The sequence below is a fragment of the Erwinia sp. BNK-24-b genome, from assembly GCF_047456155.1.
GTDB classification, from domain to species: Bacteria; Pseudomonadota; Gammaproteobacteria; order Enterobacterales; family Enterobacteriaceae; genus Erwinia; species Erwinia phyllosphaerae.
In genome coordinates, this window is the sequence record NZ_CP179901.1 from 3,379,538 (window position 1) to 3,437,208 (window position 57,671).

A 57,671-nucleotide genomic window follows, 5' to 3' on the forward strand; every position below is an offset into this window, starting at 1 on the left:
GACCACATGGCTGCCCGGCTCTTCCGCCATGGCGGTCAGCATCTCAGCCGAGCTGTCGCTGCTGCCGTCATCCACCAGCACGATTTCATATGCCTGCGATAAGGTGGCGCAGGCGGTCGTGGTGCGGCGTACCAGTTCAGGCAAGCTTTCCTGTTCGTTATAAACAGGGATAACAACAGAAACTTTTTTAATGGGTTGTTCAGACATGGTGTTTCTCAGCAATTTCACGCAGCGCAGCAATAACGCGGCTTACATCTTCATCGGTCATACCGGGGAACAGCGGGATAGAACAGATACGGTCTGAGTTCCACTCCGTGGCAGGTAAAGAGAGCGTTGGGAAACGTTCACGGTAATATTTTTGCGTATGGGCTGCTCTGAAGTGCAGGCCGGTGCCGATATCGCGCTCTTTTAGCGCCTGCATCAGCTCATCGCGATTCAGGCCACAGCGCGCCTGGTCAACGCGAATAATAAACAGATGCCAGGCGTGCTGGTGTGGCCAGTCCGGCTGAGCCAGCGGTTGAAACGGCGTGTCGGCCAGCTCGCGGAGATAGCGGTTAGCAATTTCGCTGCGCCGCGCATTAAGCTCTTTGAGTTTGTCCAGCTGTACCAGCGCGATAGCCGCGTTGATATCGGCCAGATTATATTTGTAGCCAGGCATAATGACTTCGGCCTGTGGCGCACGGCCGTGGGTTTGCCTGTCGAAAGCGTCCACGCCCAGGCCATGAAACTTCAGGCTGCGAATGCGGTTTGCCAGATCTTCGTTGTCGGTGACGACCAGGCCGCCTTCCGCGCAGGTCATATTTTTAATGGCGTGAAACGAGAAAATGGCGGTGCCGGTCGCGCCAACGTGCCTGTCGCGATAGTAAGTACCGGCCGCATGGGCCGCATCGTCAATGACCGCAATACCATGGCGCTGGCCCAACGCGTGAATAGCGTCGATATCGGCAGGTGCCCCGGCGTAGTGAACGGGCACGATAGCTTTTGTCCGTGGCGTGATAGCGGCTTCAATCGCCTCTGGCGTGACCATCAGCGTGTCGCGATCGACATCAATCATCACCGGCTCGGCGCCCAGCAGAGCAATCATATTGAGCGTGGAAACCCAGGTGAGCGAAGGCGTAATAACCTCATCTCCCGGTCCAATACCCAATGCCATTAACGTTACGTGCATACCCGCCGTAGCCGAACTGACGGCAATGCCGTAACGATTTCCGGTAAGTTCACAAAAGGCCTGTTCAAGCTGCTGATTTTTAGGGCCGGTGGTAATCCAGCCTGAGCGCATCACTTCACTGACCGCAGCCAGCTCGTGTTCACCCAGCGCTGGCCGGGAAAAAGGAAGAAAGTGGGACACTATTAAACTCCTTTACCGATCGTCTGGAGGCCAATTTAGCAGATTGTGCGATTAACACCACTCGTAAAGCGGTTAAATCATTAACTTTTATTAACGTGACGTCCGACGATCATCTGTCTAAGTAACGACTTTTCTTTACTTCCCGTTCACATCAAATTCACACGAAAAGTAAGCTATTGTGGCATGAGATAAGGGTATTTGAATCAACAGATCCTGAACAATAAGTGAGAAACATTAGGAAAAGATTAAGGAAATGCGAATAAGGTAACAGGCTGGATTCTGAAAACAGCGCGGTTTAGGAAGGGTTTAGAATTGATGAGAAAATAAGCATGTCTCTAACGGGCTGTTATAAATAACTAATCGTAAGTTAAGGAACTTAAATATAAATTACGGGTCGCTTGATATTGCCGATTTTCACCGGTAAAAATGCCTGGCTGTTCATTACTCTCTCTTAGTCCATGACAGGCGCTTTGCTTATCGGGTAATAACAGATAAAAAAAGGGCGTCCCGTTAAGGACGCCCCTGATAGCCGTTATCGCTGCGGATTAGCTCCGCCAGGATAACTTATTTTTTCGCGTCGTCCGGCAGCGCATAGGCAACAATGTAGTCGCCCAGTTTGGTGCCGAATGAGCCGTGACCACCTGCCGCGATCAGCACGTACTGCTTGCCGTTCACTTCATAGGTCATTGGCGTAGCCTGGCCACCGGCCGGCAGACGAGCCTGCCACAGTTTTTCACCGTTGGTCACGCTAAACGCGCGCAGATAGTTATCCGCCGTCGCGCCAATAAACATCACGTTACCCGCCGTAGAGATTGGGCCGCCCAGCATAGGCATACCCATCTTGAACGGCAGCGGAACCGGTGAGCTGTCGCGAACGGTACCGATGCGCTTTTTCCACACGATATCGTTGGTTTTCAGGTCAACCGCAGAGATATAGCCCCATGCAGGCTGTTTGCAAGGGAAGCCCAGCGGAGACAAGAACGGATTCAGGGTCACGCCGAACGGTACGCCGTACTGTGGCTGAACGCCGGTTTCCGTGCCGCTACCGCCTTTATCGTTCTCGTTTGGCCACAGCGGGTTGTTTGGACCACGTGGGATCAGGCGAGAAACGAAAGGCAGCGCCATCGGGTTAGTAATAGCAATCTGACGATCGGTATTAACAGAGATACCGCCCCACTCGAACATACCCAGGTTGCCCGGGAACACCAGGGTGCCCTGCTCTGAAGGTGGCGTGAACGGGCCTTCGTAACGCAGGCTGTGGAACATTACGCGACAGATCAGCTGATCGTAAATCGTTGCGCCCCACATATCCGCACCGGAGAGTTTGTTCTTCGGACGATAGGTCAGCTCAGAGAAGTGCTGCGTAGGAGACACGTGGTCGCCTTTGGCAGCGCCCTGCGGCACGGGTGTTTCTGGCGCAGGTACAACTTCCTTGCCGGTACGACGGTCCAGTACAAAGATGTCGCCTGTTTTGGTCGGTACATAAATGACCGGAACGGTGCTGCCGTCTTTCACGGTGATATCAGCCAGCGTCGGCTGTGCAGGCACGTCCATATCCCACAGATCGTGATGAACGGTCTGGTAGAACCACGCCACTTTACCGGTGGTCGCGTTCAGCGCCAGCATACCGGTCGCGTAACGCTCCATTTCCGGTGTACGGTTACCGCCCCAGATATCCGGCGTTGCTACGCCGATTGGCAGGTAAACCAGATCCAGTTTGGCATCATACGAAGCAGGCGCCCAGGAGTTCGGTGAGTTCGGCACATAGTGCTGCTCGCCTTCCGGTACCACGTTCGGATCTTTCGCGCCTGGATCGAATGCCCACAGCAGTTTGCCAGTGTTGACATCAAAACCACGCACTACGCCAGATGGCTCTTTGGTGGAGTAGTTATCGGTTACCGCACCCGCCACCACGATAGTTTTATCGGTGATGATTGGCGGTGAAGTTGGCTCGTAAGCACCCGCACGGGCGTTAGGCATGTTCTGCTGCAGATTCAGCTTGCCGTTTTCGCCAAATTCCGGGCATAGCGCGCCTGTTTCCGCATCCAGCGCATACAGGTGACCATCGTTCACCGGCAGGATAACGCGACGTGAGCACAGCGCAGGCTTGCCGCCAGCTGGCACCGCTGCGGCAGCTGGCGTTTCATGATAAGAAACGCCACGGCAGGTTACGTGCTGGAAGGAAGGATCGGCTTTCAGCTGTGGATCGAATTTCCACTTCTCTTTACCGGTAGCCGCATCCAGCGCAAACAGGATCTGGTGTGGCGTACACAGATAAAGAGAATCACCCACTTTGATTGGCGTGACTTCGTCAGTCAGCTCGCCTGGATCGGTTGGGCGCTTCATATCACCGGTACGGAAGGTCCACGCTTCTTTCAGCTGACCAACGTTTTTGTCGTTAATCTGCGTCAGCGGCGAGTAGCGGGTGCCACCCTGAGTACGACCGTAAGCAGGCCAGTCGCCTGCAGCGATGCCGTCAGCAGATTTGTTAACGTTCGCAGCCTGTTCCGCGTTAAGGGAACCGTTGATTTCCTGCGGATCGTTAAACACGGCGTAAGCCAGTGCGATCACCGTTACCACCAGCACCGCGCTCAGCGCGCCGCGTGCCGCTTTGCCCTGAGACAGGCCACGGTAAACGAAAGGCAGTACCAGCCACAGGCCAAGGAAGAAGGTCACGTCAAGACGCGGTGTCAGCGCCCAGAAGTCAGAGCCTACTTCCCACAACGACCAAATCAGCGTTGCCAGCAGGAAAACCGCATACAGCATTAAAGCTGAAGAGCGGCGACGGAACAGTAGCCAGGCGACAACCAGCTCAACAACACCAGCGATGATGTAGTAGAACGAGCCGCCGAGTTTGGCCAGCCAGATACCGCCAATCAACAGGTATAACCCGCTGATCGCGGCAAATACAGCCGTAAGCATCACGAGAGTCCGTGATAACGGTGCTTTACTTTGCATAGTATGGACCTTACCAAAATTTAACGTCTTCGATTAAGCGCACAGGCTGAATCGCAAAAAACACCCGGTTTCATACTGATTATCCATCCCGGTGTTTTGAACCCGCCGTCAGATTTACACCTGGCGGCAGGCTGTTCTGGATTCTTTTACATAAAGGTATAGGTGAGCGTTGCACCGACGCCATAGTTGCGTCCCGGCGCCGGCTCGTAATAGCGTCCATTGCCTTCATTAACGATGACCGACCCGACATACTCTTTATCAAACAGGTTATCGACGCGGGCAAAGGTATCGAGCGACCACTTGTCCCAGTTAAAACGATAGCCGCTGTTCAGGCTGGTAACCGTATAGGATGGCGCTTTCGCGTCGTTTTCATCATCGGCCTGAATACTGCTCATGTAGCGAACTTCCGCCCCCGCATGCCAGCCCTCTTCCGGCATCCAGCCTAAAGAAGCGTAGCCCATATTCCGCGCTACGCCTGGCAGACGATTGCCGGAAGGCGTACAGCTGCCGCTGTCGCTACAGGTTTCATTACGATAGGTGGCGTCCAGCAGCGTCCAGGCCATCTTCAGCTGCCAGTTTTCGGCAAACTGCTGATCGAACGCCAGTTCCAGACCGCGACGGCGAGTCTTGCCCGCATTTTTATACACCGAGCGTCCGTTGCTGCTCTCTGCCACCACCAGCTCGTTATCGGTATTAGTCTGGAACAGCGCGGCGGTAAACAGTCCGTAGCCGACGCGGGTTTTGCTACCCAGCTCAAAGGTGTCGCTGGTAGAAGGCTTCAGCCCCAGGTTCAGGCCGGTCTCGCTACCGCTGATTGAGCGATAAGAAAGCTCGTTAATGGTTGGCGTTTCAAAGCCGCGACCGGCAGAAAAATAGAGATTCGAGGCATCCGTCAGCGCGTAGTTTAAAGAGCCCATCGGCAATAGCTTGTGGTAGCGCTTGCTGCCGCTGTCATCACCGTTGCCGGTCGTGACGTAATAATCTGTTGAATCAAAGCTGACGGTGCTATAGCGCAGACCGGCATCCAGCGTCCACTTCGGCGTCAGATCCCAGCTGGTTTGCAGGTAGGGATCGAGATTCCACATCACGTTTTTTTCGTTGCGGCGTAGGTTTCCCTTTTCGCCCAACAGCGTGCTGCCGTTCACCGTTTGATAGTTTTCAAAGCCCTGACGACGTTCGGTCAGCGTTTCATAATCCAGACCGCCCGTGACGCTGAACGGTACGGAACCAAGCTGGTCGTTATGCTTCCAGCGGGTATCCACACCGGAATATTTGCGTTCGAGTACGATAACGCCGCCCGGATAGGCAGGATTTTTTTGTACGGCAACGGGAATGGACTGGTATTGCGTGGTGTGCCGCTCGCCGTGCCAGGCAGTGAAGGTAAGCTGGTCGTTATCGCTCATTTCACGCTGATAGCGCAGGCCAAGCTGCGTCTGATCGAGGCTTTTCCGGGTGTTAAAAGTATCGCCACGCGGCGACTGGCGAGGATTGGCTTTCCACTCGTCGCGGGTCAGGCCACCCGGATCGTTGGCATCTACCGAAACCGTATTGAACATCAGCGTTAAGGTGCTGACATCATCAATGCGTACGCCGAACTTACCGTTGCCCAGGCTTTTTTGCGTACCGCTCTGATTGCGAAAACCACGCGTGGTAAAACGCGAACCGGAAATCATATAGTTCACATCACCAGCATGCGTGCCGTCGCCGGTTGCGCCGCTTGCCTTCACGCTGTTGCGCCAGCTGCCATAGCTGCCGTAGTAAGTGCCTGCGGTTAAGGTTGTCGGCTGACTGCCGGTCTCGCTGTCAATATTAACCACGCCACCCGAGGCGTTGCCGTAAAGCGCGGAGTAAGGGCCGCGCAGCACTTCGACTTTATCAACCGAATTGATATCAATGTTAGAGGTCTGCCCCTGGCCGTCCGGCATGGTGGACGGAATGCCGTCGACATAGACGCGCACGCCCCGTACGCCATACATAGAACGGCTACCGAATCCGCGAACGGAGAGCTGGAGATCCTGGGCGTAATTTTGTCGATTCTGGATCTGCAGGCCAGGCACGTTGCCCAGCGTTTCCGAAAGATTAACCTGCGGCGTACTGTTACGTAGCTGCTGACCGTTGACCACGCTGACGGCGGCTGGCGTATCCAGTTCGGAAAGCCCGCTGCGCTGTTTGATAACCATCAGAGAGCCTTCCTGCGCGGAAGCGGCGTCCTTTGACGCGGCCGTCGCCTGAGCGTGACCGACAGCAGGTTGTAGTAACACCAGCGGCGTTAATAAAAGAGCAGATTTTTTGTTCACAGGATTGGTTCGGTTGATAAAGTTGTTGCCAGAGTGCTTGCAGCCTGACGCCCTATTAAGCTTTTCCACACGGACTACAGCCGGTGCAGAAAAAGTATACAAGCTGTTTTGAAACTTGCCTGGTAACCCCCTGCAAAATAAGGCATCTGACGATTTTGACGACAAAAACGACCGTTAACCCGCAAGGAATAAGATGGAAGTATCAAAAGCGTCAGGATTGTAGCACTCAATAATCTGTTTGCGAACTGCTGTTAACTATTTAGCTGAACTGATTCAGCTATAAGCCACAAAATGATAATAGTTTTGCTACATCCCGTCCAGATCGCGGCTTTTCCCTTGTTTTTGTGCGGTTTTTACCTTTTCCGTAGCGAATAAAAACGGGGGGCTATACTTGGATCATTATCCATTGCTAAGGGACTACTATGCGCTGGCAGGACCATAAACTTTCTTCCTCTCTTTCGGCATTGGCCGTGTTGTTTCTTGCTTGCCAGCTGCTCACCGGCTGTTCATCGGGCGAAAAAGGCATGGTCTGTGAGGGAAAAATGGAAACGCTGAGTGGGCAGGCTTTAGGCAACACGCAGGGCAGAATTGTCGACCGCTTTACCTCTTTCCGCATTGCGATGGACAAACTACAGCTGGAGAGCGGGCCCCTTTACTCCAGTAATCCGCAGCAATATATTCCTTCTGCCGTTACCCGAGAAGGCTGGCTGGCGCAGCGGCTTTCCGACACTCGCTTCAGCGTGATCAATGCCCCGCAGGACAGAATGATTACCTTCAGCTGTCCTGCGCGAGCTATCTGATTGCCTTATTAACCCGCTTTTGTACATTAAGGACCGAAATGATCGTCAGCCAGATTGCAAACCGCCAGACCTTTTTTGGCCGCGGTAGCCTGCGTGAACTGCTCCCCTTATTAAGCCAGAACCCGCAGCCTACGCTGCTGTTTTGCGCCAGATCGTTTTTACAGGGTGAAGCATGGCAAAAGCTGAAGGCAGAGACAGAGCCGCTGCTGGTGGGCTGTGAAATAGTTCGCCATGAAGCTTCACCGGCAGAGCTTGACGAGTGGGTGGCGCGCTGGCGCGGAAAAGTTGCGCGAGTCGTCGCTATTGGCGGCGGCAGCGTGCTGGATGCGGCCAAAGCTTTTGCCGCACTGAGTCAGCATCCGCTGAATACGCTGCGCTATCTGGAAAAGGTGGGCGATACGCTAATAAGCGGCAATACGCTGCCCGTCATTGCCGTGCCAACCACCGCTGGCACGGGCAGCGAGGCGACGCAAAACGCAGTAGTAACGGATAAAGCCGAGATTAAAGTGAAGGCTTCGCTGCGTCACGCCAGCTTCGTGCCTTATATCGCTATTCTGGATCCCGATTTGCTACGCGGCGCGCCTGATTCCGTTCTTGCCTGCTGCGCCATCGATGCTTTCACCCATCTTTTTGAAGCTTACCTCTCTGCCAAAGGCAATGCGCTGAGTCGGCAGACTGCCCTGAGTGGTCTGCGCGCCTTTATCAGCGCCTGGCCTTTTTTAAATCACGACGATGAGCAGGGCGATTTTGCTCGTGAACAGATGATGATTGCCTCCTGGCAAGGCGGCCTGAGCCTCAGTATGGCCGGGCTGGGCGTGATCCACGGTATTGCTGGCGAGCTGGGAGCCATTAAGGATTACCATCACGGCGAAGTTTGCGGTCGCCTGCTGCTGCCTTTTTTGCAGCTGCTTAATGACAGCGAGAATGAGCAGCAGCAACAGCTGATGGACGAGCTGGCCGTCGCCCTGTTCCCTGGTTTTACGCTGCCTCCGGCACGTATGCTGGCTTCCTGGCTTCAGGATAAAGCGATCACGCCTTTCTGGCTGGATCCGCCGCCGCTGAGCCACGAGGAGATAGACTGGATTGTGGCTCGCGCCAACAGTAAAAATGCGCTGATAAATTATAGCGAGGCGCAGCTGCGCTTTATGCTGGAACAGGCTTTTTCGGTACGGTAAAGGTCAGGACGCCGATTGGCCAGCGTCAGGGCTGCAGGCGTTAGCTTTTTGAAAGCCAATCGTAAATTTTGCGTTAAGGCACGACTTCTTCGGATTATTGAGATTGCGTGTTGCCCTTCTGCCCCCCAGATTGGAACCGTTAACCAAAAAAAACATCAGACCTGCAAGGATATGAAAATGAAAAAGTCAGGCATTATTGCTCTTTCTGCGCTTCTGTTTACCACAACCAGCCTGAGCGCGTTTGCGGAAGGCCCACAGAATAACCAACCGCCGATCAAGCATGAGCAGCAGCACGGTAACGCTCAGCCGGAACGGCACGGCAACCCACAGCCGAACCATTCGCGCCCGGAGCAGCATCGCGAAGCACAGCATAACGCGCGTCCCGCGGACCACCGCCAGGATGAGCATCCGGACTTCCGCAGAGGGCGTCCGTTACCGGAAAAATACCGTGGCGAAGGTTACCAGGTAAATGACTGGCACAAACATGGTCTGAAAGCACCACCGGCAGGCCATCGCTGGCAGAAAATTGACGGTAACTACGTACTGATTGCCGTAGCGACCGGCGTTATCACTTCTGTTATTACGCACCATTAATCCGCGCCAGCGGTTTTCACCCGCGTAGCAAAAACAAAGGCTGTTCCGATAAGGAATGGCCTTTTTGCAGGTGCTAAAATAGTAAACGAGCAATGCCCAATCCTGTCCCCAGTACGATAAACAGTGCCGCAATAAGCCATTTGGTTTGTGTATTAACGGAAGCCTGCAACTCTTTTTTAACGCTTTCAACATCTACTTTGGTTGCATAGTTCGTCTTAATCACTGCCACATCAATCAGCAGCGTTTCGACTTTTGCCTCTATCAGTTCCATTCTTTTCACCATCATCGTTTCCTTCCGATCATTGTCCTTTCAAATCCTGAACCCAATGGTAATGAATGAACAGAATCCAACCAATAGGTTTCGATGCTGAAAAGTGCGGCAACGCTCTGAAAATCGAATGATAATTAATGAAACAAGGCAAAGGGAACCAGCGCGACCAGGTACGACAGATAAAATTGCGGCAGGAGGAAAGGTAGCAGGTAGCAGGTAGCAGGTAGCAGGTAGCAGGTAGCAGGTAGCAGGTAGCAGGTAGCAGGTAGCAGGTAGCAGGTAGCAGGTAGCAGGTAGCAGGTTAATAATACCGGCGGAAGAAAGTAATAACAGTGGAAGAAAGTAATAACAGCGGAAGAAAGTAATAACAGTGGAAGAAAGTAATAACAGCAGAAGAAAGTAATAACAGCAGAAGAAAGTAATAACAGCGGAAGAAAGTAATAACAGCAGAAGAAAGTAATAACAGCAGAAGAAAGCAATAACAGGTAATTAAAAGCGCCAGCCTTGTGGAGGCCAGCGCATAATCATTAGTGGAAGGCGTTATTTAACAGAATAGAAGTAATGACGCCTGTTGCGGCGGCAATCAACACATAGTTACCGTCAATATAGGCCCAGTGTTCGCCGCGCGGTGGCTCATGCAGGCCGCGATCGCGCCAGTCGTTTACGCGGTAATCGTCGCCACGGAAGTGAGGCGGCAGCGGTTGTCCACGGTGAAACTCATGCCCCTGCCAGGCAAAGCGGTCGCGCTGTTCAAAATGGTGGTCAGGACCATGACCTTCATGTCCTCGAAAATCCCCATGACCACGATCCGGGCCGCCTCTATCGTCACGACCATGATGCCCATCAGGTCCACCATGGCCTTCATGCCCACCTTGCTGGTGCCAGTCCTGTCCCGGAGGGCCTTCAGCCTGGGTTACGGTAGAAAACAACGTGCTCGCTGAAAATACAGTAATCAACAGCGCCAGAGTGGTTTTTTTCATGGTTACATCCTCAATTTGCTTACGGCTTCTGTAGCGCCGTTGGATAATACTATTGTCCAGATTGCGCTACAAAAACATATCTAACAGTCCTAAAACTCCCGTAATTACTGTACTTTACCGCGACTTAACCATCCCTTAACACTATGAGGAGAATGTGAACCTTTTCGTTGATAAAAATTTGTGATAAGTCAGGCTACCGCGCGATTTTCCGCCAAAAATTCGCCGACGTCGCGGACCTGGTTGATAAAACCGTCAAGCATACTGCTAAATCGGTCAGCATCCAGTCCTGCCAGCGGCAGCTGGGTACACAAGCGCAACCCCTCGTCGCCGTCTGTCGCCAGCCAGCAGCCACGCATCGCGTCCATCTCAAAATTTAATGCCAGCAGCATACGTAAGTATGGCTCTGATGTGCCAATCAGACTGGCTATTTTACAGTGAAAAATAATGCAGTCGCTGTCGGGCGGCAGTTCGATAACCGCTATTTCACGCTGGTGTTCAACCAGCGCGCAGACGCCGTTTTTCAGGCCAAGATTCAGGTTTAAACGTCGGCCGTAGTAGGCCAGATAGTGGTTGAGCTGTTGCGCTGCGGACATAAAAACTCCTGTTAACTTTTAAGTACATAGTGTTGCTGCTGCCCCTGCTGCAAAGCGCCGGCCAGCTCCGCTGTCGCTTTTGCAATACGCCCTTCCAGCGCGTAATTCACAGGGTTATCCTGGTTTTCGCCATAGCTGAAGCTGATCTTGCCCAGATTACGCTTCATAGAAACCGACGCGCTGTTAGAGCCGCCGAGCAAAAAAGCAGGCGTGGCGAAGCCATCCGTTTTGACCTGTGATTTGCTGAAGGCAATAGACTTAAGCCGCAGATTATCGCGCCTGGTAAGTTCCGCCCTCATCTCTTCCGGACTATTGCCCTGCTCCAGCCAGCGTTTTTCCAGCTTTTCGCGTACGTCATCCTTTAACTCCAGCGTTACGGTCGCCTCCGTGCTGACGTTATCCTGAAGCGCGGCAATCAGCGTTTGTAGCTGACGGTCGTCTTTCATTAGCTCGCGCATTTTATTGGCGTTGCTGGCATTGAGGCTGCCGTCCAGCAGATGAGAAAGCTGATGCCAGATGCCGTTACTGTCTACCTTGCTCAGATTGGCATAGGTAGTCTGATACTCACCGTTTTGCAGCAGTTTCTGGCCCTTTTCCGCCGCGCTTTGCTGACGGAGGTGCTTATCAAGATCGCGTAGCGCCGCCTGCTGCTCATTACTTTTTTGCCGGAGATTACGCGGCGTAAAATGGGCATCGATTTTGTCCAGTTTCTGCGCGGGTGTTAACGGTGTTTCGTCATCTTCTTTATCTTTTAACGCGGCCATAAGCGCTGCCGTTGCCGGATCGCTGAATTTCTTACCCAGCGTTTCCATTAGCTTATCGATATGTACCGCTTCCAGCGGCTGGGCCATTTTGGTTTCTACCGTCAGACTTTGCTTTGTACGATTATCAATGGAAAGCTGTACGCTGGCGGCCGGCCCGGCAAACAGCGGCACACGCCCCTCCGCGCCCTTGATCAATACTCCCGTCGGTAAAGCAAAGTTAACGCCCACGCTGGCCTTGTTCAGGCCGCGCGGACGATTGTTACTGCGACTTTCCGTACTGCTGCCCTCTTTGCGGGTACTGCCTCTTTCGCGCGTGCCGGAAAGCAAATTAACGCCAGCATAGGCTCCGCCGCCCACGCGGAAGCTGGCAGGCGTCTCTTTTTCATGTTTGTTGGTCACGGGAATACCGGCCGAAGCCAGCGCGGCCGCATTGGCATCCAGGCTAACGTTCAATACCTCCCCCTTTTTGACGCTGTGATTGATGCCGCGATTGAGTAACGTTAGCGGCTCCAGCGTGCCTTCCATTAGCCCTTTAATAAAGGTGGGCAGTTCAGCTTCGGTAATTTCAAAGCTGATACTGTTCTGTTTTTTGACGTCCAGCGGCGTAGCGGAAAACACCCCGCCCACGCGAACAGCCGGTGCCAGATTACGCTGGTGATCGACAGCAACATCATGCGCTGGATCTTTCATATAACCCGTTAGCAGGTTATAACCTATGCCGGTAAAAGCCGTCAGCGAACCGCCGCCATCCCGGCCAAAACTAACGTTTATGCCGCCCTCGCTACGCGTCAGGCTCATATTGTAACCCCGGTCCAGGCTGCCTCTGCCGCCAACTCCGGCAATCACCTGTGAACCGGGCAGCACGCTCATCGTGGTCGCTGCACCATAGGCCCGGCTAAAGGCGATGCTTTCACCTTTCTCCATCGCCAGCACCGTTTCTCCCATTCTGCGGGCCAGCATCTGCTGATCTTCAGCCTGCATCACCGTTCGGGTGGTCACGTTCATGGCGTGATTCGCTTTGCTAAAGGCTTTAGTCATCGATTTAATGGCATCGTAGTTCGCTTCCAGCCGGTCATTACCGGTAAACCCCTGGCTGGTTACCTGCTTTAGCGGATTGCCTTCCCATTCTTCATCACGCAAAGCACGAAATTCATTGCCCAGCGCCCGCAGCGCTTTGTCACGCGGTTCGCCCTGTAGATCCAATGCTCTGCTAAGGCGCGTGGTCAAATCGTGCATTTTCACATTGGTCAGGCCGTCCAGAATCAGGCGCGACTTAACCAGCCCCAGCGGATCGTGCGTATCACGATGCAGGCCAGCCGGAATGGCCTCCGCAGGTTTCTGGTGAGAAAGCGTTACGCCCGCGTTTTTTAGCGCGTTTAGCGTAAGCTGAGCATGATTACCTTTGCCGCTCGGCTGTGATGAGAACAGCTGGTGCAGCTTGTCCAGCAACTCGTCGCTGCGCGTGCTGGCGGGATTGAGGCCGTTCGTTAATTTTGCCATCTGCCGCACGGCACCGCTCTGAGCGCCATAGTGCTGCTGAAGCAACCCGGCCTGCAGTGCTGCACTGTCTGCCAGAACGGCGTTAAAGCTCTGCATCTCGCTGAACCAGTTCGGCAAATTATCCTGTGAGGCCAGCGCTTTTAACCTCAGGCTAAGCGGCTCCTGCGGTTTTCCGGTTTGCTGCCGCTTGAGGTGCCGGGTCAGTTCCGCCAGCTGATGAGTTTGCTGCTGGTAGATTGCCGTCAACCCCTGTCGGCCGCCGTAAGTGTGCTGGACAAGACTGCCTAAATTTTTCAGCGGTCGCGGCGTTTCCAGCGTGGGGCGAAAGACGAAGGTGCTCAGTCGGGTGCGGAAAGGCGTATGAACCTTATGACCGTCATGCCCGGACTGACCAAACGTATTGATTTCGCGTTTCCAGGTAATGCCGGTTTTCCCTAGTCTGGCATCACGTGTAGCGCTGCTTAGCCTGTCATAATGCCGATCGGCCATGTTTTCAGCATCCCGGTCGCCCGGTGAAAAGGCGGAGGGAACCGGATGCCAGCCATGCTCGCTTCTGGCCAGCAGCCGCGAGTTATCCATCTCCAGCAGCAGCGCCTCCTTTTGATTACCGTAAAATCTGGCGGGAAGCGCATCGGGCGTTTCGTCTGCTTCATCCTTAATTTGCGCGGGTAATTTCTCCAGCTGCATTTTGTCCAGTTTGCCCTGCTGCCAGCTTTGTGCAGGCAGGCTGAATACTTTGCCCTTGTCGCTGAGAATAAACAGCTGACTCTCTGGGCCGATAACGATATCTGTAACCTTATGATCCACTCGGTCCTCAGGGATCAGGCTTAGCGCGGCAGAAGCCCGGTTCATCGCCTCGCTTAACGCCTGACGCGTCAGCGTTTGCGGCAGTCGTCTGTTTCGGCGGCTTTCCGTATCGACGTGATGAAAGTGAATATCACCTTTCTCTTCCAGCGTAGCGAAACGCCCGTTGTCCAGCACGCTGGCAGCTACCGTGGCCTGATTCTTATCCAGGCCCGGCATGGCCAGCTCTTCGCTGACGCTTTTTTTTATCTGATGCAGGGCAAACGCGTTCTGCTGAAAATTTATTTTGTTGCTGGCAACGTTAACTTTCAGTCTTTTTAATTGGTTATCTTTGAGCACCCACGCCTGGCCGTCCTGACCGGCGCGTAGTCGATCGGCTTTGACCTCGCTGGCTTCCCAGCCGTTAGTCAACTCATTAAAAAAATGCACTTTTCCGTCATGCAGCATCAGCTTGCCGTTAGCGCCGATATCGACAATATCTTTACGTTCAGGCGCAGGCTGTGGTAACCCTTTCTGATAGTCCATCACCAGGCTGTCGCTCAGGTTCCAGCTGGACGAGACCTGCGGCCGGGCCGGATCCGGATTCAGTGCGATAGCATGCTGCCGATCCATACTGTCTTTTACTACCGCATGCAGCTGATTGTTTTCTCCATTAAGCAGACTCAGCACGTGAAAGCGATCGCCCGTTACCTCTGCAATCTGCTGGTGCAGCCTGTCACGCAGGGTAAGGCTATGCGCATCGCCAAAATTCAGCTTGTCTGCTTCGCCAGGACGATTAGCCACCAGCAAACGTCCCTGATGATCGGCCGCAATAACCAGACTATCGGTCTGGGCCAGCGCCGCCAGCGAAGTTTTGCCGGGTATCAGCTGTAGCGTGCGCTGGCTGGCTGCCGAACTGTCAAAACGCGGCAGCAGCCTGACGCTTTGCTGCTTGTTCTCATTGTTGGTCAACACCACCAGCGTTTGCCCGTCAGCGGCCACGGACGCGTTGCTTATCTTGTCCGCAAAACGCACGCTCTGGCTCTGCGTCTGCAAATTGTATAAATGGTAATCGTCATGTACCAGATAAAGCGCGTTATCCGCCTGACGCGATAGCTTTGCCTGGTCTTTGTCACCGCCAGCCAGCATCGCCTTTTGCCAGCCTTCGGTATGCGAAGTTAGCTGATAAAGCTTGTCGTTGCTAAGCCGAAATGCGTGGCTACCTTCGGACGCGGGCTGATGCCAGATGCCGGAAAGCTGGCTGAGCACGGCGGCATCGGGAAGCTTTTCCTCTGCTGTTTGCACCCCGGGGCTATTGCTGCGCCGGATCTGCACGGCGCTTCCATCGGCGTTTAACGTCAGCGCATGCTCAATAGTTTCTGCTGCCTTTCGACGTGGAAAAGCGCTACCGGGCGTTTCTTCTTTTGCCCACGCTGATCTGCTGTGCGCCACGCCAATTAGTGCATCCCGCGAGGAATGGAGTGACAGCAACCGCCCCCCCTCGTCGAGCAAAGTATGTTGCTGATGATTTTTGCTGGCCACCACGCTCTGATAGCGCATTTTTTCATGGCCGATGGTTTGCTTTAACAAAGCGCGCTGGGCATCTCGCCCCTGTGGCGCGGCGACGGTAGCGTTGCGCTGCTCGTTGAGCTGTATCCCTAACGAAGCTTGTTCTTCAGCCTGATACGCCTGCCGCTCTGCCAGGAGGGCACTGATTTCGTGCTCCAGCGAGCCTTCTGCCGTGGTCGGAAGTGCCACATCTAATCGATTCAGCGGTGTTGGCGCCTCTGCCCGCTGTGGCTTTCCTGCCGCTCCCCGCTGCGAGGAGGTGCTTTTACGAAAGAGCGATAGCTGGCTAAACGCGCGGAAACGGCCCCGTTCCGTTGTCCTCGCCGCATTGCTCTGCTGTATATTCTGGCCTGACAGCGTAGTCTGTCCGCCGACAACGCTTTGCAACGTGCCGCCGCCGCGTTGGGTGGGAGCCGCATCCTGCTGACGGGCCGTACCCTGGCCGTGCTGTTTTGATGTCTGCCGCTCAATACCGCTCAGGCCTGATGCAAAAGCTGTTTTAATACCCGATAGCACGCAATATCTCCTTAACTGAAACACCCAAAACTTCAGCTAAGTGGTAGAAAACCCGGCCCGGTTCCCACTGTCATAGATTGTTCTTATTAGTAAAAAACGCGAGCGGCGTGAATGTTTAACGACGCGGTTCAGGCTAAAAAAGGATTTTAGCTAACCCGAGTCCGGTGACTAAGAGACCAAAGAGCGCAGAGACAAACCAGTAGGTTTGGGCGGAAATAGCCTTATACAGTTCGCTCCTCAGCCCTTCTATTTTGAGATCGAGGCCGAGAATATCTTCTTTGGTAGCGTAATTAGATTTGATCACGCCTACGTCCAGCTGCAAAAGCGATACGTCCTGCTTTAACTGGGAAACATCGGTTTTCAGCACTGAGACATCGGTTTTTAAGACTGAAACGTCAATTTTCAACTCGCAAACATCTTTTTGCAGCACTGATACGTCCGTTTTCAGTACCGATACGTCCGCTTTCAACATCGATACATCCGTTTTCAACACCGATACGTCTGTTTTCAACACCGATACGTCCGTTTTCAGCACTGAGACATCGGTTTTTAATGTGGCAATATCCTGCTGCATCAGGCTACTTTGGTTTTCAACTTTTTCCATGCGGCTTTCCATGCGGTGACTCCTGTCATAAGCGGCGAAACAATAAACAAACGGTACGCCTCCCTCTTTCAAAGCGCAACGGCAAAAGCTTTACCAAAATGCGGCATCTCTCCAGAAAACAAGATGTAACGAGTGAAACTATCGGAAAGTGGAGGAAAAAGGCGTGCGCCTTTTATGAGGGCTAACCACTATAAACAATTGCGGAGAGGCATTGCACCTCTCCGTTATGACATTAATGCTTCAGTGTTTCTCTGACCTTTTTCACGTCGCCCGCGTTGACCGCCGACGCTTTATTACCCCAGCCCTGGCGAATAAAGGTTGCCAGCTGCGCGACCTGTTCATCACTCAGGCGAGAAGCAAAACCGGGCATGGCCAACGTGGAGGGCGCTTTCGCCGTAGAAGGCTGCTGCGCGCCCGCAAGGATAGTGTGGATTAACCCTGTTGGCTCGCCTGCGTTAACAATAGTGGCCCCGTCCAGCTGTGGGAACACGCCAGGCGCGCCCTTGCCCGTGACAAAGTGACAGGCCCCGCAGTTGTCCAAATAGAGACGTTCGCCGGAAGTCAGGTTTTTGGCTGCCGTTAGCCTGGTTTCCGTCGCGCTGGCTGCTTTGTCATCGCTGGCAATAACGGCGGGATTACCGCCCAGAAACTTCAGGTATGCCGTAATCGCCTTCAAGTCGGCGTCGCTCATATAAGAAGTACTGTGTTCTACCACCGAAGTCATTTCGCCGCCTACTGCCGCCTTATCGTTACGGCCCGTCGCCAGGTAATCGACGGTTTCCTGCTCCGTCCAGCGCGGCAGACCGCGCAGCGAAGGGACTTCCCAACCGTTGAGGCTACCGCCGGAAAGGAATGTTTTATCGCCGCTGTCCAGCGCTTTTTCATTCATTCCCAAACCGCGAGGCGTATGGCAGCTGCCGCAGTGTCCCAGGCTTTCCACCAGATAGGCACCACGGTTTACCTCTGCCGATGCACCGCCAACAGGCTGGAAAGGCTTATCGGAAACAAACGCCCAGTTCCAGAAGCGCATGCCCCAGCGCTGGCTGAACGGAAAACTCAGGCTGGTTTCAGGCGGCGCTTCCGCACTCGGTTTGACGCCCTGCATAAACCAGGTGTACAGCGCGTGCATATCTTTATCGCTGATTTTGGCGTAATCCGGATAAGGCATAGCCGGATAAAGCCGTGAGCCATCCGGCAATACGCCTTTTCTTACCGCATCAGAAAACTGCTGTTCGCTGTAATTGCCAATACCGTGCTCTTTATCCGGCGTAATATTGGTTGAATAAATCGTACCTAAATTAGATTCAATAGCCAGACCGCCGGAGAATGGCGCTTTGCCTGGCAGTGAATGGCAGGCGCTACAGTCGCCCAGCCGGGAAAGATATTCGCCCTGTTGCAGTTCGCTGTTGTCGGCCGTTGCCGCCAGTACGGAACCGGCGCTCAGCAGCCCGGCTCCGGCGATTAAATATTTAATTTTCATCATCGCTTACGCCTGTACCATTGGTCCGGGGTTTTTCAAATAAATATCTTTAATAGCCTGCGCCGCCATCAGCGTTATTGCGCCAATGGTATCGGTAGGGTTAGCCTGGAAATTTTGTGGAAAAGCATTACCGCCCGGCACAAACACGTTATGGACATCCCAGCTTTGCAAATATTTATTCAGCGCTGACGTTCTGGGGTTGTCGCCCATGACCGCGCCGCCCACGTTGTGGGTAGAGACATATTTGGTCAGGTCAAAGTGCGCATCCATCGGCAGGAAACTTTCGCTGTAGCTGTCCGGATTTAGCTCTTTGGTGATATTACTGACTATCCCCTTCAGATACTGTTGCAGTTTCAGCTCGTTCTGTTTCCAGTCGAAAGTCATACGCAGCAGCGGATAGCCATATTCATCTTTATAGTTCGGGTCCAGGTCGAGATAGATATCGCGATAAGACTGGCAGGTCGTGGTGATGCTGATTTTCATTGAATGGCCGTACCACTCTTCCAGCCCTTCCTTCCAGCCAGTTCCCCACGCTGGCGTGCCCTTTGGCAGCGCAGTACTGATTGGCGTGCCGGTTGCCTGCGAGCTATGGATTTTTGCGCCGCCAATAAAGCCCAGCGATGGACCGTCAAAGTTGCCGGGCGAAATGTCATTAAACATCTGGCCGGTGGCGCCTGCGGTCGCAAAAGGATTGAAGTTTTTGTCTTTGAAGAACAGCGTCGAGCCGCCATTGCTCAGGAAGGCATAGTTACGGCCAACCACTCCCTCTTCGGTAACAGGATTGTAAGGCTTGCCAATGCCGGAAAGCAGCATCAGGCGTACGTTACAAAACTGGAAGCTGCTCAACACAACAATTTTTGCCGGCTGGAAGCACTCATTGCCTTGCGCATCAATGTAAATTACGCCTTTTGCCGTTTTTTTATCGTCATGTAGCACGACTTTCATCACGTTGGCATGCACTTCGTAGGAAAAGTTATCCATACGCTTAAGCGCATCCATTACGGCGGTCTGCGGCGATGCTTTAGAGTAGTTCAGGCAAGGATATTTACTGCAATAGCCACAGTAGTTGCATGGCGCAATCTGGTTGCCATAAGGGTTAGTCCAGGCGCGCGACACACAGGCGGAAGGATTCGGAAAGGGGTGATAACCCAGCTTTTTGGCCGCTTTAACAAACATTGTGTTGTTTAGCGTATCTTCCAGTGCCGGGAGCGGATAAGGTTCTGAACGTGGCCCTTCAAACGGATCCCCGCCTTCCAGTATTTGCCCGCGCAAATTGCCCGTATTGCCAGACTGCCCACAAATATGTTCGAACTTAGTATAGTACGGCTCAATTTCATCCCAGCTGAACGGGAAATCCATGATACGCATATCTTCCTGCAGGATACCCGGCTTGTAAGCCTGATCTGCATAGGTTTTTAATTTTAAATCGGTTGGCGTGGGACGAATAAGCACCGCCGTCCAGTGCAGGCCGGAACCGCCTACGCCCGTGCCGGGTGCGAAGGCGCCCCATTTGCGGGTCGGTAATGCGGTTTGACTCATGTTATAACGGACGGTCACAGCAGCTTCTGCCGGAGTCGCCATTACTTTATTACGTACGCCGTAAGCGTACTCATCTGCCGGTTTAGGATAAGCAAACTCTTCATATCCACGGTCGCCACCGCGTTCCAGCGCGCGTACTTTCAATCCGGCCATCGCCAGCTCAATGCTCATCAGCGAGCCAGCCCAGCCCAGGCCGACGACGACGACGTCGACTTCTTCTTTATTTACCGTTGCCATTTTTGATCCTGTCAGTCTGCAATCAGAGAAAAATTCAGGCCTGCTCGCCTTTGATGCTTATCGGGCCAAGCGGGTACGGCACGTTGTGCTGTTTTACCCACTCCATATAGCTGGCGCGCGCGCCGGGAAAGCCGATAGCTATCCAGGCCTTCATCCCTTTATTGCCGCCATACATAGGATCGGAGAGATAGCCATGTTTGGTATTTGAGAGCAGCTCACTGAAGAATTGCGATCCCTGTAGCGCGCTTTCGCCAAGATCGGCGAAGCTGATCTGATTTTTTTGCACCTGGTTGAGCACGGCTTCCTGATCCGCTGTCGCCAGCTGGTGAAAGGCTTTCTGATGCCGTTGCTGGCACCAGCCGTCAATCAGGCGGATACCGGTTTGCAGGATCTGTTGTGGATGGAATGGAATCTGATAACCCATCGTGGCGGGCGCGTGTGGCTCAAACGGTCCCTGCATATAAATTTCGCTGCCGAGATCGCCGTGCATTTGCTGATCGATAAAAATCGGTACGTTGGTTTCAAGTGCGCCAGGCGCCTTGCCTTTGCCGCCAGCGGGAATAAGGCGATCGCAGGCTGCCATAATAAACTGCCATTCACTGGCGGAGAAGAAAATGGGTTTGTAGTCGAGTAGATCGGGAGCGGCCATTTCCGCAGCCTGGGCCGCAGTCAATCCTTTGAAGACCAGTTCGCCTAGCGGTAAAGCTAATAGCGATCCCAGTAAAAACTTACGCCGGGTAGTTTCTTTTTGTAGCAACATATCATTACGACTCTCACGTGATAATAAAATGTAATTTGGTTTAATAAATTTTGTTATCGACCAGAAAGTCAGTAATGTTATGGATAACATTTATGTCTAAATGTAAGAATTGACGTGATTTTATTTTTAGTTAAGTTTTATAACTTTGTTATAAATTTGAAATTAAATTGATATTAAAATGTTTTGATTGCAAATTGCGCGTATGCATTACTTTTCTGCCGAATAAATGTACATTTCCCCTGTAATACGTTGCAGATAATTCAAACCGGTGATAATGCCAGCGCTGAACAGACGGGAAAAATTATTCAGTGGTGATGAGAATGAGAATGGATAGAGACAACATTATTTTGCGCAGATGATTCATTAGCCGCCAGCGGCGCAAAGCGGGCGTTATAACGCAGGCGAAACGCATGCATTTCCTGTGCATCCGGTTCCAGTTCACGCAGGAAGCTAAGCGCCAGACGAACATGCTCGCCGGAAAGCTCGGTGGGAAGCCAGGCTTCACGCAGTACGCCGCGCCAGAAAGCAATATTCTCTTCAGACTCGTCGACCAGAAAAAGCTGCCAGATTAACAGCACGCTGGCGGCGTTACTCAGGTGTGCTTCGCTGTCGCGGGAAAGATAAGCGACAAACTCTTCTCCGGCAGTACGTCCCATCAGGCTAAGCAACGATTCAACATAAACCGGATCGATATTCAGGCGTTTAGTCAGCGCGCCGGTAGCGCGTCGCGAAGGGGAATTAAGCACGCGAAAACCAATGATAAATACCACGGCCAGCGTCAAAAGCATTAACCAAATCATGTACAGTTCCGAAAGTAGCAAGCGTGAAGGACGCCAGATTAGCAGCAGGCTTGCGTAGAAGGCAAACCTGCACAAAGACAGCCTTTAACCAGAAAAATGCGTGACTTTAAATTTGCTGCTGCCACTCAGCACGATGTTTAACACACATATCAACAGCAAGCTGTAGCGTTTCGCCAGCCGTCTGGCCCGTCATTTTTTCGGCAGGTAAAATTATTTCATCGACCTTGGTCCACACGGCATAAGAGAGCAGACCAACCTGATGTTGTAACGATATGTGCGCCAGAGCCAGCGTGGCTTTACCTGTCTCATCGGCGAGGATCTCATATTTTAAGAAGTCGCCCTTCTCTTTATTAAGATAAATGATTTTTATTACTTCCAGCATTGTCATCCTGATCTCCTTATGGTCTGACAGAGCGAGAGGACAGAATACTTTTTTCCTCTCGCCAGTGCACTAACCATAAAAACAGTATCAGGAAGTAGTAAAAGCCACTAAGGTCAGGCTACTGGCGGTCAGCTAACCGCCAGTCACTATCAGTTGCCTGCTTCTTCCAGCACTTTATGGATTACCGCGGAAAGTTCGTTAATCTCGAACTTAGCGACATAACCGTTTGCACCCACTTTACGGACGTGATCTTCGTTGGCGCTGCCCGAAAGCGAAGAGTGAATAACCACGGGAATATTTTTCAGGCCTAAATCACCTTTTATATTACGGGTTAGCGTAAAGCCGTCCATTTCAGGCATTTCCAGATCGGTTAATACCATCGCGATTTTATCGTGAATAGATACGCCTTCCGCCATCGCCTGCTGGGCCATCAGCTTGATTTTCTCCCAGGCTTCGCGGCCTGTGTTGTGCATTACCGCTGGAATGCCCATTACTTTTAAGCCTTGCTCCAGCATCTGCCGCGCCACTTTAGAATCTTCGGCGACAATCGCAACTGAACCCGGTTTGATATTAAACGCTTTCAGCTTAACGTCATCCGCTTTAACGTCGCGTACGGAAGGGATGACGTCGTGAAGGATCTGCTCAACGTCCAGCACCATTGCCATACTGTTGGTTTTATCATCCAGACAGGCGATGCTGGTAATGTTGCGGCTGCTGATCCCGGATTCGGCAGTATGGATTTGGTTCCAGTTAAGACGCACGATATCGTCCACCGATTCAACGGCAAAAGCCTGGGTGCTGCGGGCGTATTCAGTAACTAACAGCAAATTCAGCCCGGTTTCCGGCGTGCAGCCCGTTACCGCAGGCAGATCGATTACCGGAATAAACTGACCGCGGATATTGGCCATACCCAGCAGCGGTGACTTCATACCTGCCGCTTTGGTAATCGGCGGCATGGTAACGATTTCGCGCAGCTTAAATACGTTGATGCCAAACAGTTCCGATTTTGCATCGTTCTGATCTGAACCTAAACGGAACAGCAGAAGCTCAAATTTATTGGATAAGGCGAGATTCGCTCTCTCATCAATCTCTTTCTGAAAATTATCCATCACTACCTCTGGGTTGCTTGGCTGTTTGTACGCTGGTAAGCGGCGTACAACGGCACGCGGCTTATCACTCTGTCAGTGTTATCGGCAATGGTGAAGAAAAGTACAGGGGGAGGATAAAAGAGTTATGACATTAACCATTCATGGCCTGCAAGGTGCCATCACCTGAACGTCTCGGGCGGTATCAGGTGCTATCTTGAGCGGTTGTAGCGACTTTCTTCTGTCGGTCAGGTCGTCTCTCACATGCCAAAGGGTTCCGAATGCGTTTCATTTTCTGCCAGATAAAGGATTGCGCCAGCGCTAGTAGAGATATGCCAGTATGTATTTAACCCTTTTAGATAAGGCGCTTAGAAAATTTTGGTGAGAATTGATGATGATTCATCATGTCCATTTTAAAAAAAATTGCACGCTCTTTTCATAATTGCTTATTGAATTAGCCATTTTTTATTTGCCACAAATATCTACACTGTTTTTCGTAGATGTTCAGGAAATTTTATTAATTTCGCCAGCGAACCAATTTTAACTAAAGAATCAGCTACAAAACAGAATTAATAATGATTTTTAACAGCTAAGTCTGAACGTAACAGACTATCTATCCCTGACTTGATAATAGTCAACATTCGATTATTAAAAACATTTAAAATACAACCCCATAACAACGAGGTTTGCTACCATTTTGCCCGCAGCTCCCTGCGGGCCTTTTTTGCAAGAAAAGGCACGCTCATCGCATTTTCGCGATAGAACTTTACTTTTTAAATTGTACACATAAAAGCCAGTTGGCAATCAAATAAACGGCCTTAATGCAAATCGACAGGCAAAACAACTTTATTCAAAATAAAATCATTTATTCCCGGCAATTTTGAGCATATGGTCTATATTTTTGAAGCTACACATTAACGTGCTGTAGTTCGAGAGTGAATTGTTCTGTTTTCCAGCCTTTGGCTGATTTTGTTCCAGACTACACAGTGTTGGATAAGCCCGCTATTTAAGCGGGCTTTTTTATGCCTGTTATCCGGAATTACGGGCATTACGGGCGCTACTGTAAGAGTAAGTCACGGGTTCTATGGAGCATTTTCAGTTTCCCCCCGCAGAATTACCTGGGAGACAAGCCGGTTAAAACGTTTTAGCTTTGCAAAAGCCCAGCAGTTGATTGAAATGGTAGTCAGGCCACATTTATCAGGCCTTACGTCATTTCATTGAGCTAAGAATCCCCCCACCCAGGCTCCTGAGCGAAGTGGTAACTATCCTCAGGCAAAGTGGCCAGCAGGTGACCGAAGGGATTGCGCGCTACGATAACCAGTGTAAAAGTCCTTCTGCGGCAAGGCGTTGCTGCTGCTGCCTGGCAAATGCCGCCGCGTCAGTGCTTTCAGGCCGGTTATCATAGAGCAGATTTTTTGTGTTTTAATGGAAGGCGCCAGAACGGCACTGTTTAGTTGAGGCATTTGACCCGGCATAGCCCGTTTTGCCGAGCGCTGAAAACAGCGCTAGCTGGCATAAAGCGCTTTAATCCGATCCGCTGACAAAAAATATCTCATCGCTGATACGCCCGTCGGGCCAGAAGTACCATTTTCGCCAGGCTGGCGGCGTAGCCGAAACTTCTGCTTTTTCGCTGAGAGGAGCAAACTGTATTGAAGTCGCTGGTGTAGTGTAAAAAAGCGTCCCCTTGCATGTTTGCACCGAAGCCTGATGTACATGCCCGCCGATAACAGCTTTTATTTCAGGATAACGCGCCACCAGTGCTAAAAGATCGGCCGCATTTTTCAGGCCATAGCGGTCAATCCAGCCGCTTTGTACCGGTAGCGCGTGATGATGCATAAATATTGCGGCAAATTTTGCGTGATGCTGTGCAAGCAGGCTATCCAGCTGCGCCAGTTCCACTGCCGCTATTTCGCCTTCATCTTCGCCTTTAATTGTGGTGTTTAGCCCGATAAACAGCCATTCACCCTCGCAAAATATTCTGGGTAACGCTACCGGCCCGAGAATTTCCTGCATCATTACAGGATCGTCATGGTTGCCGCTCAGGCACACCAGCGAGGCAATGCGGTGTCGTGCCAGCAACGTTTTAAACGTCTCATAAGAGGCAGCAGAAAAATCTTCTGAAATATCACCGGTTGCGATTAGCCGGTGATAAGAAGTCTGCCCAATCGCGGTCAGGACGCTGTTTAACGTTTGCGCAGTATTAACGCCCTTCAGCAATAGCCGTTCGTTTGCCATTAAATGCAGATCCGTTATCTGCACTATTTCTACTGCGCGACGCCTGGTTTCCGACATTATTTATCCTTCGTTTTCTGTGCGGCTGACAACGGGAGCTTTTTGGCTGAAGGCGAAATTATTGATGGTGGCAAGCACAATCATGCCGCAGCCGATAACGGACATATTTGACCATAGCAGTCGCGAATCCAGCCCCTGAAAAAGCAGCGTCATTAGCGGCCCCAGCGATAAAAGCACCGAGACGGTAAAAGGCGAGGAGATAATAATCCCTTTTTGCAGCAGCCAGAGCGGCAGCAGAATGCCGAAGACGGAGACCACGCCCGTCAGCATCATGTTTGTTGACGAATCCGGCAGCAGTCCGGGGCCATTTAACGCCACGACTGCCGCCACTGCGGTCAGCAGATAAAACCGGTGGGCCATAATCTGGCTGGCGCTCCAGTTCTGCTTCGCCAGGCCTTTAGTCGATAGCGTGGTTAATACCTGGCCAAAGCCGCCGATAAACGCCGCGCCCAGCCCAAGCAAGACGTGGTGAGCCGTGACGTTTTGTATAGCAGAGCGATCGGCAATGGACGCCCAGGCAAGCACGGCGGTGCCCGCAACTATGCCCAGCGAGGTAATCATCTGGTTAACGGATAGCTGGCGTTGGGTGATAAAGCCGATGAAAAGAATAAATAATGGGCCAATACAGCCCATCAGCGCGCTGACAATAGCTGGTTCAATAAACTTTAGCGCGTAGTAATAGCCAATCCAGCTGACCCCGCTGGCCAGATTCAACGTGATTAAGCCCCCCAGCGAAGCGCGGGGAATTTTCAGCGCGGCCACGCCCTGCGAACCGGTCAGTCGAGCAAAAAAGAACAGCGTGGTAATAAAAAAGCCCCAGAAAAGAAGCGTAAAAGGCGGAACCGATTGCAGAAGCCATCCGGAAAAGACGGCGTTGGCATTGGCCATGATTAAAAAAGCCAATACCAGCAACGCGCCCAGCCTGCGTGAATCATTCATAACCTTTCCTTTTTATTGCAGTTTGCCCTACAACAAGGCCCGATTTATTTTCAGAACGCAATATCAATTTGCGCAAACAGTTCGGAAGCCAGTTCAATAGCCGCCGCCTGGGAGTCGGCCGTTACCCCTATATAACCAAAAATATCGTTCCCGGCAGGCGGCCGATAGTGATAATCGCCCTCATGGGCAAGTATGCCCAAATTAAATACCGCCGGATGTGAGGCAACCTTTTCTGGCACGGCGATGCGGCTAATTCTTCCCTGCTGGCACAGCATGGTCAGGCCAACGGCCACCCGTCCCGTTTTTTCGAGCGGCTTCGCTGCCAGCGGCTGCCGCATCGCCACGCGGCACGCGGCCGTAACCGGACAGTAGCCGTAGCTCAGGCGCGCCATCTTATAAAGGCTGCCGCCGCCAACCCGCACGGCAATCTCAAGAATATAGGCCTTGCCGTGGTGAAAACGGAATTCCGCATGTACTACGCCGTGGCTAATGCCCTGAGCGCGGACGCCCGCTTCCAGCGCTATTCGCAATTTTTCCGTTTCTTCTGCCGACAGCGCGCTGGGCGTGCGGTAGAGATCGTTGTCGAATATTTCAAGCTCTGCGGAAATCCGGTCAGCAATCGATCCGATATGAATGTCGCCATCGCGCACCCAGGCTTCGACGCAGTGTTCCGAGCCGGCCAGAAAACCTTCGACCAGCAGCGCATTCGGCCCCAGATCGACACCTTCAGCCTCGTGTTGTCCGTAGGAATAGCGGCGATTGGCCTCCCAGACCACGGGAAACTGCTGGCGCATCGCCTCTTCGCTGCGGATGAGATAGACGTGTTCTGCGTTGCCGCCCAGCGTGGGTTTAACGATCGCCGGATAGCCAATTTCTTTGCCCGCCTGCACGGCCTGCGCCAGAGAATGGCAAAGGTAAAAAGGAGGATGGGGCGCGCCGCCCTGCTGATGTGCCAGCCGCATCAAATATTTGTTGCGGCTGTTTTTGGCGGCGGCTACGCTTGCGCCAGGCAATCCCAGCGCTTCGGCCACGATTGCCGTAGCGACGACCGAGGCTTCATCGGTCGTGATGATTGCGTCAAAGTTTTCCTGCTGGTGCCACGCCAGCGCTTCGCTCAGGATAGTGTCCATAGCTTGCGAAGCCGCAACGCGCTTGCCCGCAAAACCGTCATAGTCCGCCGCATCGCTACTGGACGTCAGGTAATAGAGCGCCGCATTCTGCTGGCGAAAAATATCGTAGCGGCTGTTAAACACGTCGCCGCGTGAGGTTACTTCTATATTAAGTAGTTTCATTGCGTTACCTTAGTTGCATCCCAGCCAGACGGGCAGCTCGCCAATAACGGAAATAAAATTACGCTCATCCGCATAAGACGTTTGCAAATCCGCAGGCTTAAATTTACCGGTTCCCACCAGCACAGAGGCCAGTTCGGCGTTATGCGCACCGACAATATCAGTGGTGATATCGTCGCCTGCAACCAATACCTGCTCTTTCTCCAAAGCCATAGAACGGAGCGCGCTCTGAAACATGACCGGAGAAGGTTTACCGGTCACTATAGCCTGGGCGTTGCCAGCCAGCTCCAGCGCCTGAGTAAAAGCGCCGCTATCCAGCCAGGTTTTACCGTCCCGGAAATACCAGAGATTTTTATGGAAAACCACCAGCTGCGCGCCGTTGCGCAGAAAGTTGAAAAGACGATTCAAAATGGCGTAATCGAAACCGTCATCAAGATCGCCCAGCACCACGTAATCGGGGTTTTCGCCGCTTTGCGCCAGAGAATTGAAACGCGCTTTGATCGCTTCCGGCACGGCGATAAAGCCTTTTTTGTCGTGAAAATGCGTTTGCAGGTAATAGAGGCAGGCGGAGACGGAAGTCTGGATTTCAGCGGCGCTGGCGTGGACCCCCTGCAAAGAGAGGGCTGCCGCCAGCTGGGCTTCACTACGGCTGGTGGTGTTGCTGACAAACCGCAGCTGATAGCCCGCCTGGCGTAGCGTCTGTACCGCCTCGCCCGCGCCAGGTAAAGCTTTACCGTGTAATAATAGCGTGCCGTCCACGTCCAGGATTACGCCCTGATAGTTTTTCGTTGTGTTCATCACTTATCCAGTCCCGACTCAGTGGAAGATTAACAGCGCCGCATAAACCAGCATAAAAAGCGTAAAAATCTTCTGATAAAAATGTTCGTTTATCCAGCTATAGAGACGGCTGCCGACCAGCATAAAAACGGAGCCCGCCACCACACAGGTTACCGGCGTGGTCAGGCTGACGTTCAGGGCATTGATATAGTGTAAAGTTCCCAGCTGCACGATACCGAAAAGCAAATAGCCGGTAACGATGCAGCCCAGCACCTCATTTTTTAACTGGTGGCGGGTTACTGCATAGGTCGAAAGCAGGCTGCCGCCCATATTGGTCATGCCGTGTACTATGCCCATTACCACAAGATATTTACGCGAATTCTGCTCGATAAACCTGGAGAGGAAAGCGGAGATGCGCGAGGAGTAGCGGGAAATAGCGGTAAAAAGCAAAATAGCGGCGATGATGTAATGAAAGTTCAGCTTCTGTTTACTGAATAGCGTCCAGCATAGCGACAGGATGAGAACCGGCAGGCAAAACTTCATTAGCGAAAAGGCAAACTGTTTCTGCTGTTTGCCCTGGCGCAACACCTGAATTGCGCTAATGGTCAGCGAAGGCGGCAGCAGAATCGACAGCACCTCGCTAAACGGATAGCCCATCAGCAGCAGCGTGGGCGTGCCGAATACCAACAGGCCCATACCAAAGATAGACTGAACCACCGCGAACAGGGCAACGATCAAGATAATGTGCAAATCCATATCAGTTATCCAGAATAAAGGCTTTTATGTCGTACATTTGCATAAGCGAAGGACGCGCCCCGCCGTGAGTAGAAATTAGCGTTCCCTTCAGATCCGATAAGGGGCTGTAGCCGCAGTGATCGCCAGCCTTATCGCTGAGCCGAACCGGTATGGCGGAGGCGGAAGCTTTTACCCTTACGCCATCCGGCGGTTGCAAAAACCAGCCGGTATCGAACGCCTGCTGCCTTTCTGACTGCGGCAGGCGCACGACTCTGGCTCCTTCCAGCCCCGCTTCGCTAAAGAAGGCGCAAACGCGTTCACATACCAGTGAGGCGTCGCAGGCCTCATGAATCAGCAACGTGCCATTTTCTGCAGGATGATAGGCTGCGCGCGTGTTGGCATAGTCGATCTCCCCTTTTTCATCAAAAACCAGCCAGCCGTGCAGCGCCAGATAGTGATTGAGATAGTAAATGTCACTGATGGGCTGCATCCCGTGGTCGGAGTTGATAATCAGGATCTCATCTTCGCGACAGTTGGCTGCCAGCGCGGCTACCACGGTTTCCGCCCACGCCATGACTTTCCAAAAATAACCAGCAATTTCATCATCTTCCTGCGCCATATGCTCAAGATTAAGGATTTCATGAAGCGCAAGATCGATAACCGGATAGTAGCCAACGGTAAGGTCGGCATCCTGCTGCGCGAAGCTTTCTTTCAGCTCCTGGCTAAAGCTCTGATGCACGCGCGCCAGGCTGGCAAAGAGTTTTTTCTCCGCATTCCCCTGGCCGCCCTGCCCTTTTTTTAATCCCAGCTCATTGTTGCGATAAAGCTTCGCCAGGCTAACATGGCAGAAGTCAGCTTCCGGCGGATGGCCGGTACGCGCGGGTTCGCGACCTGAACGGTAATAGTGGTTTTTACCCAGTAGCGCGCCCTGCAGCCGACCAGCATCGCTCCGGCATGGCATCAGCGTTAATGCGCCTTTTAAGGGAGCGGGCAGCGCTATATCGTTAAAAACATCCAGATCCAGCTTTTGCGTAAACCTGATGCATTCGCCATCCACGTGAAGCAGCGCCTGGCGCTCGTCCAGCGGCTGTAAGGTGAGCGTGACGTCATAGCGGTCAAGGCTGAGGCACATTGAACCCGTAAATAAACGAGAGTCATAAAGCGTCTCGCCATAAACAGCGCTGCGCGCAACCAGCCGGTCACCCAGCTTCGCTTCATCAACGAAAGGGATATGGTTTAAACGAACGTCATAGCCAGCCCGTGCCCAGGTCTCCCAAACCATTTCTACCGATGCCGGCCAGTGGGTAAAACCGTTACGAAAAGCGCCAGGCTGTTCGCCGTGCGGCGTGTCAAATCCCCAGATGCCGTGCGTGGTGGCAGGCTGTCCGCTCCAGATAGAGAACAGCGAAGGCGGCGTCTGGCAGTTTGGCCACAGCGGCTCCAGTGGCGTAATCGCGCCCTGCGCCATCAGGCGTGCAAGATTCGGCATCGAGGCATCATCAAGATATTTTTTTAACAGCCAAAAAGGTAATCCGTCGATTACCGCCCATTTGACGCGCGGTAATAAATTAGCCATTTTGTCCTCCGATCAACTGCGTCACCAGCTGATTGACGGCTGCGCTGAGCTGCGTGAGATCGCCATTATTTTCCAGCCTGAAGTCAGGCCTGATAGTGTTGATATCTTCGTCCAGCGAGGAGATCACCTGCGTCTGCAGATCGTGACGTTCGCTCAGGCGCCGATGGCGGATTTTTTCATCGCAGAGCACGTGGATCACTACGTATCCCTGTTCGACCAGCGCAGGCCAGTCGGTCTGCCTGTCGCGTAAATCATCGGTCAGGATCACATCCGCGTGGTTTTTCTGCAGGCGGCTGAACAGATGGTCAATTAATGAGCGCGGGTTCAGCATACGTAAATTGCTGGCGATATTTTCCATTAACAGCTGATGCTGCGCATTCTCGGCAATAGTCTGGGCCATTTCGCTGTAATAAGCGCGCTGTAGGTTATAGAGCGGCAGCGCCAGCTTTTCGATGCTGACGCTTAGCCCCTGCTGGCGGAAGGCCTCTTTCAGCAGGCCGGCCGTGGTACTTTTTCCGGAGCCGCTGCTGGCAACCAGCGCCAGGCGGAGCTGTGGCCGTGTTAATTTCGCCGCCAGCACATCGGGCGCTACATTGCCGGAAAGCAGCAACCAGTTCAGCTGGCGGAACCGCTCACGAACCGCCTGATGAGCCGTAAGCAGCGCAGCATCCGGCTGCGCCAGCGCAAGGCCGTGCCAGGTTGCGGTAAGAAATTTGAACGGATCTTCGTACAGGCGACTGTCTTCCAGCGAACTTTTCTCGCCATCGTTCAGGCGATTGATCGACAGTTCGCTGGCCAGCACGTCCGGCAGTACTACGGCTTCCAGCGTCGCTGCCCGCCGCGTCGATTTGCCCAACGCGCCATAAAAGAGTTCTGGTGCGAACAGGAACTTATCGCGGTTATCAGCGCCTGCCAGCGGTGGGCGATTAAGCGTCAGACCAATTTTACGGCAAAACTCCGGATGCTGGCGCAGCGTTCCGGCCCCCACATGCGGATAGTCAGGCCAGCTGCGCACCCTGAGTTCGCCGTCGCAGATATCAACCAGCAGCTTGTCGCCGCTAAAATAGTGAAACGCGCCGGAGGTGGTCAGATTCAGCATGGTGGAGGTTTTGCCGGCACCTTTCACACCGCAAATCGCCACTATACTTCCCGTGGCGCTGTTCTCCACGCCCGTAGCGTGCAGGACCAGGCTCCCTTTTGCCGCCTCAAGCGCCAGCAGGTAGTAGCGGAAAAATTCAATCAGGTGAATAAAGCTGCCCTGACCGACATACATTGCCATCTGCTGGCTACCGTGCCGCCAGACATAGCCCGTCTGGTCACGCTCATGCCAGGCGACCTGCCTGCCATCGCTCAGCTCGCCACAGCGCAGCACAATATTAAACTCCTCGGCGGTGCTGCGACGGATGGTATGGTCGGCAGTACAGGCCCGCTTCCATTCGGGCAGAAATGTTTTCTGGTCGTGCAGCGCAAGCTGTAAATCCGCTGGTTGTTCTGCCGCATCCAGCACCACGAAACCGGGCGTAATAAACGCCAGCAGCCGCTGAAAAAGTGCCCGCTGCGTATCTTCACAGGCGACTTCAACAGTCAGCTTATCGTTATCCAGAATGACCGATTCCATACTTATACTTCCTCGCCCATCGCCTGAAACTCTTTCAGGAAAGTCAGTTTTGAATAGTGGTTTTTTTCAAAAGTGAGCCCCTGTGAATGGATAAAATCCTCCACGACTTTTACCAGGGCATTAAAACCGGCATAGATATTAGTTTCATTAGCCTTGCCACGCGTTTTCAGGTATTCGATTTCACACTGCTGCAAACGGCCCGCCGCCGCATAAACGTCTTTAATACGGCAGTCTTCGAAGTTCAACATATAGATATCCCCGGTCGGCAAATATTCACAGGCGATATCCAGACGCACCCGCCGCCAGCCAGGCAGCTGCTGCAAGGGCAGCTCAAAGAAGCTGCTGAGCGCTTCTTCTGCCGTGGTATCAATGCGTTTAAAGTGATAATTGCGCTCCCAGCGTTCCAGCGCATCTTCCTGATAAAGCTTTTTCTTGAAAGTGACAACAGGTTCGTCAAAACGGACTTTTTTCTTGCGGCTCCAGTGCATAACAGAGACGTAACCGGCCATACGCTGCTCGTTGGGCGCAATTTCAAAAAAGTCGTTGTCGTAGCTCCAGTGCTCAATTTCATCCCCCAGATGGGGACGAAAATGGGGAATAAGCCCGTCGGCCAGCGCCGCGTAAAAACGCTCGTTCAGCTCGTAAAAGTTATAATCCTGCTGAATATTAAACTTTTGCTCCAGCTCGGTATCCGGAATGCCTTTTTCGTAATAGCATTCAAAGTTATTGGTATACAGATAGTTTTGGCGGAATTGCTCGCAGAGCGTGGTGAACAAAGCGGCTTCGCTAACAGGCTGCGGCAAGTTTTCCATCGCCAGAAAATGGGTTACCCAAACCTCAACGCGATGAACCAGATGCGTCAGCATCCAGCCGGTAGGCGTTTTCGCCACGACCGCCAGCGGTATGATTTCACTGTTGAGATTGGCTAAAGTCAGATTTGCAACCGGCTTGCCCTCTGGCGCATCCAGCACCGACCCGGCCAGCTCGCGCAGATCGCAGAGCAAACTTTTATCCGTTACCGGCTCCTGCTGCGGTAAAGCAACAAAACGTAGTGGCTGCTCACTGGCGGAGACTGGCTCATCATGGCGAATTTTCCAGCTTCCTAAAACGATATAATTAACCATGAGTCACTTCCTGTTGTTGAGCGAGAGCGGAATAGGTTTCACGTGCAAAGTCGAGTTTGGAGTACAGATTTTGTTCAAAGGCCACGCCTTGCCGATCTAGGAACGCTTTTACAAAAGCGCAGACCTGTTCGTACTCTTTCAATACGTTGCTGTAGTCAAAGAAAGTGCGGGAACGGCAATATTCCACTTCGCACTGGGAAAAAGCGAAACGACCCGGATCGTCGAGGCTGCGACAAATATCGAAATAGACCCCGTAGATATTGCCTGTTTCCAGAGATTCAAAGTTGACGTCAAAACGTTTACGGCGGAAAGGTGCCAGGCGTTTAACCTCTCCGCCTGCCATTTCGCGGGCTTTTTCTTCATACTCTTCAGGATGCAGCGCGATATCGTAAACGATACTTTCTTTGCGCAGCTCAGCATTTTCTTCAAACCATTTCTGTTTAATGGCAACCTTGTGATTGGCCTGAGGAATGAAAGAAATATAGCCCTTAGCCGATTTTTCCATCACCTCAAAAATATGGTTGTCATAGTCGAAAACCTGGAAACTCATATCCAGTTCGGGAACAAAACCCGGCAGCTCGCCGCGCAGATTAATAGCTTCATAGAGGCGGGTATTCAACTGCCAGGTATTGGGGATCTCTTTAAAGGTATATTTCCTTTCCAGCTCCATATCGTGCTTCCAGCGCGTATACCAGCAGGTATCGTTCAGCAAATGACGATATTGCAACAGGCGCGGATAGGCCGCTGCCAGCGCCGCTGTACAGAGCGCCCAGCCGTTCTCATCCGCTGCTTCACTTATCGGTACTTCGGCATATTTTACAAAAATAGTGCCGTGCCAGGCGGTATCATTAAAATGGTAAAGTTTTGCTACCCTTTTTTCTTTATCTACTCGTATAGCAACGGCAGGCATTAGCTGATTAAACTTCAGCCCCAGGTTAATTTCTTTAAATAAAGCATCAAACTGTTCTTCACTGCTCTTTTTCAACTGACGATGGTAATCGGTAAAATAGTGAAATTGATAAGCTGTCGGATCGATATCAAGACTCTTTTCATCGGTAATAACCTGACTAGCTAGCAGATCGTTTTCCTGATGGAACAGCGCGTTATTTCCCTTAAGGCTCGCATTATCATCGCATTTTAAAATAACGTTGGGATAAGTGACGGCCGAACGGGGCGCATAAAACTCGCCAGGCTGAAATAAAAGTAAAAACAGTTCGCTATCCATAAAATTCACCTTAACGGATTAAATGAGTATCTAACACATAAATATCGCCATGCTGTAACCGGCTGAATAATTGCTCATCGCACACGGCCGGCAATTTTCTTTCACGCAGCAGCACGCCCAAATGGCAAAGCAGAGAGCCTTTTTCAAAAACAAAACCGGCGGCCCAGGGCATTAATGAAGCCAGCGCGGCATAAGGGCGGCGCGCCAGCACGATAGGCGGAGAAGAAAGCTGTTCCATTTCCCGAACAATATTCGCAAAGAGATCGCCGTAGACTGAAATATCGGGTATGTCCGTCAGGCTCATTGAAGGGGCTATGCTATAGTTTTCAATCTCTTCAGTATCAGCGATCAGGTAAGCCTGCCCGCGCGCATAGCCTTGCGACATGACCCGGCCATCATTGGTGAACAGCAGCTGACCGTCGTCGATGGGCGAATAGTCCAGCGCATAGAGCTGCCCATTTGCCAGTACCCATTCAATCTGCACATCGTTAAGCGCGGCCAGCGCGTCTGCAGTGACCTGTTGCAGCAGCCTGACGGCATCCCGGTTCAGAATATCGCCTTCTTCCGCCGTATCCAGAGCAATCACTTGGCTAACCGCGCTGCCCCGGTTTATTGCCAGCAGCCCATCAGCGGAGATTTCCGCAACCAGACGCTCGCCTTCCGGCGTCTGAACTTTACGCGTAATCAGGCCATATTCACCTTTGATGAAATCCCGGATGACCAGGGTATAAAGTCGGCCCGGCTCGCTCATCAGCTCTTTCAGCTGCTCGATCAGGTCTGATTTGGGGATAATTAGCTGGCGCACGGCGTCAGAAAAGTCAACGACGATTTGACGGCCTTGAAATTGTTCCAGCCAGTCCTCGCAGAGAGCGGCGTCACTTATCGCATAACTGTTGCAGCACAGAATCAGCGCACCGGGCTGATTTTTCTGATAGCGACGCGCTATATCCGCCAGCGGCTTGCGTTTTTGATGGAAGTAGAGCGCCCACTCAGGCAGTTTTTCCAGCAGTCCTGTGGGTAACTCACCGTATAAAGGCCATACGTTAATTTCAGGCTCGCTGCTGTAGCTCACGCCAGCTCCGGAAGTAACCGGGCGAGCCTGTAACAGCCAGACCTGACCCTGTTCATAAGCCCATTCGATATCTACGTGGCCGCCGAGCAAAATCTGCGCCGAGGCGACTATTTCGCTAATTTGGCGCAGCGCTTCCTGATGTTGCGGGTCCGAGCTTGCCGCCAGCAGCTGCGGCTCCTGCTCGCCCGAGACCAGGCCCTCGCCTAACCCTGAGACATATTCAACGTACAGATTTTCTTCCCCGGTCAGTGGATGACAGCTAAACGCCACGCCGGAAAAAGAGGGGCTAACCATTTTTTGTACGATGATATTCACATTACTGGCTGTTTCATCCGTGTCCGCATGGCGCTTTTCCATTACGGCGCGCAGCGAATAAAAAGATCTCAACACCGTAAGAATTGCCGCCTGTAGCTCGTCAGCACTAACGTTCAGCACCGATTCATAAATACCGGCAAAGCTTTTTTCCTGGAGATCTTCCGCCTGGCAGGCAGAGCGCACGGCGAGATTTACAGTACCGTCATCATTTTTAAGCGTAGCGATGAAGCGAAAAATACTGGCGCTGGCCTGTTCTGACCAGTAAAGCTCGTCCAGAGCGGCCTCTATTTTTGCCATATCACGGGTTAAAAATGCCCCGGAAGTAATAGCAATATGGCGTTCAAGATCCGCCAGGCTTGCTTTTATTGCAGCAAAATTTGGCAGCCACTCTTCCAGCTGCTGCTCCGTAATTAAATGCATCGGCGGAACGGGGTGTTGCCCGGCCAGCACCGCAATATTTTTGAATTTTCCCGGCAGGCCAACTGCTGGCATTGCAATTATTTCACTCACAAAAAAACCTCACCATTAAGCGCAGACGCTTTGTTATTTAGCCCTTTTTCTATTTTTTCTTTAAAGTCGATATGAATTCGACTTTCAATCGGTCCGGCGGCGTTCTGATATTTGCCGTTATAAAGCTCAATTTCACCAGAGGTATGCCAGAACATCATCTGCCCAATATTCATACCGTAGTAGACTTTTACCGGATGGATACAATAAAGCTGGATAGTCCAGCGACCAATAAAGCCGATATCGCCCAGCGGCGCGGAGAGATTAATAAACATGCCCATGCGGGCGACAGAGGAACGTGCGGCATAGGTAGGCACAAACCGGGTACTGCCCATAATCTCTATTGTTTCGGCAAGATAGAGCTTGCGCGGCTGCAATATAAAACCGCTATCCTCAAGCCGAATAATATCTACCGGATTTTCTTTTGCCGGATCGATGACCTCATTACGATAAACCTTCATGGTACGGCCCAGGCGAAAATTATAGCTATTCGGATTGACGTTTTCGGGTAAAAAAGGCGATATAACAATATCCTCATTTTTTACTCTTTTTTCTATTTCTTTTCCGGTTAATATCATTGTTTTATACCTGAAGAGTTAAAATCCTGGTAGAGCCTTGAAGCCACAACATTATCGGAATCACTGTAGCGTCCCTGATAGCTGCTTAGCTCGCCAAAGTTTTCCCAAAAACAGATCTTGCCGATATTCATTCCGGGATAAACAATAACGGGCTGCGCCACTACAATTTCCAGCGTCCAGTTGATAACCGCGCCCGTATGACCTAGCGGCGCGCTGGTTTGAATAAAAATTCCACACGCGGCCGTTGAGAAATTAGCGTAAAGCTCGCTAGCACAGGTTCTGCTGCCCATTTTCTCCAGTGTTGAGGCCAGATAAAATTGTTCCGGTTTCAGCAGATACCCCTGTTCGGGTATGGTTATATGATGTTCCTGAGGTGGAACAGATGAGTCCACGATATTATTTTCATATTCAATTAACGTGTGCCCAAGTCGAAAGGAGTACGAATTAACGTCAAGTCTCGCCTCATCAAAGGGAGAAATAGTTATATTACCTTCATGGAGTTGCTCAAGAATCTTTTTTGCTGTCACTACCATTATAAGATATCCGTTACTGTGACTTTTGGTCAAAAATGAAGTGCGCGGCTAAACAGGATAAATAGTTTGCCCCCTGGCTTAGCGGCATTTATCTGCTAACACGTCAATTATGCTGATATGATAAGAGCAGATAACTAAAGCAGCAGTCAAGCATATTCATGCAAAGAAATTCTTATGACATCGTTCAACAAATAGAGCGAGCACAAAATGCAAAAAACAAGTAGTTGATTTATAAGGGTTAATAAAAAATTCACATTAAGAGAAATCCGATCAAAAAACGCTCAATGAATTAATATTCATTAAAAGATCTTTTGCATGCTCGTTACCACTTGTGCCGCTCATCTTAAGATAACTCTGAATTGGTACCGTTTATCAACTGGAAATGACCTGTGCTAAAAATCAGCAAAACGTCAGGAGACAGGTTTTAAAATATATTTTTATGCCTCTTCGGGAAGAGTTACAGCTAAGAATAGTGGTGAACGGAAGTGATTTGCAAAGAAATGCATAGTATCAACAAGAGATAAATTTATATTTTTTAATATAAACCAGATTCGTTAACCCGCGCTACCTAACCCTTATTTTACCCCCCTGCATCTTTTTAATTAAAATTTCATTTCTCAGGATAACGAAATAAACCTGGAATTTTAACTTTGCTCCTTGTTATATACAGGATAGTTTTTACACCTTTATTTTAAATAAATATTTTTAGATTCGGGGTTTAAGGCTGGAATTTATCAAATCAGGTAGTCAGCTCAGAAAGCATTTATTAAACGTTTTAACCGAATATATTGCACGGGAATAGTTAATTCTTGTCGGTTCAGGACACTGAATAAAGTACGGTGAATCACGAAGCAATGACTTTAAAAATTTAATGGTGAACGCCCCTGTCCCAGAACAACCTGACGCCGAAGGAACATCGGCTACAGCCTCATCTGGCCGGGATCTTAAAATGTGCGGGGTGCTAAAAAGGAAGTACCCTACGCACGTTTACCTGCTCAGGAAAGAGGATGCCGCCGCTGGCTTGAGGCTGTTCCGTCACAGTCAGAACATCTGCCACCTGAAGCGAAGTGTTCAGGCAGTCCGTGAAGCTCTGCAGGACACAGGGGTTAAGAGGTTGGGAATCGATAGAAATGGCGCGCCGGTATGCGCATCTGGCACCGAACCATCTGACCGAGCATGCGCGTAAAATTGACTCACTTCTGGCAAGTCACGACACAAATACGACACAGCTTTGAGGATGCGTGTCTCAAATTTGTCCCACAAGGAAAATTTGATACAGAGCAGGAGCGGTAATTCACTGATTTGATTGGTACGCCCTACAGGATTCGAACCTGTGACCTACGGCTTAGAAGGCCGGTGCTCTATCCAACTGAGCTAAGGGCGCATGGGGAACAGGGTCGGATTATACGGCGCGAAACCGTCGAGTCAACGATTTTACTTATCGGCGCATTCTGTTGCTGCACTATTAAGCAGCGCGCCTCGAATCTGTGCCTGACAGCGGCGTTCGCTTCTGCCAGAATAGGCGCCAACTCCCGTTTCAACTCAACACAGATGGATCCCCTTTCTGATGGCAGCAAAGATTATTGACGGTAAAACGATTGCGCAGCAGGTTCGCCTTGAGGTTGCTGAAAAAGTTCAACAGCGTCTGGCCGCGGGAAAACGCGCGCCTGGCCTGGCAGTGGTGCTGGTTGGTGAAAACCCTGCGTCGCAAATTTATGTCGGCAGCAAGCGCCGGGCCTGTGAGGAAGTTGGCTTTGTCTCACGTTCTTACGATTTGCCTGCGTCCACCAGCGAAACCGAGCTGCTGGCGTTGATTGATAAATTGAACAACGACGGCGAGATTGACGGAATCCTGGTGCAGCTGCCGCTTCCGGACGGTATTGATAATGTAAAAGTACTGGAACGTATTGCGCCATCAAAAGACGTGGATGGTTTCCACCCTTATAACGTAGGCCGTCTGTGCCAGCGTGCACCAGAGCTACGCCCCTGTACGCCACGCGGTATTATTACGCTGCTGGAACGCTACAATATCGACACTTTCGGCCTGAACGCGGTTGTGGTTGGCGCATCCAATATCGTTGGTCGTCCGATGAGTATGGAACTCCTGCTGGCTGGCTGTACGACTACGGTTACGCACCGCTTCACCAAAGATTTGCGCCGTCATATCGAACACGCCGATCTGCTGGTCGTAGCCGTTGGCAAGCCTGGCTTTATTCCTGGCGAATGGATCAAACCGGGCGCCATTGTGATTGATGTCGGCATCAATCGTCTGGAGAACGGCAAGGTCGTTGGCGATGTTGATTTTGAAAGCGCAGCCGAACGGGCTTCTTATATTACGCCAGTGCCGGGCGGCGTTGGCCCGATGACCGTCGCTACGCTGATCCAGAACACTTTACAGGCGTGCGAAGAATTTCATGATGGAGCAGTAGAATAATGGCAACTTTTTCCCTGGGAAAACACCCACACGTAGATTTATGCGATTTGCTGAAGCTGGAAGGCTGGGCGGAAAGCGGTGCGATGGCCAAAGCGCTGATCGCTGATGGCTACGTTACCGTAGACGGCGTGGTGGAAACCCGTAAACGCTGCAAAATTGTTAGCGGTCAAACTGTCGCTTTCGACGGCAACAGCGTTACCGTTACTGAATAAAAAAATCAGGGGCCGCAGCCCCTGTTTTTTTACCTATTTACGTCGCCAGCTGGTGCCCTGTGGGCCATCTTCCAGAATAATTCCCAGCTCGTTAAGCTTGTCCCTTGCCACGTCAGCCTGCGCCCAGTTTTTCTCTTTGCGCGCGTCGTTACGCATTTTGATCAGCGCTTCGATTTCAGCTACTTCATCGTCGCTGTTTTGCGCACCGCTTTGCAGAAACACTTCAGGATCCTGTTCCAGCAGTCCAAGCACCCCTGCCAGCTGACGCAGTTTTGCCGCCAGGGCGTTAGCCGCCGTCATATCTTCCGCTTTCAGACGGTTAACTTCGCGCGCCATATCAAACAGCACCGAGTAGGCTTCCGGCGTATTGAAGTCGTCATCCATCGCTTCGCGAAAACGCTGTTCGAACGCTTCGCCGCCCTCAGCTTGTGCATCAACATCCGTATTGCGTAACGCAGTATAAAGACGCTCCAGCGCCGCGCGCGCCTGTTTCAGGTTATCTTCACCGTAATTGAGCTGGCTGCGATAGTGGCCCGACATCAGAAAATAGCGCACGGTTTCCGCATCGAAATAGCTCAACACGTCACGCACGGTGAAAAAGTTGTTCAGCGATTTCGACATTTTCTCACGATCGACCATCACCATTCCGGAGTGCATCCAGTAGTTAACGTAAGGGCCGTCATGTGCACAGGTTGACTGCGCGATTTCGTTTTCGTGATGCGGGAACATCAGATCGGCACCGCCACCATGAATATCAAAATGTTCACCCAGCTGTTTGCAGTTCATTGCGGAACATTCGATATGCCAGCCCGGGCGCCCTTCTCCCCACGGCGAAGCCCAGCCAGGCTCATTAGCTTTAGACATCTTCCACAGTACGAAATCCATTGGGTTGCGTTTGACGTCGGCAACTTCGACGCGCGCGCCAGCCTGCAGCTGTTCCAGATCCTGACGCGACAGCAGACCATAATCCGCATCGCTGGCTACGGAAAACATGACGTCACCGTTACTGGCAACGTAAGCATGCTCGCGTTCCAGTAACTTGCTGACCAGCTCAATAATGTCGGCAATATGATGCGTCGCCCGTGGCTCCAGATCCGGCGGCAGAATATTTAATGCAGCAAAATCAGCGTGCATCTCTGCAATCATACGATCGGTCAACGCGTTGATAGTTTCGCCATTTTCATTGGCGCGCTTGATAATTTTGTCATCAATATCGGTGATATTACGCACATACTTTAGCGAATAGCCCAGATAACGCAGATAGCGGGCAACCACATCAAAAGCGATAAAAGTACGTCCGTGGCCAATGTGACAGAGGTCATAAACGGTAATGCCGCACACGTACATACCAATTTTACCGGCATGAATTGGTTTAAATTCCTCTTTTTGACGACTCAGGGTATTGAAAATCTTTAGCATTGAGACATTCCGTTTTTAACGTGTGCGATGGTGACAGTGGTATCTGTATTCTGACGTATTGTTAACGCAAGCGCCATGCAAAGCAAGGCTCCGCGCACGCGGCTTATTGCAGCGGCGGTGACTCGTCATCACATTTTGTGATATAAGAGCCGTCTGTTTTACCGCTCGTCGGCACCCCTGCGGCGCTGGCGACAGCGAAATTTACTCCCTTCAACCTTTACAGGATGAGAATATGGTCACTTTCCAGACTAATCATGGCGATATCGTTATCAAAACCTTTGACGACAAAGCGCCAGAAACCGTTAAAAACTTCCTGGATTACTGCCGTGAAGGTTTTTACGACAACACCATTTTTCACCGTGTCATCAATGGTTTTATGATTCAGGGCGGCGGCTTTGAACCGGGCATGCAGCAGAAAGCAACCAAAGCTGAGATCCGTAACGAAGCCAGCAACGGCCTGAAAAACACCAAAGGCACGCTGGCGATGGCTCGTACCCAGGCCCCTCACTCCGCTACCGCGCAGTTCTTCATTAACGTCGCGGATAACGACTTCCTGAACTTCCGTGACGAAAGCCTGCAGGGCTGGGGCTACTGCGTGTTTGCTGAAGTTGTAGAAGGCATGGACGTGGTTGAGAAAATCAAAGGCGTGGCTACCGGCCGTAGCGGTATGCATCAGGACGTGCCAAAAGAAGACGTCGTGATCCAGAAAGTCACCGTTAGCGAATAATGTCGCATACGCTGTTTATCGCAGATTTACATCTGTGTGCGGAAGAACCGGCAATCACTGCCGGTTTTCTTGCTTTTTTACGGCGTGATGCGCGTCAGGCCGATGCACTTTACATCCTTGGCGATCTGTTTGAAGCCTGGATTGGCGATGACGATCCGAATCCTTTGCATGCCGAAATAGCCGCAGCCCTGCGGGAATTAAGCCAGCTTGGCATCCCCTGCTTCTTTATCCACGGCAACCGTGATTTTCTGCTAGGTAAAAGTTTTGCTGCCGCCAGCGGTATGCAACTGTTGCCTGAAGAACAGCTGCTGAAGATCTATGGTCGCCGCATTTTGATTATGCATGGCGATACGCTTTGTACGGACGATGAAGGTTATCAACGCTTCCGTCGCAAAGTTCATCAGCGCTGGCTACAAAAACTTTTCCTGGCTCTGCCTCTATTTATTCGCCAGCGTATTGCCCTTAAAATGCGCGCCGGTAGCAAGCAGGCTAACAGCAGTAAAGCCACGGAAATTATGGATGTGAACGCTGCTGCCGTCACGCAAACTCTGCGCCGTCATCAGGTGCATTGCCTTATTCATGGGCATACTCATCGCCCTGCCGTTCATCAGCTGATCGTTGATGGTCAGCCAGCAGAAAGAGTCGTGCTGGGTGCCTGGCATAATGAAGGTTCAATGATCAAGGTCAGCGCCAGCGAAACCACTTTAATTACCTTTCCCTTTTAAGCAGTAAAATCGGGCTTTGTCGCCATTTTGCTACCAGAGCAAACGTTTTCCTTGCTCCCCAGTCATGGTATTCTCTGTGTCCTTCCCATCCATCGCCCTGCGGGTTGGTGGATGACGTATGTATAATCACAGGAGTCAGACCCGCATGTCTTCCAACGCCGCACCGGCCCGCATTGCTATTGTTATGGGTTCCAAAAGTGACTGGGCAACCATGCAATTTGCCGCGGATATTCTTACCAGCCTGGCTGTCCCTTTCCATTGTGAAGTGGTTTCAGCACACCGCACGCCGGACAAGCTATTTAGCTTTGCCGAACAGGCCGCAGAGAACGGTTTTCAGGTTATTATCGCTGGCGCTGGCGGCGCGGCCCATCTGCCCGGCATGCTGGCAGCAAAAACGCTGGTGCCGGTACTGGGTGTGCCGGTGCAAAGCGCTGCGCTGAGCGGCGTCGACAGCCTTTATTCTATCGTGCAAATGCCGCGCGGTATTCCAGTGGGCACGCTGGCAATCGGCAAAGCCGGTGCGGCTAACGCAGCCCTGCTGGCCGCCGCGATTCTGGCGCTGCATGATAAAGAACTGGCGACCCGGTTAAGCGACTGGCGGCAGGCCCAAACCGATGAAGTGCTGAATAATCCGGATCCGCAGGAGGAAGCATGAAGCCAGTCTGCGTATTAGGCAACGGCCAGCTAGGTAGGATGTTGCGCCAGGCCGGCGAACCTTTGGGTATCGCCGTTTATCCGGTCGGGCTGGATGCCGAACCGGAAGCGCTACCGATTCAGCAAAGCGTTATCACCGCCGAAATCGAGCGTTGGCCCGAGACGGCGCTTACCCGCGAACTCGCCACCCATACCGCTTTCGTAAACCGCGATATTTTTCCTCTGTTGGCCGACCGACTGACGCAAAAACAGCTGCTGGATCGGCTGGGTCTGGCAACGGCGCCCTGGCAGCTATTGAGCGACCAGGCTGAATGGCCGCAAATATTTGCAGAGCTGGGCGAACTGGCTATCGTCAAACGCCGTACGGGCGGCTATGATGGCCGTGGTCAGTGGCGCTTACGTCAAAATGAAACCGCTTCTCTGCCTGCGGATTGCTACGGTGAATGCATTGTCGAACAGGGCATTAATTTTTCTGGCGAGGTTTCACTGGTAGGCGCTCGCGCGCATGACGGCACTACTGTATTCTATCCGCTGACGCATAACCTGCATCAGGATGGTATTTTACGCACCAGCGTGGCTTTCCCCCAGCCCGATGCCCAAAGCCAGCAACAGGCTGAGGCAATGCTTTCTGCCATTATGAATGAGCTTGACTACGTCGGCGTGATGGCGATGGAGTGTTTTGTAGTGCCGGAAGGGTTGCTGATTAACGAACTGGCACCACGCGTACACAATAGCGGGCACTGGACGCAAAACGGCGCTTCCATCAGCCAGTTTGAACTGCATTTGCGCGCCATTCTGCAGTTGCCGTTGCCGACCCCCGTCGTCAGCACGCCATCAGTCATGGTGAATTTAATTGGCACGGCACTCAATATGGCCTGGCTGCAACAGCCGTTGGTTCATCTGCACTGGTATGAGAAAGAAGTCCGTCCGGGTCGTAAGGTCGGCCATCTCAATCTGAGTGATACCAGCCATGAATCGCTTCAGCATGCACTCCACCATCTTGTGACTGATTTACCAGCCGATTATGCCAGTGGTATCCACTGGGCTATCACGCACCTGCAAAAGAACAGTGCTTAACTGTACTTAAGTATGGCTATCATTTTATGAGTGAAAGACGTATTGTATTGGCGAACAAAACAAGAAATACATAATACTATTAAGTAATTAGCAGTTTTTTTTGCCAACACCAAGGGAACCATTCTCCGGCTACCACAATAAATACGTAAGCTTTGTTGTACGATTTGCGTATTTATGGTCGGGTTTGGTTCACCCTCTCTGCCTTTTTCATCAAATAGTGCCTTTGCAAGACTCCCTGATTCCCTCCCGTGTCATATGACGCTACTATACCGCAACGACAGGCTAAAGATGTTGGACGTTATTTATCCAGCGCTTCTTTATTATGCAAATCATCTTAAGTAATCGGCCCGAAAGGGGAACCACGTTAGGTTTGGCTTTGAAAACATGCTAGAGTCGGCTATTGACGATGGAAGCCTCACTTTCTCAGGGAGATAATTACATGTCTAAATCATTCTTTGGTAATCAGGTTATCAACTCTTCTATAAAGGATTATCTGGAGAGAAAGCTGGCAAAATTTAGCCAGGTAAAATATGCCTACGCGATTATGAGTAAAAGAAATCCAGCAGATTTCTCCATCATATCTAACCGGGCAGAATGGTTTAAAGTTTATATTGAAAACAACTTTCAGTTCATTGACCCCGTCTTAATTACTGCACTCTATCGAATTACGCCGTTTTCATGGGATGAAAACATCATGCTCAACAAAGGCGTCAAGGTTCCCAAGCTGTTCGATATGGCCCGTAATCACAATATTATTAACGGCTACACCTTTATTGTTCACGACCAAAACAATAACCTTGTTGTACTTTCTATCATGCTGGATGAGCATTGTGATGACAATATTGAGGAGACAATCCAGAATAATAAATCCCAAATCCAGATGGTGCTGATAGAAACGCACGAGAAGCTCAACGAGCTGTATAAACAGCAGGCCAAAGAAGCAGATTTTAACGAAATGAACACGCGTGAGATTTTTTCAAAACGCGAAAACGAAATTATCTACTGGGCCAGCGTCGGCAAATCTTATCAGGAAATTGCGCTTATTTTGGGGATCAAGCTGACGACCGTAAAATACCACATTGGTAACGCGGTAAAGAAGCTGGGCGTTACCAATATGAAGCATGCTATCAGGCTGAGCATAGAGCTACAGCTGATCAGGCCCGTGTTGACCGACGGGGAATGACAGCGGCCAGGCATCCAGTCTTATCTTTAGCTCGGGTGCCTTAGATTTAACCAGCTCAATAAGTATACGCTGGTTCTTATCGTCGATTGGCATAAATATCAGATAGATGTTTTCGTTTTTCTCGGACAGGCTCTTTTCCACGACTTCTATTTTCCAGCCAGACTTTTTAAAAATAAGATACATTGGATGGCTGACTATCGCGTATATCCCTTCGTACTGATAATGTCTGGCGTAGTTAATCATCGATAAAAAGAGCAGTGCGCTTACGGGTTTCTGTCGCAGTTTAAGCGAGCTTATTCGCTCCTTATCGATAAACAGACGGCTTGCCTCAACGTAATTCCCTTCGGGTAAATCTGTGTTTTTAAACCATGAGCGAAACGTACCGGTAATCATATTAGGGTATTTAGTTTCTATAAACCGTAAACTGCAAACGCAAATATCATTGTGGACGCCAAAAACGTAGGTTGTATGCTCGTTATCATACTCATCAAACTCCATATCGTTCTGGCAGTTGACCATCCAGTTAAGCCTGTCCTTGAAAACCCGTTTTCTCAGAGTGAACAGCTCATTTGATTCAAGATCGGAAAGATGACGATATTTTATATCTAGCAAATCCAACATTTCAGTTATTTCCCTATGCTACTATCTACGTTACTTATGGCCTTTATCAAAACATTACCCGGGAAAGTGCCAGACTTAATTCAACGATCGCAGGCCCTGGTGATAATAAAAAGATAAATGATGAAGACCGGTTTATACCGGCCTTCATTCTACGCTGCATTATAACTTCTGAACAATGCCTTTCCTTTAAGTAGTCTTATGCCCAGCCAGCCTCCGCACGCGGATAGCAAAATGATGCCGGAAAGCGGTAAAGCGAACCACAGCAGATAATCTGGCTGCCACGGAAAATCAAACACTTTACGCTGTAGTCCCCACAGCGCTACTTCAGCACCTACCACGGCCGCTACGCCAGCTACGCCGCCCAGCAGAGCAAACTCGCACCATAAAGTGTTACGCAACAGTGACTTACTGGCACCCAGCGTACGATACACCACCAGCTCCTGCCGACGCTGGCGCATGCCCACCTGAATTTGTGCCAGCAACAGTAACACGCCACATGCCGTCACCAGCACGACCATAATCTCCAGCGCCTGGCTAACCTGCGCCAGTACCCGCCCAATCTGGCGTAAAATGCTGCCAATATCTAACAGGCTGATGGCGGGAAAAGCACGATTCAGCTGGGCCAGCAGCGCGCTGTCGTTGTTCAGGCGAAAGCTGGTCAGCCAGGTCTGTGGCTGACTATCCAGCGCGCCATGCGGAAAGATAAAGAAAAAGTTTGGCTTAAGGCTTTCCCAGTCCACCTTACGCAGGCTGCTGATTTTAGCCGTAAAGGTTTGGGTGTCTCCCGTAAAGGTCAGCGTGTCGCCAGGCCTGACGCCCAGCCTTCCGGCCAGTCCCTCTTCCATAGAGACTTCACCCTGTTGCGGCGGCCAGCGACCGGCAGTCAAAGGATTATGATCCGGCAACTGCTCAAGCCAGGTAAGGTTTAATTCTCGATTCAGCGAATTGTCGAGAGCGGGATCGGCGGGCTGTTGATTAATGTTGGTCAGACGAGCTCTGACCACAGGATAAAAGGTCTGCGGCGTAATATGATGTTGCTGAAGGAAGTCACGAACCTGTGGCACCTGATCTTGCGTAATATTAAGTAAGAAATAGTTGGGGCTGTCCGGTGGAAGCTGCTGCTGCCAGCGATCGAGCAGATCGCCACGCATCACCAGTAACAGCGCAAGCAGCATAAAAGAGAGAGAAAAAGCCGCCAGCTGGCTAAAGGTGGCGGAAGGCTGACGCACCAGCCGATTAACTGCCAGCCGGAACGCCAGATTACGCACGCGCAAACGACGCAATAACAGTAAAGTCCCCCAGCCGATGGCCCCCAGCAGCAGCGTCAGCAGCACGATGCCGCCGGTAAGCGCCCAGAGTAACTTACTGCCGCCAACCAGCAAGGCGAGCAGAACCAGTATCGTCAGCACCATAGCGGGAAGGTAATATTTTAGCGGCCAGACAACGGCTACGGCATCACGCCGCAGTACCCGTAGTGGCTGGGTGGCCAGCAGCAGCAGGTATGGCCTTAATCCCACCAGCAGCGAGATGACAAACAGCGCCCCTGTCGCCCATAGCCAGGGCCAAAAGCTGGCCGGCGGCAGGTCACCCGGCAAAACTGGCCTGAGCATATGCAGCAACAGCGCTTCAAAGCCTTTCCCGATAACGCAGCCACAAACGGCAGCCAGCAGCAGTACTGCACCCCATTGCCCTACGATTAACTTGCGCAAAGCGGCCCGGTTAGCACCCAGGGTTTTTAATACGGCAACCAAATCGTAGCGGCTACGACAGTAATGGTTCATCGCTACCACTACGGCAGCGATGGCCAGCATCAGTGTTAGCAGCGCAGAAAGCAGCAAGAACTGTTGGGCGCGCAGCATCGATTTACCCAGAGCGTCATCGGAGTCGGTAACGCTGATCCAACGCTGGTCTGGCTTAATATGCGAGTTAATATAGCGGTCATAGTTTGCCAGCTGCTGTGGCGTACCGGCAAATTTATAGCGCCACGTCACCCGACTGCCGGGCTGGACGGCAGCCGTTTTTCCGACGTCGGCCAGATTCATTAGCAGGCGCGGCGCGGTCTGAAAAGGATTAAAACCGGCATCCGGTTCCTGAATGACTTCTCCGGCAACCTGTAATGTCGCATCGCCTACATCCAGCTCACTGCCGGGCTTCAGATTAAGTAAGGCCAGCAGGCGCGGCGCGGCTAACACGGTTCCCGCCGCGGGTTTCAAACTTTGAGGGTTGGTTGCCAGCTTGCCAAACATGGGATAGCTATCGTCAACGGCCTTTACCGCCGCCAGCTGTGGCGTATCGCCCGCAAAGGTCATGGTCATAAACGTCAGCTGGCGTCCCGTTTGCAACCCTTCCCTTGCGGCCTCTGCCAGCCACTCCTCCGGTACTTCGCGCGCGCTTTGCAGCGTACGGTCTCCCGCCATATAGTCACGGCTCTGCTGCGTTAAGCCTTTTTCCATTCTGTCGCTGAGCGAGCCAAGCGCCAGCACGCAGGCCACCGCCAGCGTTAACGCCAGCCAGACAATCAGCAGCGACGGCGATTTCCACTCCCGCCAGAACCAGCGCCAGATCATACTTCCTCCTGCAGCCTGCCGTCCCGCACCCTTAACCGGCGATCGCAACGGGCCGCCAGCTGTTCGTCATGGGTAACAAGGATCAGCGTGGTGGCAAAGTCACGGTTGAGTGAAAACAGCAGATCGGCAATGCGTTCGCCGGTGTGGCGATCCAGGTTGCCCGTTGGTTCGTCGGCAAACAGCAGCGTAGGTCGGCCGCTAAATGCTCTGGCCAGCGCCACCCGCTGCTGCTCGCCGCCGGAAAGCTGTGAAGGCAAATGGTTAAGCCGCGCTGCCAGACCAAGCTGGGTGAGCAGGCTTTTAGCCTGTTCCCGGCTTTGTGCATCGCTTTCGCCGCGTAGCAGCGCCGGAAGCTGCACGTTTTCCAGCGCGTTCAGCGTAGGCACCAGCATAAAGGACTGAAAAACGAAGCCCACGCTTTTGGCCCGTAGTTCTGCACGCTGCTCTTCATTCATCTGGTGCAGTGGCGACCCAAGTAAAAAAACCTCGCCTGCCGACCCATCGTCAAGCCCGGCCAGGATGCCTAACAAGGTTGATTTGCCGGAGCCTGACTCGCCGACCAGGGCAATAGTTTCCGCCGGTTTGACAACCAGCTCAACTCCGGTAAGGATGGAAAGCTGATGCTCACCCTGACCGACGGACTTACTAAGACGATGAACTGCAAGAATGTTTTCCGCTGGCATTACCTTGTCCTGTTATTTTTAGCTTTAACGACGCTGCGCGCGGCGGCGGCAGAGCATTTGCTGGTGCTCGGCGACAGCCTGAGTGCGGGTTACCGCATGTCAGCCAGCGCCGCGTGGCCCGCGCTACTCAATGATAAATGGGAAAAATCGCCTGGCGTTGTTAACGGTAGCATAAGTGGCGATACCTCGGCGCAGGGGCTGGCTCGCCTGCCTGCGCTACTTAAACTGCACCAGCCTCGCTGGGTACTGATTGAACTGGGCGGAAATGATGGCCTGCGTGGGTTTCCTCCTGGCCAGACAGAGCAAACTTTAAGGCAGATTATTCAGCAGGTTAAAACTGCCGGGGCGCAGCCGCTGCTGATGCAAATCCGTTTACCGGCCAACTATGGCCGCCGTTATACTGAAGCGTTCAGCGCTGTTTACCCGCGGCTGGCGAAGGAGTTTTCTCTGCCCCTGGTTCCCTTTTTCATGGAGCAGGTTTACCTGAAACCTGAATGGATGCAGCAGGACGGTATCCATCCTAATCCTGCCGCACAGCCTTTTATCGCCGATTTAATGGCAAAAGAGCTGGCTCCGCTAGTTAAGCATGAGTCAGCGGAATCAAAGCAGGCTAACAGGTAAAGTTATGCAAAAAAAAGTAGTAATAACCGGTTGTTCCAGCGGTATCGGCCTGGTGGCCGCCAACGATCTCCTGCGTCGTGGCTACCATGTTTTTGCTGCCTGCCGGAAGCCGCAAGACGTCCAGCGTATGAACGATTTGGGTTTTACCGGCATTGAGCTGGATCTGGACAGCAGCGAAAGCGTAGTCCGTGCCGCAGAGCAAATTCTTGAGCTAAGCGGTAACCAGCTTTACGCCCTGTTCAACAACGGCGGCTTCGGCGTTTATGGCCCGTTGACCGCCATCAGCCGCCAGCAGCTGGAACAGCAGTTTGCGACTAATCTTTTTGGTACGCATCAGCTGACGATGCTGCTGCTTCCGGCTTTACGCGCCGGCGGCGAGGCGCGGATTATTAATACCAGCTCAATCATGGGGCTGGTTTCCACGCCGGGCCGGGGCGCCTACGCCGCCAGCAAATATGCGCTGGAAGCCTGGACAGATGCGCTACGAATGGAGCTTCACGGCAGCGGCGTTAAGGTCAGCCTGCTGGAGCCGGGCCCAATCAAAACCCGCTTTACGGACAATGTTAACCAGGCCGAGCAGGACAAACCGGTGAAAAATCCCGGCATCGCGGCCCGCTTTACGCTGCCGCCAGAGGCAATTTTACCCAAACTACATCATGCGCTGGAAAGCCGACACCCACGCTTGCGTTATCCCGTGACGTTGGTTGCGCATGTACTGAGTCTGTTGCGGCGTTTGCTACCCGGCTGGATGCTGGATCGCATTTTGCGCGGTTAAGCGGCCTGAATCTCAGGTAAAGCTTGAAGCGCATACATCTGCCCCAATAGAGTAAGAAACCCAGAATAAAGAGACGAATTCATGTCACCACAAGCTGCCATTGTTACTATTAACGAAAGTAATCTGCACCAGACGCTTGAACAGTCGATGCAGATCCCCGTGCTGTTTTACTTCTGGTCTGCGCGCAGTCAGCATTGCCAGGAGTTAACGCCGGTGCTGGAGCGTCTGGCGCAGGAGTATGCGGGCCAGTTCCTGCTGGCCGAGCTGGACTGCGATGCGGAACCGGCCGTCGCCCAGCAGTTTGGTCTGCGCTCAATTCCAACCGTCTATCTGTTCCAGAACGGCCAGCCGGTTGACGGTTTTCAGGGCCCGCAGCCTGAAGAAGCTATCCGCGCGCTGCTGCATAAGGTCCTGCCCAAAGAAGAAGAGCTGAAGGCTCAGCAGGCGATGCAGCTTATGCAGGAAGGCAAAACGCTGGAAGCGCTGCCGCTGCTGAAAGAAGCCTGGCAGCTAAGCCAGCAAAGCAGCGAAATCGGTTTTCTGCTGGCCGAAGCCTTACTAGATCTAAACCGCAGCGATGAAGCGCAGGCCGTGCTGGACGTAGTGCCATTGCAGGATAAAGACACGCGTTACCAGGGACTGCTGGCGCGCATCGATCTGCTGAAGCAGGCCGCCGACACGCCTGAAATTCAGCTGTTGCAGCAGCAGAGCGACGCAGAGCCGGACAATGCTGAACTGGCCACTAAACTGGCCGTGCAGCTTCATCAGGTAGGACGTAATGAAGAAGCGCTGGCGCTGCTGTTCAGCCATCTGAAAAAAGATTTAGGTGCCGCAGACGGCCAGGCACGCAAAATATTGCAGGAGATTCTGGCGGCCTTAGGAACAGGCGATGCGCTGGCAGCAAAATATCGTCGGCAGCTTTACTCTTTACTCTATTAAGTTAACACGCGGGCCGAATGAATCGGCCCGTTTATCAACAGCCCGGAGGTTATATGCTTACTGTTATTCCCGTTATCGTTCTCGTCGCGCTGGTCATTGTCTGGTCAGGCATAAAAATTGTTCCTCAGGGGTATCAGTGGACGGTCGAGCGCTTTGGCCGCTACACCAAAACCCTGCAGCCCGGCCTTAACCTGCTTGTGCCCTTCATGGACCGCGTTGGCCGAAAAATCAACATGATGGAACAGGTGCTGGATATCCCTTCCCAGGAGATCATCTCCAAAGATAACGCCAGCGTCACTATCGACGCGGTCTGCTTTATTCAGGTTATCGATTCTGCGCGGGCGGCTTATGAAGTCAGCAACCTTGAGCTGGCGATCGTGAATCTGACCATGACCAATATGCGTACCGTACTGGGGTCGATGGAGCTGGATGAGATGCTGTCGCAGCGTGACAACATTAATACCCGACTGCTGCGCATCGTCGATGAAGCGACCAACCCATGGGGCATAAAGATTACCCGCATTGAGATCCGTGACGTGCGGCCGCCAGCGGAGCTGATCGCGTCCATGAACGCGCAGATGAAGGCTGAACGTACCAAGCGTGCCGACATTCTGGAAGCGGAAGGCGTGCGACAGGCGGCGATACTGCGCGCCGAAGGCGAAAAACAGGCGCAGATCCTGAAAGCGGAAGGCGAACGCCAGTCGGCCTTTTTACAGGCAGAAGCACGGGAAAGAAGCGCAGAAGCAGAAGCGCAGGCGACAAAAATGGTTTCGGAAGCCATCGCTGCCGGGGATATTCAGGCTATTAACTACTTTGTGGCGCAAAAATATACCGACGCGCTACAGCAGATTGGCACCTCCCACAGCAGCAAAATGATTATGATGCCGCTGGAAGCTTCCAGCCTGCTTGGTTCAGTGGCCGGCATCGCTGAGCTTCTGAAAGAAACCAGCAAAGATCGGGAGTCGTAATGCCACACGATCTGTTAGCCAATCCCTCCTGGCTCTGGCTGACGCTGGGGGGCACTCTGCTGGCCGCTGAAATGCTGGGGGCCAGCGGGTACCTGCTGTGGAGCGGCGTCGCCGCCGTGCTGGTTAGCGTGCTGGTCTGGCTGGTGCCGCTGCCGTGGGAATGGCAGGGGCTCTGTTTTGCCACGTTAACGGTGCTGTGCGCGCTATGGTGGTATTACTGGCTGCGTGGACGAGAGAGAAAACAGCCGCCCTCTTCGCTTAATCAGCGCGGTAACCAGCTGATTGGCACAGAGCTGCTGCTGGCTGAGGCACTGCGCGACGGAATTGGACACGTGCACATTGGCGACAGCAGCTGGCGAGTCCAGGCAACGGAGGATTTAGCAGCCGGTACGCCGGTGACCGTGGTCGGCGTTGAAGGGATTACGCTGCGCATCGTCAGGCGGTCTGGCACCTCGCCAGCCTCTGACCGGCTTCTACATCGGTAACCGGGCCGCCGTCAGACCTTTTTCTGCCCATGACAGCAGCCCAGTAAATCATTAATGATCGGGCAGTCGGCACTATCGTCGCCGGGACAGCTTGCCGCGAGCGCCAGCAAACGCTCGCGCATCAGGTTCAGCTCCTGAATGTGCGCTTCAATCCCGGCAACTTTTTCCAGCGTTCTGGCTTTGACATCTGCGCTATGGCGCTGTGGATTATGAAACAGCGCAAGCATTTCACGGCACTCTTCCAGGTTGAACCCCACCTGGCGTGCCTGGCGCAGCAGCGTCAGCTCTTCCAGATGCTTTGCGTTGTAAAGTCGATAGCCGTTTTCACCTCTTGACGGCGCCGTCATCAGGCCTTTTTCTTCATAAAAACGGATCGCCTTGCTGGTCAGCCCGGTTTTTCGAGCCACGTCGCTGATATTCATCTTCAACCTTTGCAAATCAAGTTTACCGGGGGATAGTAGCATCCCTGCCGCCGATGACTAAAATAAACGCACCGACCGTTTGACCTTCCCCTTGATGGAAGGTTTAACCTTAGCAATAACGGTAAAACGTGCCAAAGCAAAACAGAAGGAGTTTCTATGTCACAGACTATTTTATTATCACTGGATGGCCTGTCCTGCGGCCACTGCATAAAAAGGGTCAAAGAAACGCTGGAGCAGCGTGACGACGTTGAGCAGGCAGAAGTCTCGCTCAATGAAGCCCGCATCAGCGGCAGCGCAAACCCTGCCGATCTGATCGCCGCCGTCGAGCAGGCAGGTTATGAGGCCGCGCTGGCAGACAACGCCTCCCCAAAGACTGAACCGCTGACAGACTCAGAACCTCAGCCGGAAGCGCTGACAGCGGCCCCAACCCAGCTTCCGGCACAGAATGAAAGTTTTCACCTGCTGATTAACGGCATGAGCTGCGCCAGCTGCGTCAGCCGTGTCCAGAACGCTTTGCAACAGGTGCCTGGCATTACGCAGGCACGCGTCAATCTTGCCGAACGTAGCGCGCTGGTGACGGGAGAAGCGTCACCGGACGTGCTGATTAAAGCCGTACAGAATGCGGGCTACGAAGCAGAGATCATTGAAGACGAAAACGAACGCCGGACAAAGCAGCAGCAGTCTGCGCTTAAAGCGATGCGCCGTTTTCGCTGGCAGGCGATTGTTGCTCTGGCGTTTGGTATACCGCTAATGATCTGGGGCATGCTCGGCGACAATATGATGCTGAGCGACGCCAACCGCCCCACCTGGTTAGTGCTGGGTGCCCTGACGCTGCTGATCATGGTGGTTACCGGTAGCCACTTTTATCGTAGCGCCTGGCGCAGCCTGCTGAAAGGCAGTGCCACTATGGATACGCTGGTGGCGCTGGGCACGGCCGCCGCCTGGCTCTACTCTACCGCCGTGAGCTTATGGCCTGCCGCTTTTCCTCCTGAAGCCCGCCATCTCTATTTTGAAGCCAGCGTGATGATTATCGGCCTTATCAACCTGGGTCACATGCTGGAACAGCGCGCCCGCCAGCGCGCTTCCCGGGCGCTTGAGCGCCTGCTGGATCTTACGCCGCCGGTCGCCCGCCTGGTAGAACAAGGCCAGGAAAGAACGGTGCCGCTAAGCGAAGTGCAGCCGGGCATGACGCTGCGCCTGACTACGGGCGACCGCGTACCCGTTGACGGCGAGATTACACAGGGCGAAGCCTGGCTGGATGAAGCCATGCTGACCGGTGAAGCCTTGCCGCAGCAAAAGGCAAAAGGTGACAAAGTTCATGCAGGCACGGTGATGCAGGATGGCAGCGTGCTTTTTTCTGCCAGTGCGGTAGGCAAAAATACGACGCTTTCGCGCATTGTTAATCTGGTGCGCCAGGCACAAAGCAGCAAGCCAGAGATCGGCAGGCTGGCAGACAGAATTTCCGCCGTCTTTGTTCCCATTGTGGTGGCGATAGCCTTGCTGAGCGCGGCGGTCTGGTACTTTGTCGGGCCAGCGCCGCAGCTCGCCTATACGCTGGCGGTGGCTACCACGGTGCTGATTATCGCCTGTCCGTGCGCGCTGGGGCTGGCCACGCCCATGTCTATTATTGCCGGAACGGGACGGGCCGCCGAGTTTGGCGTGCTGGTGCGCGATGCCGATGCGCTACAGCAGGCCAGTACCCTTTCCACGCTGGTCTTTGATAAAACCGGCACCCTGACGGAAGGTAAACCGCAGGTTGCGGAGATTACGCTTTTTAACGGTGCTGATGAAAAGCAGGTATTACGCTATGCTGCGGCGCTGGAACAGGGTTCGCAGCATCCGCTGGCTCGGGCCATAGTGGAACGGGCGGGTGATACTGCGTTTCCGGAAGTCTCCGGCTTCCGTACCACAGGCGGCCTGGGCGTTAGCGGCATCATCAACGGCAAAAAGCTATGGCTGGGCAATCGTGCGATGATGCAGCAGCAGCAGATCGCTATGGACGACATGGAGCAGCAAATTGCGTCTCGGGCAGCAAAAGGCATGACCCCGGTCTTGCTGGCAGTTGAAGGCGAGATCCATGCCATATTTTCTATTCGCGATCCGTTACGTAAAGAGAGCGTCGCCACGCTACAGCACCTCCACCAGCAGGGTTATAAGCTGGTGATGCTGACCGGCGACAATGAGATAACCGCGCAGGCTATCGCAAAAGAAGCCGGAATCGACAAAGTGATTGCGGGCGTGCTGCCCGACGGTAAAGCTGAGGCAATCCGTCAGCTACAGCAGCAGGGCCAGCAGGTCGCCATGATTGGCGACGGTATCAACGATGCGCCCGCGCTGGCGCAGGCGGATGTCGGCATAGCCATCGGCAGCGGCAGCGACGTGGCGATAGAAAGCGCGGGTATTACGCTGATGCGTCACGATCTGCACGCGATTATTGATGCGCTGGCAATTGCAAAAGCCACGCTGCGCAATATGCGACAGAATTTACTGGGCGCGTTTATTTATAACGCCTGTGGTATTCCGATTGCGGCTGGCGTGCTTTATCCGCTGACCGGTACCTTGCTTAGCCCGGTCATTGCGGGTGCAGCCATGGCCCTCTCCTCCGTCACCGTGGTCAGCAACGCCAACAGGCTGCTTCGCTATCGGCCTTAGCAGAACGACTTTCAGTGCTTGTCTGAAAGACTGGTTTCCCACTGTCCTTCAGTGGGTTAAACCATTAGCATGGGCAGATAACCTGGAAGGCGGAACCAATGGGAAATTTATTACGCAAAGCAGCAGCGCTGTGGCGCAGACTGTCGCCAGTCTCCTATGCCTATCCGGCACAGGATATTGCCACCGGCCCCTGCCGTCTGCATCTGGTCGGCAGTATCCATATGGGCACGCAAAACATGACGCCGCTGCCGGTGGCTTTACAGAAAAAGCTGTCGCAGGCCGACGCACTAATTGTCGAAGCGGATATTACTTCTGGCGTTTCGCCTTTCAGCGAAAGCGAATTTTGTCTGCCGCTGGCCGAACGACTGAGCGCCGACGAGCACAATCAGCTGGGTCGCCTTTGTCAGGAAGTGGGCATTGACAGAGAAATGCTGGATAACCTGCCGGCCTGGCAGATTGCGCTGATGTTGCAGGCGCAGCAGGCCCAGCGTCTGGGACTGCGGGCAGAGCACGGTATCGATTTTCAGCTGCTGAAGGCGGCAAAAGCACAGCGGAAAAAAATTATCGAGCTGGAAGGGCCGCAAACGCAGCTGGCACTGCTGAAGGCGCTGCCTGATAACGGCCTGTCGCTGTTGCAGGATACGCTCAAGCACTGGCATACCAATGCCCGGCTGCTGCAAACCATGATCGGCTGGTGGCTGGAAAAGCCGCCAGTCAACAGCCAGCTGGCGCTGCCCGCCACGTTTAACAGCGCGTTAAATGATGTGCTGATGCTACAGCGCAATCAGCGCTGGTATCATGAGCTGACAGCCTTGCCGCCCGGCGACTACGTGGTGGCCGTGGGCGCGCTGCATCTTTACGGTGAAGGGAATCTGCCTGACCTGCTAAAAAA

Annotated in this window: 49 protein-coding genes, 1 tRNA gene and 1 pseudogene (2 of these 51 running past the window's edge); 18 read left to right on the plus strand and 33 right to left on the minus strand. The window is 52.6% G+C overall.

Annotated features, from left to right (window positions below; translation table 11 throughout):
- From arnC to pqqU, 4 genes are all read right to left on the minus strand, one after another.
- Nucleotides 1–207: the beginning of an undecaprenyl-phosphate 4-deoxy-4-formamido-L-arabinose transferase gene (gene arnC, locus ACMGGR_RS15480; protein ID WP_246761413.1), read on the minus strand. Its footprint begins 774 nt before the window's first position; the window shows 207 of its 981 coding nt (coding positions 1–207); the start codon lies at nt 205–207; its stop codon lies beyond the left edge, outside the window.
- Nucleotides 200–1,348 carry a UDP-4-amino-4-deoxy-L-arabinose aminotransferase gene (arnB, locus tag ACMGGR_RS15485; protein WP_414147273.1) on the minus strand — a complete coding sequence of 383 codons (1,149 nt, stop codon included), beginning with the start codon at nt 1,346–1,348 and terminating at the stop codon, nt 200–202. Before arnB ends, arnC begins: the two co-directional genes overlap by 8 nt.
- Before the next feature lie 564 nt (nt 1,349–1,912).
- The gene (locus ACMGGR_RS15490; protein WP_246761411.1) at nt 1,913–4,306 is read right to left on the minus strand and encodes a glucose/quinate/shikimate family membrane-bound PQQ-dependent dehydrogenase; all 2,394 of its coding nucleotides are present in this window, start codon (nt 4,304–4,306) and stop codon (nt 1,913–1,915) included.
- Between the two features lie 146 nt (nt 4,307–4,452).
- Complete coding sequence (gene pqqU, locus ACMGGR_RS15495) at nt 4,453–6,567, minus strand: TonB-dependent receptor PqqU (protein WP_414148979.1); 2,115 nt, start codon at nt 6,565–6,567, stop codon at nt 4,453–4,455.
- Nucleotides 6,568–7,025: 458 nt separating this feature from the next.
- Between pqqU and ACMGGR_RS15500 the strand changes: the two genes are divergently transcribed.
- From ACMGGR_RS15500 to ACMGGR_RS15510, 3 genes are all read left to right on the plus strand, one after another.
- Nucleotides 7,026–7,403 (plus strand): hypothetical protein, encoded by a 378-nt coding sequence (locus ACMGGR_RS15500; RefSeq protein WP_414147274.1) that lies wholly within the window; start codon nt 7,026–7,028, stop codon nt 7,401–7,403.
- 38 nt (nt 7,404–7,441) lie between these two features.
- On the plus strand, nt 7,442–8,578 hold the full coding sequence (locus ACMGGR_RS15505; protein ID WP_414147275.1) for an iron-containing alcohol dehydrogenase: 1,137 nt from the start codon (nt 7,442–7,444) through the stop codon (nt 8,576–8,578).
- Between the two features lie 177 nt (nt 8,579–8,755).
- On the plus strand, nt 8,756–9,172 hold the full coding sequence (locus ACMGGR_RS15510) for an RcnB family protein (RefSeq protein WP_246761408.1): 417 nt from the start codon (nt 8,756–8,758) through the stop codon (nt 9,170–9,172).
- Nucleotides 9,173–9,245: 73 nt separating this feature from the next.
- Here ACMGGR_RS15510 and ACMGGR_RS15515 read toward each other — a convergent pair whose 3' ends face one another.
- The 23 genes from ACMGGR_RS15515 to ACMGGR_RS15625 all read right to left on the minus strand — a co-directional run bounded on the left by ACMGGR_RS15515 (nt 9,246) and on the right by ACMGGR_RS15625 (nt 37,615).
- Entirely contained in the window at nt 9,246–9,443 is a 198-nt protein-coding gene (locus tag ACMGGR_RS15515; protein ID WP_414147276.1) for a hypothetical protein, read from the minus strand.
- A 527-nt stretch (nt 9,444–9,970) separates the two neighbouring features.
- Nucleotides 9,971–10,423: an RcnB family protein gene (locus tag ACMGGR_RS15520; protein WP_246758645.1), complete on the minus strand. Its 453-nt coding sequence runs from the start codon at nt 10,421–10,423 to the stop codon at nt 9,971–9,973.
- Between the two features lie 188 nt (nt 10,424–10,611).
- Complete coding sequence (locus tag ACMGGR_RS15525; RefSeq protein WP_414147277.1) at nt 10,612–11,016, minus strand: type III secretion system chaperone; 405 nt, start codon at nt 11,014–11,016, stop codon at nt 10,612–10,614.
- An 11-nt stretch (nt 11,017–11,027) separates the two neighbouring features.
- On the minus strand, nt 11,028–16,148 hold the full coding sequence (locus tag ACMGGR_RS15530; protein WP_414147278.1) for an AvrE-family type 3 secretion system effector: 5,121 nt from the start codon (nt 16,146–16,148) through the stop codon (nt 11,028–11,030).
- 133 nt (nt 16,149–16,281) lie between these two features.
- Nucleotides 16,282–16,764, minus strand: coding sequence for a hypothetical protein (locus tag ACMGGR_RS15535; RefSeq protein WP_414147279.1), 483 nt, complete (start codon nt 16,762–16,764; stop codon nt 16,282–16,284).
- A gap of 220 nt (nt 16,765–16,984) precedes the next feature.
- Nucleotides 16,985–18,232, minus strand: coding sequence for a c-type cytochrome (locus tag ACMGGR_RS15540; RefSeq protein ID WP_414148980.1), 1,248 nt, complete (start codon nt 18,230–18,232; stop codon nt 16,985–16,987).
- A gap of 6 nt (nt 18,233–18,238) precedes the next feature.
- Entirely contained in the window at nt 18,239–20,008 is a 1,770-nt protein-coding gene (locus tag ACMGGR_RS15545) for a GMC family oxidoreductase (RefSeq protein ID WP_414147280.1), read from the minus strand.
- Between the two features lie 34 nt (nt 20,009–20,042).
- Nucleotides 20,043–20,768 (minus strand): gluconate 2-dehydrogenase subunit 3 family protein, encoded by a 726-nt coding sequence (locus tag ACMGGR_RS15550; protein ID WP_414147281.1) that lies wholly within the window; start codon nt 20,766–20,768, stop codon nt 20,043–20,045.
- Nucleotides 20,769–21,073: 305 nt separating this feature from the next.
- Nucleotides 21,074–21,568: a DUF1198 family protein gene (locus ACMGGR_RS15555; protein ID WP_246758637.1), complete on the minus strand. Its 495-nt coding sequence runs from the start codon at nt 21,566–21,568 to the stop codon at nt 21,074–21,076.
- Nucleotides 21,569–21,674: 106 nt separating this feature from the next.
- Complete coding sequence (locus ACMGGR_RS15560) at nt 21,675–21,956, minus strand: hypothetical protein (protein ID WP_414147282.1); 282 nt, start codon at nt 21,954–21,956, stop codon at nt 21,675–21,677.
- Nucleotides 21,957–22,099: 143 nt separating this feature from the next.
- Nucleotides 22,100–23,059 (minus strand): chemotaxis protein, encoded by a 960-nt coding sequence (locus ACMGGR_RS15565; protein ID WP_246758633.1) that lies wholly within the window; start codon nt 23,057–23,059, stop codon nt 22,100–22,102.
- A 1,500-nt stretch (nt 23,060–24,559) separates the two neighbouring features.
- Nucleotides 24,560–25,327: a metallophosphoesterase gene (locus tag ACMGGR_RS15570; protein WP_414147283.1), complete on the minus strand. Its 768-nt coding sequence runs from the start codon at nt 25,325–25,327 to the stop codon at nt 24,560–24,562.
- Between the two features lie 3 nt (nt 25,328–25,330).
- Nucleotides 25,331–26,266 carry a DMT family transporter gene (locus tag ACMGGR_RS15575; RefSeq protein ID WP_414147284.1) on the minus strand — a complete coding sequence of 312 codons (936 nt, stop codon included), beginning with the start codon at nt 26,264–26,266 and terminating at the stop codon, nt 25,331–25,333.
- Between the two features lie 50 nt (nt 26,267–26,316).
- The gene (locus ACMGGR_RS15580) at nt 26,317–27,558 is read right to left on the minus strand and encodes an ATP-grasp domain-containing protein (protein ID WP_414147285.1); all 1,242 of its coding nucleotides are present in this window, start codon (nt 27,556–27,558) and stop codon (nt 26,317–26,319) included.
- A gap of 9 nt (nt 27,559–27,567) precedes the next feature.
- A complete protein-coding gene (locus tag ACMGGR_RS15585) occupies nt 27,568–28,353 on the minus strand; it encodes an HAD-IIA family hydrolase (RefSeq protein ID WP_414147286.1) in 786 nt (261 codons plus the stop codon).
- An 18-nt stretch (nt 28,354–28,371) separates the two neighbouring features.
- Nucleotides 28,372–29,088 carry a TSUP family transporter gene (locus ACMGGR_RS15590; protein WP_414147287.1) on the minus strand — a complete coding sequence of 239 codons (717 nt, stop codon included), beginning with the start codon at nt 29,086–29,088 and terminating at the stop codon, nt 28,372–28,374.
- A 1-nt stretch (nt 29,089) separates the two neighbouring features.
- Nucleotides 29,090–30,643, minus strand: coding sequence for an alkaline phosphatase family protein (locus ACMGGR_RS15595; RefSeq protein WP_414147288.1), 1,554 nt, complete (start codon nt 30,641–30,643; stop codon nt 29,090–29,092).
- The gene (locus ACMGGR_RS15600) at nt 30,636–32,261 is read right to left on the minus strand and encodes an ATP-binding protein (protein WP_414147289.1); all 1,626 of its coding nucleotides are present in this window, start codon (nt 32,259–32,261) and stop codon (nt 30,636–30,638) included. Before ACMGGR_RS15600 ends, ACMGGR_RS15595 begins: the two co-directional genes overlap by 8 nt.
- 2 nt (nt 32,262–32,263) lie before the next feature.
- Entirely contained in the window at nt 32,264–33,385 is a 1,122-nt protein-coding gene (locus ACMGGR_RS15605; protein ID WP_414147290.1) for a hypothetical protein, read from the minus strand.
- Complete coding sequence (locus ACMGGR_RS15610; protein WP_414147291.1) at nt 33,378–34,610, minus strand: hypothetical protein; 1,233 nt, start codon at nt 34,608–34,610, stop codon at nt 33,378–33,380. Before ACMGGR_RS15610 ends, ACMGGR_RS15605 begins: the two co-directional genes overlap by 8 nt.
- 10 nt (nt 34,611–34,620) lie before the next feature.
- Nucleotides 34,621–36,507: a PEP/pyruvate-binding domain-containing protein gene (locus tag ACMGGR_RS15615; RefSeq protein ID WP_414147292.1), complete on the minus strand. Its 1,887-nt coding sequence runs from the start codon at nt 36,505–36,507 to the stop codon at nt 34,621–34,623.
- Nucleotides 36,504–37,082 (minus strand): dCTP deaminase, encoded by a 579-nt coding sequence (gene dcd / locus ACMGGR_RS15620; RefSeq protein ID WP_414147293.1) that lies wholly within the window; start codon nt 37,080–37,082, stop codon nt 36,504–36,506. Before dcd ends, ACMGGR_RS15615 begins: the two co-directional genes overlap by 4 nt.
- Nucleotides 37,079–37,615 (minus strand): dCTP deaminase domain-containing protein, encoded by a 537-nt coding sequence (locus tag ACMGGR_RS15625; RefSeq protein ID WP_414147294.1) that lies wholly within the window; start codon nt 37,613–37,615, stop codon nt 37,079–37,081. Before ACMGGR_RS15625 ends, dcd begins: the two co-directional genes overlap by 4 nt.
- Before the next feature lie 1,106 nt (nt 37,616–38,721).
- On the opposite strand from ACMGGR_RS15625, the pseudogene ACMGGR_RS15630 reads away from it, so the two are divergent.
- Nucleotides 38,722–38,850: pseudogene (locus tag ACMGGR_RS15630) on the plus strand (integrase); the annotation flags it as partial.
- A gap of 72 nt (nt 38,851–38,922) precedes the next feature.
- Here the strand turns inward: ACMGGR_RS15630 and ACMGGR_RS15635 are convergent.
- Nucleotides 38,923–38,999: transfer RNA gene (locus tag ACMGGR_RS15635), tRNA-Arg, on the minus strand.
- 183 nt (nt 39,000–39,182) lie between these two features.
- On the opposite strand from ACMGGR_RS15635, the gene folD reads away from it, so the two are divergent.
- Together folD and ybcJ are read left to right on the plus strand one after the other, a co-directional pair.
- Entirely contained in the window at nt 39,183–40,049 is an 867-nt protein-coding gene (gene folD / locus ACMGGR_RS15640) for a bifunctional methylenetetrahydrofolate dehydrogenase/methenyltetrahydrofolate cyclohydrolase FolD (RefSeq protein WP_414147295.1), read from the plus strand.
- A complete protein-coding gene (gene ybcJ, locus ACMGGR_RS15645) occupies nt 40,049–40,261 on the plus strand; it encodes a ribosome-associated protein YbcJ (RefSeq protein ID WP_246758631.1) in 213 nt (70 codons plus the stop codon). Before folD ends, ybcJ begins: the two co-directional genes overlap by 1 nt.
- A 33-nt stretch (nt 40,262–40,294) precedes the next feature.
- On the opposite strand, the gene cysS is transcribed toward ybcJ, so the two are convergent.
- Complete coding sequence (gene cysS, locus ACMGGR_RS15650; RefSeq protein WP_414147296.1) at nt 40,295–41,680, minus strand: cysteine--tRNA ligase; 1,386 nt, start codon at nt 41,678–41,680, stop codon at nt 40,295–40,297.
- Between the two features lie 232 nt (nt 41,681–41,912).
- Here cysS and ppiB point away from each other — a divergent pair, with 232 nt between their 5' ends.
- From ppiB to ACMGGR_RS15675, 5 genes are all read left to right on the plus strand, one after another.
- Nucleotides 41,913–42,407 carry a peptidylprolyl isomerase B gene (ppiB, locus tag ACMGGR_RS15655; RefSeq protein WP_246758629.1) on the plus strand — a complete coding sequence of 165 codons (495 nt, stop codon included), beginning with the start codon at nt 41,913–41,915 and terminating at the stop codon, nt 42,405–42,407.
- Nucleotides 42,407–43,132 carry a UDP-2,3-diacylglucosamine diphosphatase gene (gene lpxH / locus ACMGGR_RS15660; RefSeq protein ID WP_246758628.1) on the plus strand — a complete coding sequence of 242 codons (726 nt, stop codon included), beginning with the start codon at nt 42,407–42,409 and terminating at the stop codon, nt 43,130–43,132. Before ppiB ends, lpxH begins: the two co-directional genes overlap by 1 nt.
- Nucleotides 43,133–43,277: 145 nt before the next feature.
- Nucleotides 43,278–43,787: a 5-(carboxyamino)imidazole ribonucleotide mutase gene (gene purE / locus ACMGGR_RS15665; RefSeq protein ID WP_246758627.1), complete on the plus strand. Its 510-nt coding sequence runs from the start codon at nt 43,278–43,280 to the stop codon at nt 43,785–43,787.
- Nucleotides 43,784–44,863 (plus strand): 5-(carboxyamino)imidazole ribonucleotide synthase, encoded by a 1,080-nt coding sequence (gene purK / locus ACMGGR_RS15670; protein ID WP_246758626.1) that lies wholly within the window; start codon nt 43,784–43,786, stop codon nt 44,861–44,863. The genes purE and purK overlap by 4 nt, the downstream gene beginning before the upstream one ends.
- Before the next feature lie 439 nt (nt 44,864–45,302).
- Nucleotides 45,303–46,046, plus strand: a complete 744-nt coding sequence (locus tag ACMGGR_RS15675; RefSeq protein WP_246758625.1) for a helix-turn-helix transcriptional regulator — start codon at nt 45,303–45,305, stop codon at nt 46,044–46,046.
- On the opposite strand, the gene ACMGGR_RS15680 is transcribed toward ACMGGR_RS15675, so the two are convergent.
- The 3 genes from ACMGGR_RS15680 to ybbA all read right to left on the minus strand — a co-directional run bounded on the left by ACMGGR_RS15680 (nt 46,008) and on the right by ybbA (nt 49,917).
- On the minus strand, nt 46,008–46,667 hold the full coding sequence (locus tag ACMGGR_RS15680; RefSeq protein ID WP_246758624.1) for an acyl-homoserine-lactone synthase: 660 nt from the start codon (nt 46,665–46,667) through the stop codon (nt 46,008–46,010). The genes ACMGGR_RS15675 and ACMGGR_RS15680 overlap by 39 nt on opposite strands.
- Nucleotides 46,668–46,816: 149 nt before the next feature.
- A complete protein-coding gene (gene ybbP, locus ACMGGR_RS15685; RefSeq protein ID WP_414147297.1) occupies nt 46,817–49,234 on the minus strand; it encodes a putative ABC transporter permease subunit YbbP in 2,418 nt (805 codons plus the stop codon).
- Entirely contained in the window at nt 49,231–49,917 is a 687-nt protein-coding gene (ybbA, locus tag ACMGGR_RS15690) for a putative ABC transporter ATP-binding protein YbbA (protein ID WP_246758622.1), read from the minus strand. Before ybbA ends, ybbP begins: the two co-directional genes overlap by 4 nt.
- Here ybbA and tesA point away from each other — a divergent pair.
- From tesA to ACMGGR_RS15715, 5 genes are all read left to right on the plus strand, one after another.
- A complete protein-coding gene (tesA, locus tag ACMGGR_RS15695; RefSeq protein ID WP_246758620.1) occupies nt 49,888–50,538 on the plus strand; it encodes a multifunctional acyl-CoA thioesterase I/protease I/lysophospholipase L1 in 651 nt (216 codons plus the stop codon). The two genes, ybbA and tesA, sit on opposite strands and share 30 nt — an antisense overlap.
- Before the next feature lie 4 nt (nt 50,539–50,542).
- The gene (locus ACMGGR_RS15700) at nt 50,543–51,313 is read left to right on the plus strand and encodes an SDR family oxidoreductase (RefSeq protein ID WP_414147298.1); all 771 of its coding nucleotides are present in this window, start codon (nt 50,543–50,545) and stop codon (nt 51,311–51,313) included.
- An 81-nt stretch (nt 51,314–51,394) separates the two neighbouring features.
- Entirely contained in the window at nt 51,395–52,252 is an 858-nt protein-coding gene (locus tag ACMGGR_RS15705; protein WP_246758618.1) for a co-chaperone YbbN, read from the plus strand.
- Nucleotides 52,253–52,305: 53 nt separating this feature from the next.
- Nucleotides 52,306–53,220, plus strand: coding sequence for an SPFH domain-containing protein (locus tag ACMGGR_RS15710; RefSeq protein ID WP_246758617.1), 915 nt, complete (start codon nt 52,306–52,308; stop codon nt 53,218–53,220).
- The gene (locus ACMGGR_RS15715; RefSeq protein WP_246758616.1) at nt 53,220–53,705 is read left to right on the plus strand and encodes an NfeD family protein; all 486 of its coding nucleotides are present in this window, start codon (nt 53,220–53,222) and stop codon (nt 53,703–53,705) included. Before ACMGGR_RS15710 ends, ACMGGR_RS15715 begins: the two co-directional genes overlap by 1 nt.
- 11 nt (nt 53,706–53,716) lie before the next feature.
- Here ACMGGR_RS15715 and cueR read toward each other — a convergent pair whose 3' ends face one another.
- Nucleotides 53,717–54,127 (minus strand): Cu(I)-responsive transcriptional regulator, encoded by a 411-nt coding sequence (gene cueR, locus ACMGGR_RS15720; protein WP_246758615.1) that lies wholly within the window; start codon nt 54,125–54,127, stop codon nt 53,717–53,719.
- A 156-nt stretch (nt 54,128–54,283) separates the two neighbouring features.
- Here cueR and copA point away from each other — a divergent pair, with 156 nt between their 5' ends.
- Together copA and ACMGGR_RS15730 are read left to right on the plus strand one after the other, a co-directional pair.
- Nucleotides 54,284–56,779, plus strand: a complete 2,496-nt coding sequence (gene copA, locus ACMGGR_RS15725) for a copper-exporting P-type ATPase CopA (protein ID WP_414147299.1) — start codon at nt 54,284–54,286, stop codon at nt 56,777–56,779.
- A 98-nt stretch (nt 56,780–56,877) separates the two neighbouring features.
- On the plus strand, nt 56,878–57,671 hold the 5' portion of the coding sequence (locus ACMGGR_RS15730) for a TraB/GumN family protein (RefSeq protein ID WP_414147300.1). Its footprint extends 4 nt past the window's final position; only the first 794 of its 798 coding nucleotides appear in the window; its start codon is at nt 56,878–56,880; the stop codon falls past the right edge of the window.

Coding starts and splice junctions, on each gene's coding strand:
- dcd (WP_414147293.1), bottom strand. CDS start 37,082: ATGATATTAACCGGAAAAGAAATAGAAAAAAGAGTAAAAAATGAGGAT.
- tesA (WP_246758620.1), top strand. CDS start 49,888: ATGAACTGCAAGAATGTTTTCCGCTGGCATTACCTTGTCCTGTTATTT.
- ACMGGR_RS15500 (WP_414147274.1), top strand. CDS start 7,026: ATGCGCTGGCAGGACCATAAACTTTCTTCCTCTCTTTCGGCATTGGCC.
- ACMGGR_RS15595 (WP_414147288.1), bottom strand. CDS start 30,643: ATGGCTAATTTATTACCGCGCGTCAAATGGGCGGTAATCGACGGATTA.
- cysS (WP_414147296.1), bottom strand. CDS start 41,680: ATGCTAAAGATTTTCAATACCCTGAGTCGTCAAAAAGAGGAATTTAAA.
- ACMGGR_RS15565 (WP_246758633.1), bottom strand. CDS start 23,059: ATGGATAATTTTCAGAAAGAGATTGATGAGAGAGCGAATCTCGCCTTA.
- ACMGGR_RS15490 (WP_246761411.1), bottom strand. CDS start 4,306: ATGCAAAGTAAAGCACCGTTATCACGGACTCTCGTGATGCTTACGGCT.
- ACMGGR_RS15525 (WP_414147277.1), bottom strand. CDS start 11,016: ATGTCCGCAGCGCAACAGCTCAACCACTATCTGGCCTACTACGGCCGA.
- ACMGGR_RS15535 (WP_414147279.1), bottom strand. CDS start 16,764: ATGGAAAGCCGCATGGAAAAAGTTGAAAACCAAAGTAGCCTGATGCAG.
- ACMGGR_RS15560 (WP_414147282.1), bottom strand. CDS start 21,956: ATGACAATGCTGGAAGTAATAAAAATCATTTATCTTAATAAAGAGAAG.
- purK (WP_246758626.1), top strand. CDS start 43,784: ATGAAGCCAGTCTGCGTATTAGGCAACGGCCAGCTAGGTAGGATGTTG.
- ACMGGR_RS15710 (WP_246758617.1), top strand. CDS start 52,306: ATGCTTACTGTTATTCCCGTTATCGTTCTCGTCGCGCTGGTCATTGTC.
- ACMGGR_RS15705 (WP_246758618.1), top strand. CDS start 51,395: ATGTCACCACAAGCTGCCATTGTTACTATTAACGAAAGTAATCTGCAC.
- ACMGGR_RS15680 (WP_246758624.1), bottom strand. CDS start 46,667: ATGTTGGATTTGCTAGATATAAAATATCGTCATCTTTCCGATCTTGAA.
- ACMGGR_RS15590 (WP_414147287.1), bottom strand. CDS start 29,088: ATGGATTTGCACATTATCTTGATCGTTGCCCTGTTCGCGGTGGTTCAG.
- ybbP (WP_414147297.1), bottom strand. CDS start 49,234: ATGATCTGGCGCTGGTTCTGGCGGGAGTGGAAATCGCCGTCGCTGCTG.
- ACMGGR_RS15675 (WP_246758625.1), top strand. CDS start 45,303: ATGTCTAAATCATTCTTTGGTAATCAGGTTATCAACTCTTCTATAAAG.
- ACMGGR_RS15520 (WP_246758645.1), bottom strand. CDS start 10,423: ATGAAAAAAACCACTCTGGCGCTGTTGATTACTGTATTTTCAGCGAGC.
- ACMGGR_RS15545 (WP_414147280.1), bottom strand. CDS start 20,008: ATGGCAACGGTAAATAAAGAAGAAGTCGACGTCGTCGTCGTCGGCCTG.
- ybcJ (WP_246758631.1), top strand. CDS start 40,049: ATGGCAACTTTTTCCCTGGGAAAACACCCACACGTAGATTTATGCGAT.
- ACMGGR_RS15555 (WP_246758637.1), bottom strand. CDS start 21,568: ATGATTTGGTTAATGCTTTTGACGCTGGCCGTGGTATTTATCATTGGT.
- ybbA (WP_246758622.1), bottom strand. CDS start 49,917: ATGCCAGCGGAAAACATTCTTGCAGTTCATCGTCTTAGTAAGTCCGTC.
- ppiB (WP_246758629.1), top strand. CDS start 41,913: ATGGTCACTTTCCAGACTAATCATGGCGATATCGTTATCAAAACCTTT.
- ACMGGR_RS15700 (WP_414147298.1), top strand. CDS start 50,543: ATGCAAAAAAAAGTAGTAATAACCGGTTGTTCCAGCGGTATCGGCCTG.
- ACMGGR_RS15505 (WP_414147275.1), top strand. CDS start 7,442: ATGATCGTCAGCCAGATTGCAAACCGCCAGACCTTTTTTGGCCGCGGT.
- cueR (WP_246758615.1), bottom strand. CDS start 54,127: ATGAATATCAGCGACGTGGCTCGAAAAACCGGGCTGACCAGCAAGGCG.
- ACMGGR_RS15580 (WP_414147285.1), bottom strand. CDS start 27,558: ATGAAACTACTTAATATAGAAGTAACCTCACGCGGCGACGTGTTTAAC.
- ACMGGR_RS15510 (WP_246761408.1), top strand. CDS start 8,756: ATGAAAAAGTCAGGCATTATTGCTCTTTCTGCGCTTCTGTTTACCACA.
- ACMGGR_RS15540 (WP_414148980.1), bottom strand. CDS start 18,232: ATGAAAATTAAATATTTAATCGCCGGAGCCGGGCTGCTGAGCGCCGGT.
- ACMGGR_RS15605 (WP_414147290.1), bottom strand. CDS start 33,385: ATGGTTAATTATATCGTTTTAGGAAGCTGGAAAATTCGCCATGATGAG.
- ACMGGR_RS15515 (WP_414147276.1), bottom strand. CDS start 9,443: ATGGAACTGATAGAGGCAAAAGTCGAAACGCTGCTGATTGATGTGGCA.
- ACMGGR_RS15570 (WP_414147283.1), bottom strand. CDS start 25,327: ATGTCGGAAACCAGGCGTCGCGCAGTAGAAATAGTGCAGATAACGGAT.
- ACMGGR_RS15625 (WP_414147294.1), bottom strand. CDS start 37,615: ATGGTAGTGACAGCAAAAAAGATTCTTGAGCAACTCCATGAAGGTAAT.
- ACMGGR_RS15610 (WP_414147291.1), bottom strand. CDS start 34,610: ATGGATAGCGAACTGTTTTTACTTTTATTTCAGCCTGGCGAGTTTTAT.
- ACMGGR_RS15715 (WP_246758616.1), top strand. CDS start 53,220: ATGCCACACGATCTGTTAGCCAATCCCTCCTGGCTCTGGCTGACGCTG.
- ACMGGR_RS15575 (WP_414147284.1), bottom strand. CDS start 26,266: ATGAATGATTCACGCAGGCTGGGCGCGTTGCTGGTATTGGCTTTTTTA.
- ACMGGR_RS15550 (WP_414147281.1), bottom strand. CDS start 20,768: ATGTTGCTACAAAAAGAAACTACCCGGCGTAAGTTTTTACTGGGATCG.
- copA (WP_414147299.1), top strand. CDS start 54,284: ATGTCACAGACTATTTTATTATCACTGGATGGCCTGTCCTGCGGCCAC.
- ACMGGR_RS15600 (WP_414147289.1), bottom strand. CDS start 32,261: ATGGAATCGGTCATTCTGGATAACGATAAGCTGACTGTTGAAGTCGCC.
- lpxH (WP_246758628.1), top strand. CDS start 42,407: ATGTCGCATACGCTGTTTATCGCAGATTTACATCTGTGTGCGGAAGAA.
- purE (WP_246758627.1), top strand. CDS start 43,278: ATGTCTTCCAACGCCGCACCGGCCCGCATTGCTATTGTTATGGGTTCC.
- ACMGGR_RS15585 (WP_414147286.1), bottom strand. CDS start 28,353: ATGAACACAACGAAAAACTATCAGGGCGTAATCCTGGACGTGGACGGC.
- folD (WP_414147295.1), top strand. CDS start 39,183: ATGGCAGCAAAGATTATTGACGGTAAAACGATTGCGCAGCAGGTTCGC.